We start from the raw sequence: 57671 nt of genomic DNA on the forward strand, positions 1-57671 counted from the left end.
GCGGCAGCTCTGAATCCTACGTCTCCCGGGTGACACATCCGGGGCACCGACCGGTACCTTCATCCGTTGCAGAGCCAGAGGGGAAGGACACCCGTCCGAGCCCCTCCGGATCAGATACGTGATCGGCAAGCGATCCACCCCGCACCACCAGGAGGCACCGGCCATGGCGGTTCCCGAGACGACCGACGAGCAGCGCGCCGAGCAGATACTCGACGTCTTCGACACCGCGTTCGGTGAGCTCCTCGCCGCCGACCCCGCTGCCTTCCAGGTCAAATTCCGGAAGATGGCGGCCTCCGCATTCGCCTTCTACCGGGGCACGGCCTGCCTCTTCTACGCGGACCTGGAGCGCGACCGCCACGGCGGCCCGTACCTGGACGAGCGCACCGGCCGGGTGTGGATCCACGGCGATCTCCACGCGGAGAACTTCGGCACGTACATGGACTCGAACGGCCGCCTCGTCTTCAACGTCAACGACTTCGACGAGGCCTACGTCGGCCCCTTCACCTGGGACCTCAAGCGGTTCGCCGCCTCCGTCGCCCTGATCGGCTACACCAAGGCGTTCAGCGACGACCAGATCAGCGAGCTGGTGCGGGTCTACGCGGGCGCCTACCGGGAGCGGATCCACCACCTGGCCGCCGGGTCCAAGGACTACGACACGGCGGACCTGTCCTCCTTCACCCTCGACACGGCCGAGGGCCCGCTGCTGGACGCGCTGCGCTCGGCCCGCGCCCGCACCCGCTTCTCGCTCCTGGACTCGATGACGGAGATCCGCGACTTCGAGCGCCGCTTCACCCCGGGCCCGGGCACCATCGAACTGGACGCGGCCACCCGCTACAAGGTGCTCGCCGCCTTCGACGGGTACCTGGAGACCCTGCCCGACGAGTCCCTCGTACGGCCCGACTCCTACCGGGTCAAGGACGTCGTGGGCCGCCGTGGCGTCGGCATCGGCTCGGCCGGCCTGCCCTCGTACAACATCCTGCTGGAGGGGCACAGCGACGCCCTGGAGAACGACGTCGTGATCTACCTCAAGCAGGCGCAGACCCCGGCGGTCTCCCGGCACATCACCGACCGGGCGGTGCGGGAGTACTTCCAGCACGAGGGGCACCGCACGGTGATCTCCCAGCGGGCGCTCCAGGCGCATGCCGACCCGTGGCTGGGCTGGACCGAGCTGGACGGCTCGGGTCAGCTGGTGGCGGAGGTCTCCCCGTACGCGGTGGACCTGGACTGGTCGGACCTGGACGACCCGGAGGAGATCGCCGCCGTCGTCGCGGACCTCGGCCGGGCCACGGCGACCATGCACTCGGCGGCGGACGAGGCCGAGAGCGGCCACTCGCTGGTCCCCTTCTCCACCGAGCGGGCCATCGACGCGGCCATTGCGGCCGACGAGGAGGGCTTCGCCCGGCTGCTCGTGGACTTCGCCCACGCGTACGGGGCCCGGGCGCGCGCCGACCACCAGATCTTCGTGGACCTCTTCCGCAACGGCCGGCTCACGCCGTAAGGGCGGCGCAATTCAGGCCGGAACGGGACCTGAGGGCCGCTTTCACAGGGACGCGTGGCAGACTCGCGGCGATGGACATATCAGGGGTGAGGCTACGAGGGCTGCGGGCCGCGCTGTTCAGCGCGCTCGTCGTGCTGCTCTCGGCGGGCTCGCACGTCCTCATGTCCCGGGTGCCGCTGCCGCCCGTGCTGGTGGGCGGGGCCTTCGCCGCCGTGTTCACCGTCTCCTACGCGCTGGCGGGCCGCGAGCGCGGCTTCGGCCCGATCGCGGCGCTGCTCGTCCCGCTGGAGCTGGCCGCCGACACCGTCTTCACCGCCGGGCAGCACGTCTGCTACGGCCCCGCGGGCGGCCCGGTCTCGGGCCCGCTGCGCGCCCTGGGCCTGGACGAGCTGTGCGGCGGGACGCCGGTGGGCGGGCCGCTGGCCGAGGTGGCCGGGCCCGCCGCCGATGCGGCCGCGCTGCTGTCCGCGCCCGGGCCGTGGGCGCCCTGGCTGCTGCTCGCCGCCCACGTCTCGGTCGGGCTGCTCGCCGCCGGCTGGCTCCACCACGGCGAACGGGCGCTGGCCCGGCTGCTGCGCGCGCTGGCCGCGTTCGCCTTCCGGCCGCTGCTGCTGGCGGAGGCCGGGGCGCCGGTCGCCGCCGGCCCCGCGCGGCGGTCGCCGCGGCCGGTCCGGCCGGGCCCGGTGGCCCGTACGCGCTTCCCCGCACACTCCGTGGGACGGCGGGGACCTCCCGTGCCGGGCGCGCTCGCGCGCGCCTGACGCACGTACGGCACCCCTGACACGTCACACCCCACGGAGATCATGATGAGTTCACGCAACAGCCAGGCCAACAAGGCGGCGGCCCGCGAGCGGCTGCGCGCCGAGCGCGAGGCGCAGGCGAAGAAGGACAAGGTGCGCCGCCAGGTGATCGTGGCGGGCGCGGTCCTCGCCGTGCTCGCCCTGGCCGGCGGCGTCGGCTACGCGGTCGTCCAGGCCAACCAGCCCGGCTACTGGGAGAAGGCCGCCAAGGCCGCGCTGGTCAAGCCCAAGAACACCGAGGGCGAGGACGGCACCACGGTCGTCATCGGCAAGGCCGAGGCGAAGAAGACCCTGGAGCTGTACGAGGACTCCCGCTGCCCGGCCTGCGCCCAGTTCGAGCAGGCGGCGGGCGAGCAGGTCAAGAAGGACGTCGACGCGGGCAAGTACAAGCTCCAGTACTTCGGTGCCACCTTCATCGACAACATGTCCAAGGGCGAGGGGTCGAAGAACGCGCTGAGCGCGCTCGGCGCTGCGCTGAACGTCAGCCCGCAGGCCTTCCTCGACTACAAGGCCGCGCTCTACTCCAAGGACCTGCACCCCGAGGAGACCGTCGACAGCTTCGCCAAGGACGACTACCTGCTGAAGGTCGCGGACACCGTCCCGGCGCTCAAGGGCAACGCCGAGTTCAAGAAGGCCGTCGAGGGCGGCACCTACGACCGGTGGGCGCTGGAGATGTCCAAGGCCTTCAACAACTCCAGCGTGAAGGGCACGCCCACGCTGAAGATGGACGGCAAGAAGATCGACACTCCGCAGACGGCGGAGGCGTTCACGGCCGCGATCGACAAGGCCCTGCAGGGCTGAGCCCCGGCCCTTCCGGAGGCGCATTTCCGGACAGGCCTGGCCAATGGGCGGGCGGACTCCCAGAGTTCGCCCGCCCGTTGCATTCCCGAGCCTGTCCCGCCTCCATACCCGTCAGTAATATGATTATCCGTGACCAGTCATCTCTCCTCTTCCGCTGCCGCGGCAACTCCCCGCCGCCGTACGGTCGTCCTCGCCGCCGCGGCCACGGCCACGCTGGCCCCCCTCACCTCATTGGGCGCCTCGGCCGCCCATGCCGCCGGCAGTGCGCCGGCCTTCCTGCACGGCGTCGCCTCGGGTGACCCGCTGCCCGACGGGATCCTGCTGTGGACCCGGGTGACCCCCACCGCCGAGGCCGTGCCCGGCTCCGGCCTCGGCCCGGCCGTCCAGGTGGGCTGGGAGGTGGCCTCGGACAAGGCCTTCTCCCGGATCGTCGCGAGCGGCACCACCACCGCGAGCGCCGCCGCCGACCACACGGTCAAGGTGGACGTGCGCGGGCTGCAGCCGCAGACCCCCTACTGGTACCGGTTCACCGCCGGCGCCGCCGTCTCCCCCGTCGGGCGCACCCTGACCACCGCGGGCCACGACGTGACCACGGCAGGGGTCCGCTTCGGCGTGGTCTCCTGCGCCAACTGGGAGTCGGGCTACTTCTCCGCGTACCGGCACCTGGCCGCCCGCACCGACCTCGACGCGATCCTGCACCTCGGCGACTACATCTACGAGTACCAGACCGGGGGCTACCCGGAGGCGAAGTACGTCGTACGCCAGCACGAGCCGAAGAACGAGATCATCTCGCTCGCCGACTACCGCATCCGGCACGGCACGTACAAGACGGACGCCGACCTCCAGGCGCTCCACCACGCGCACCCGATCATCGCCATCTGGGACGACCACGAGTTCGCCAACGACGCCTGGGCGGGCGGCGCCGAGAACCACACGGCGGGCACCGAGGGCGAGTGGGCGGCCCGCGCGGCGGCCGCCAAGCAGGCGTACTTCGAGTGGATGCCCGTGCGCACCTCCATCGCGGGCACCGTCTACCGGCGGCTGCGCTTCGGCACCCTGGCCGACCTGCACCTCCTCGACCTGCGCTCCTTCCGCTCGCAGCAGGTCAAGGTCGGCAGCGGATCGGTGGACGACCCGGAGCGCACCATCACCGGGCGCGCCCAGCTGGACTGGCTCAAGTCGGGCCTGGCGGGCTCGAACGCGACCTGGAAGCTGGTCGGCACCTCGGTGATGATCTCGCCGGTGGCCTTCGGCTCGCTGCCCGCGCACCTCCTGGGGCCGCTCACCAAGCTGCTCGGCCTGCCCGAGGGCGGCATAGCGGTCAACGTGGACCAGTGGGACGGGTACACGGACGACCGCAAGGAGCTGCTGGGCCACCTCAAGGACCGGAACATCAAGAACACCGTGTTCCTGACCGGCGACATCCACATGGCCTGGGCGAACGAGGTCCCGGTGAACATGGCCACCTACCCCGGTTCGGGGACGGCGGCGACCGAGTTCGTGGTCACCTCGGTGACCTCCGACAACATCGACGACCTGCTGCACGTGCCGGAGAACACCGCATCGCTGGTCGCCGAATCCGCCATCAAGGCCGCGAACTGGCACGTGAAGTGGCTGGACATGGACGCGCACGGTTACGGCGTGCTCGACGTCACGGCCGAGCGCTCGCAGATGGACTACTACGTGGTCTCCGACAAGCGCCGGCAGGACGCCACCTCCGCGTGGTCCCGCTCGTACCGCACGCTGAACGGCACCCAGAAGGTGGAACGGGCCGACCGACCGGTTCGCTGACAGACCGTCAATTTTGCTGTTCCGAGGGGCTCCTGGCGCGGACCAGGGGCCCCTTGTGCATCAGAAGCAACAAATCTTTTACGTAAGGGTCTTGACCGGATAATGACATGAACACATAAGCTTCGCGCCATCCGAGGAGATCCCTCGGGCCTGAAACCCCCCACCGCGAGGAGCACTCGTGCGCGCTGTTGCCCGCATATCCCCCCTTCTCCGCCGCCGCCTGATGGGCACGGCGGTCCTGGCCGGAACCCTGGCGTTCTCCCCGCTCGCCGCCCCCACGACGATCGCCGCCGCCAAGACCCCCGCCGAGGCGTGCGCCGATTCGGGCGCGACCGCTGCCCCCGCCAACGCCCGTGTCGCGCGCCCCGCCGACCAGCAGGCGGCCGAGCCCAACGAGGTCACCGACACCCAGGCGAAGGCCATGGACGCCGACCTCAAGGCGAAGCTGGACAAGGCCCTCAAGAACCAGCCGCAGCGCAGCCTGCGTGCCGCCGAGGCCGTCACGACGATCCCCGTGTACTTCCACGTCGTGCACTCCGGCACCACCGGAAAGCTGTCGGCCACCCAGATCAGCAACCAGCTGGCGGTCCTCAACGCGGCCTACGGCGGCCAGGGCACCGGCAACGTGAACACCAACTACCAGTTCACGCTCGCCGCGACCGACTACACGGACAACGCCTCCTGGTACAACCTGGCCGACGGCTCCCAGGCCGAGAAGGACATGAAGAACACCCTGCGCAAGGGCGGCCCCGGCGCACTCAACTTCTACACCGCCAACCTGTCGGGCGGCCTGCTCGGCTGGGCGACCTTCCCGACCTCGTACGCCTCCAGCCCCAAGATGGACGGCGTGGTCGTGCTCGACACCTCGCTGCCGGGCGGCTCTTCGGCCAACTACAACGAGGGTGACACCGCGACCCACGAGGTCGGCCACTGGATGGGGCTGTACCACACCTTCCAGGGCGGCTGCAACGGCAACGGCGACTACGTCTCGGACACCCCGGCCGAGAAGACCGCGGCGTACGAGTGCCCGACCGGCCGCGACTCCTGCGCCAGCAAGCCCGGCGCGGACCCGATCCACAACTTCATGGACTACACGTACGACTCCTGCATGTACCAGTTCACGGCCGGCCAGGTCGCCCGCATGACGAGCAGCTGGACCGCCTACCGGGCCGGCTGACCCTCACTCAGGTCCTGACTGCTCTAACCTGGCGCCATGAGCGCGCCGGGGGACGTGATCGACGGACGGTTCGAGCTGGTTGAAAAGCTCGGCAGCGGAGGTATGGGCACGGTCTGGCGAGCGCTGGACCGTGCCCTGCACCGTGATGTGGCCGTCAAGGAGGTCCGGCCGCCCGTCGGCCACGAAGAGGGCGAGCCCGCGCGGCTCCTGCGCGCACGCGTACTGCGCGAGGCCCGCGCCCAGGCCCGGATCAGCCACCCCAACGTGGTCACCATCCACCACATCGTGGACGAGGACCCCCACCCGTGGCTGGTGATGGAGCTGCTGCCCGGCCACTCCCTCCAGCACCGGCTGGACCGGGGCCCGCTGGAACCGGCCGAGACCGCCCGTATCGGCCGCGAGGTCCTCGCCGGACTCCGCGCGGTCCACGCCGCCGGGATCCGCCACCGCGACGTGAAACCCGCCAACGTCCTGCTACGGGCGGACGGTTCCGCGGTCCTGACCGACTTCGGCATCGCCGCCATCCAGGACGCGCCCCCGCTGACACCGGCCGGAGACGTCATCGGGACCCCCGAATACCTGGCGCCCGAGCGCATCCGCGGTGCCGATCTGCCCGCCTCCGACCTGTGGTCGCTCGGCGTGACGCTGTACGTGTGCGTCGAGGGCGTCAGCCCGATGCGCCGCGCCACCGGCCTGGCCACGCTGGCCGCCGTCCTGGACGATCCCGTCCCGCCGCCGCGCCGGGCCGGCGCCCTGGGCCCCGTACTGGCCGACCTGCTGGTCCGCGATCCGGCCGCCCGGCCCGCCCCCGAGGAACTGGACGCGCGCCTCGCGGCGGTCGCCGGCGGCGCGTCGGCCCCGACTCCCGCACCGCGGGACCGGGTTCCCCCGCCGCGGAACCCGGCGGCCCCCGGCGGCCGCTTCGGCCCGCCGCCGGCGCTGCCCCCGAGACCGGCACCCCGCGGCTGAACGGGTGCGGTCCTACAGGGTGTCGAGGAAACCGATCGCGACCTTCCAAGCCTGCTCGGCGGCCTCGGCGTCGTAGTCCTCCAGCCCCGGGTCGGTGAACAGGTGCCCGGCGCCCGGGTAGCTGTGGACCTCCACATCGGCCCCGGCCCGCTGCATCCGCAGGTACCAGGCCGTCAGCCAGTCGTGCGGCTCGAAGGGGTCCGGGTCCGCGATGTGCAGCTGCACGGGCAGTTCGTCCACCGAGGCGTCGTCCGCGACGTCGGCCGTGCCGTGCAGGAGCAGCAGCCCGCGCGCCTTGTCGTCGGCCAGCGCCAGGTGCTGCGCGACGGAGCCGCCGAAGGAGAAGCCGGCGTAGACCAGGCCCTGGTCGGAGTAAGGGGCCGAGGCCAGCACCGCGCGCCTCAGCAGCTCGTCACGGCCGATCTCGTCCTGGTGGGCCATGCCCTCCTCGACGGTCTCGAAGGTGCGTCCCTCGAAGAGATCCGGTACCTGGACCTGGTGCCCGGCCGCGCGCAGCCGGTCGGCCGCCGCGTGCACCGCGGGCCGCAGCCCGTACGTCGAATGGAAAAGCATGATGTTCATGCCCCCATCGTGCCAGTTTGCGCGGACCGCTTCCGGCTACGTTCCTACCTATGGAAATGGAGACCGTCCTGCGCCCCGTCACGGTCGTCGGCGGCACGCTGGTCATCACCCTGGTCGCCGGGTGGATGCTGGACCTGCTGCTGCGCCGGGCCGACGCCCGGCACAGCGAGACCCCCCTGTGGGGTCTGCTGCGCCGCTGCCGGCTGCCGTTCCAGGTGGTGCTCTGCACCTCTCTGCTCAGAGCGGCCTACCGCAAAGCCGGGATCCTGCCCGATCACGCCTTCGCCGTCGGCCGGACCCTCACCCTGGTGCTGATCGCCTCCGTGTGCTGGCTGGCCGTGCGCGTCGCGACCGCCGCCGTCGACTCCACGTACGCGCGCTACGCCGCGGTGACCCAGGACGACGCCCGGGTCCGCCGGGTCCGTACCCAGGTCACTCTGATCCACCGGGCGGTCACCGCGATCGTCGTCTTGGTCGCGGCGGCGGCCATGCTCCTGACCTTCCCGCCGATGCGTGCGCTCGGCGCCTCGATGATGGCGTCCGCGGGCGTGCTCGGCATCGTCGCGGGCATCGGCGCCCAGTCCTCGCTGAGCAACCTCTTCGCCGGCCTCCAGATCGCCTTCGGCGACACCGTCCGCATCGGCGACACGGTGGTGGTCGACAAGGAGTGGGGCAAGGTCGAGGAGATCACCCTGACGGCCCTGACCGTCCGCACCTGGGACGAGCGGCGCATCACGATGCCTGTGTCGTACTTCACAAGCAAGCCGTACGAGAACTGGTCGCGCGGCGGCGCACAGATGACCGGGACGGTCTTCTGGCACCTGGACCACAGCGCCCCCCTCGACCTCATGCGGGAGCAGCTCCAGAACATCCTGGGGGACATCCCGGAGTGGGACGCCCGCGGCTCCAGCCTGGCTGTGACCGACACCACACCACACACGGTCCAGGTCCGCGCGGTGGTCACGGCGAAGGACGCGGACGACCTGTGGACGGTCCGCTGCGCGGTCCGCGAGCGCCTGATCGCCTGGCTGGTGGCCCACCACCCGTACGCCCTGCCGCGCATCGCGGCCTCCGAGGCCGCGACGCGCCCGGACGCCTGAGGCCCGGTCCGGGGCGGAGCCCCGGGGCCCGACGGGCCGGCCGTCAGGCACCGAAGGTCAGCCTGAACAGGGCTCCGCCCCCGGGACCGGCCTCCGCCGTCAGCTCCGCGCCGTGCGCCCGCGCGATCTGCCGCGCCATGGCCAGCCCCAGCCCGGACCCCGGCAGGGCACGGGCCGCCCCGGCCCGGTAGAACCTGTCGAAGACGTACGGCAGGTCCTGCGCCGAGATCCCCGGACCGTGGTCCCGCACCGTCACCTCCGGCCCCCCGCGGGCCCCGGCCGAAGGCGTCAGCTCGACCTCCACCTCCCGCCCGGCCGGGCTGAACTTGGCGGCGTTGTCCAGCAGGTTGGACAGCAGCCGGCTCAGCCGCGCGGGCACCCCCGGCACCACCGCCGGCTCAGCCGCCCCCTCCGGAACCCGCACCCGGAACGGAACCGCAGGCCAGTGCGCCCGCGCCACCTCCGCGCAGTGCTCCACCAGCGGCCCCAGCCGGACCTGCTCCACCAGCGGCTGCGGCTCCTCGTCCCGCGCCAGCTCGATCAGGTCGTTCACCAGCCCGGTCACCTCCCGCAGCTGCCGCCCCAGGGCGGCGGACGCCCGCTCCCGCTGCTCCACCGTGAGCCGCTCGCCGCGCGCCAGCAGCTCTGCATTGGTCCGCAGCGCCGTCAGCGGGGTCCGCAGCTCGTGGGAGGCGTCCGCGACGAGCCTGCGCTGCGCGGTCACGGACTGCTCCAGCTCCCCCAGCATCGTGTTGAAGCTCCCCGCAAGCCTGGTGATCTCGTCCTCCCGCCCCGGCGGCGGAAGCTCGATCCGGTGCCGCGGATCCCGGGTGGCGGCGATCCGCTCGGCCGTCGCGGTGAGCCGGGTGACCGGGGCGAGACCGGTCCGGGAGACCCAGTGGCCGAGGACCGCGGCGAGCAGCACCCCGGCCGCCGCCGTCAGCGCCAGCCACCACGCGGCCTCCTCGATGCCGTCCTGGACGGTGTCGGCCCGCAGCGCCACCTGGAGCGCCCGCCCCTTGGCGTAGTCCGTGGTCAGCATCCGGGCGGGATGCCCGGACACGGTGATGTCGGTGTAGAACGGCGCCCGTCTGCCCCCGGCGACCTCCCGCGCGGCCGGCGCCACGGGCAGCAGGCCCGGGCTGCCGCCGCCCTTCGCCGGGTCGGCCGCCACCACGTCCGCGCAGGCGGGGGCGGCCAGGAAGCGGCACTCCCCGGCCAGCGTTCCCGGAGCGGCCCCCGGATTGCGCTGCGCGGCGAGCCGGGCGGACTGGGTCAGGCTGAGGTCGAGCTGCTCGTACAGCGCGGACCGGACGACGAGGAACGCCGCCGCGCACACCCCGAGGCCGACCAGGGCCACGGCGGCGGTGACGGCCAGCGCCAGCCGGGTCCGCAGCGGGCGCCGCCCCCGCCAGGCCCCCCTCACACCTCATCCAGCCGGTAGCCGACCCCGTGGACGGTGTGGACCAGCCTCGGCTCGCCCGCCGCCTCCAGTTTCCGGCGCAGGTAGCCGACGTACACGGCCAGCGAGTTGGAGTCCGGCCCGAAGTCCCGCCCCCACACCAGCTCCAGGATCAGCTCGCGCGGGAGCACCTGCCCGGGGTGGTGCAGGAGCAGTTCCAGCAGCGCCGCCTCGGTCCGGCTGAACTCCAGCGGCCGCCCGCCGCGCCGTCCGGTCCGGGTCGCCGGGTCCAGGACGAGGTCGGCGAAGCCGAGCGGGGCCGCGCCCGGAGGTTCGGGGGCGGCCCGCCGCAGCAGTGCCCGTACCCGCGCGATCAGCTCGTCCAGGGCGAACGGCTTGACGAGGTAGTCGTCGGCCCCGGCCTCCAGCCCGTCGACGCGTTCGCTGACGGAGTCCAGGGCGGTCAGTACGAGTACGGGCGTACGGTCGCCCAGCGCGCGCAGCCGGCGGCACACCCCGAGCCCGTCGAGCACCGGCATCATCACGTCGAGCACGACGGCGTCCGGCTCCCAGGCCGCCACCTGCGTCAGCGCCGCCAGCCCGTCCGCGGCGCCCCGCACCTCGTATCCCTCGACGGCCAGCCCGTCCTCGACTGCCGCCCGCACCTCGGGCTCGTCGTCCACCACCAGAATCCGCTGTCCGCTCATGGGCCAAAGCCTGCCAAAGCCGCAGACCTGAACCTCTTAGAACCTTCTTAGAGCGCACCGCGAGTGTGCGTCCATGACCACTCGACACACACCTGCGGCACTCTCCGTCGTCATCGGTGCGGGCGGCACCGGCGGCCACATCTACCCGGGTCTGGCCCTCGCCGAGGCGCTGCGCGCGGCCGTGCCCGGCGCCGTGGTCTCGTTCATCGGGACCGAGCGGGGCCTGGAGACCGAGCTGATCCCGGGGGCCGGCCACCGCCTGCACACCGTCGACATGATCCCCTTCGACCCGGCGCTGGGCGCGAAGCGGTACCTGCTGCCCGCGGCTCTGCTGCGCTCGGCGCACCAGGCCCGTTCCGTGATCCGGGCGCAGGGCGCGCACGTCGTCGTCGGCATGGGCGGCTATCCGAGTGCGCCCGCAGTGCTCGGGGCCCGGCTGGCGGGGTTGCCGGCCGTGATCCACGAGTCCAACGCGGTACCCGGCCGCGCCAACCGGTTCGCGGCCCGGCTCACCCCGCACGTCGCGGTGGCCTTCGACCGCAGCCGGCGGCATCTGGCGGGCGGGGCGCGGGCGCTGACCACCGGAATGCCGATCTCCGCGGCCCTCGCCGGCCTCGCGGAACTCTCCGGACCGGACCGGTCGGCGCTGCGCGCGGAGGCCCGGCGGGCCCTCGGGGTCCCGGGCGGGCGGCGGCTGGTCGTCTTCAACGGCGGCAGCCTGGGCGCGGTCCGCCTCACCCGGGCGGCCACCGGGCTGGCCGGGCTCTGGCAGTACCGGGGCGACGTACAGCTGCTGGTCAAGACGGGTCCGGCCGCGCTGGCGGACACCGTGGCCGAGCTCGCGGCGTCAGGCGGGCACCGGGTCGCGCGGGCACTGCCGTACCTGGACCGGATGGACCTGGTGTACGCCGCCGCCGACCTGGTGGTGTGCCGGGCGGGTTCGGCGACGGTCGCGGAGCTCGCGGCGACGGGAGTGCCGTCCGTCCTCGTCCCCTACCCGTACGCCCCGGGCGACCACCAGACCCACAACGCCCGGGTCCTGTCCGACACGGGCGCCGGACTGCTGCTGCCCGACGCCGAGACCACCGCCGAGCGCCTCGCCGGTCTCATCGGCCCGCTGCTGGCCGACCCGGCCCGGCTGCCGACGATGGCCGGCGCCGCCGACCCCGGCCCGCACGCGCGGGCCGCCGAACTGCTGGCCGCGGAGGTCCTCCGCGTGGCCGGCGTCCCTCTTCCCGCCTTGGAGCGAGTATGAACATGAACGACTGGAACGACTGGAACGACCGTACGGTCCTGGTCACCGGCGCCGAGGGCTTCATCGGCTCGACGCTGGTGGACCTGCTGGTGTCCCGGGGTGCCCGGGTGCGCGCCTTCGTGCACTACAAGCCCTACGCCGAGAAGGGCCACCTGGCGCGCTACCTCGCGGACCCGGACGGCCCGGTGGAGATGTGGGCGGGCGACGTCCGCGACGCGGGCCGGGTCAGCGACGCGGTGGCCGGCTGCGACACGGTCTTCCACCTGGCGGCGCTGATCGGGATCCCGTACAGCTACGCCTCGCCGGGCGCGTACGTGCAGACGAACGTCACCGGCACGCAGAACGTGGCGGAGGCCTGCCGCCGCCACCGCGTACGCCGCCTCGTGCACACCTCCACCAGCGAGGTCTACGGGACGGCCCTGACGGCCCCCATCGCCGAGAGCCACCCGCTGCAGCCGCAGTCCCCGTACTCCGCGTCGAAGATCGGCGCGGACATGATGGCGCTCTCCTTCCACCACGCCTTCGAGCTGCCGGTGACGGTGGTGCGGCCCTTCAACACCTACGGCCCGCGCCAGTCGGCCCGCGCCGTCATCCCGACGATCCTGGCCCAGCTCCACGCGGGCTCCCGTGAGATCCGCCTGGGGTCGACCACCCCGACCCGCGACTTCACGTACGTGACGGACACGGCCGAGGGCTTCCTCGCGGTGGCGCAGTGCGACCGGGCGCTGGGCCAGGTGGTCAACCTCGGCACGGGCGAGGAGATCTCCGTCGGCGACCTGGCGCGTGCCCTGATCACGGCTTCGGGGCGGGACGCGGAGGTGGTCGTGGACCCGACCCGGCTGCGGCCGTCGGGCAGCGAGGTCCACCGCCTGCTCTCGGACAACTCCCGCGCCCGCGACTGGGCGGGCTGGAAGCCGGAGGTCTCCCTGGCACAGGGCCTGCGCCGCACCTCGGAGTGGATCGCGGCGAACCCGCACCTCTTCGCCCCGGACCGCTACCAGGTCTGATCCCCGGCGCACCGGAAGGCCGGTACGCCTAAGCGACGCCTAAGCGGCCTCGGAGAAGTAGGGCACGTCCCCGAGGCCGCTTAGGGACTGCGCAGGCTCCGCACGTCCAGATGCCGCAGCACCCGGTCCACGATCTCCGGATCGGAGCCGGGTTCGCTGCGCGCGGACAGCACCTCGTGGCGGGCGGCCGACATCATCTCGCGCTGGATCCGCTGGACGTCCCGGATCCGCTCCACCCGCTGCGCGTACGCCTCCCGCCGCTCCTCGTCGACCATGTCGGGGCTGATGCGGGCGCCCACGTCGTACGCGCGCCGGTACAGCGTCTCCACCAGGTCCTCGGGCAGATCCTCCACCTCCTCGATCTCCCTCAGCCGCCGCTTCGCGGCCTTCGCGGCGCGGATCGCCAGCTGCCGCTCGGTCTCCCGCTCCGCGTCCGTGTCGGATTCGACCCCCAGCCGCCGCACCAGCCACGGCAGGGTCAGACCCTGCAGGACCAGCGTCGCCATGATCACGGCGAAGGCGATGAAGATGATCTGGTCCCGCGCGGGGAAGGGCTCACCCGCGTCCGTCCGCAAGGGGATGGCGAGGGCCAGAGCCACCGAGGCCACCCCCCGCATCCCGGCCCACCACATGACCACGCTCTCCCGCCAGCTCAGCGGGATCTCCTCGTCGTAGTCGCGCAGCTTGTGCAGCTTCTGCGCGAGCCAGCCCGCCGGGAGCAGCCACACCAGCCGTACCCCGACCACCACCGCGATCACGACCGCCGCCCACCCGGCCATCTCCGCTTCGCGGCCGCCCGCCGCGGCGAACACGTTGTGCAGCTCCAGCCCGATCAGCCCGAACGCCACGCCCGTGACCAGCATGTCGACGACTTCCCAGAAGGTGTGCCCGGCGAGCCGGCCCAGCACGTCGTCGGCGTCGTTCGCGTACTCGGCGAGGAACAGGGCCGTCGTCAGGACGGCCAGCACCCCCGATCCGTGGAGTTCCTCCGCCACCACGTACGACACGAACGGCACCAGCAGCGTCAGCCCGATCTGGAGCGTGGCGTCGCCGAGCCGCCCCATGAGCCGGCCGGCCGTCCAGCCGAGGGCCAGTCCGACCAGCACGGCGACGACGGCGGACAGGACGAACTCCCCCAGCGCAGCGGGCCAGGAGAAGCTGCCGCTGACGACCGCGCCGACGGCCACGTGGTAGAGCACGATGGCGGTGACGTCGTTGAAGAGGCCCTCGCCCTCCAGGATCGACACCATCCGGCGGGGCAGGCCGAGCGAACCCGCGACGGCGGTGGCGGCCACCGGGTCGGGCGGGGCGACCAGCGCGCCGAGCGCGACGGCGGCGGCGATCGGCAGCCCCGGCACCACGGCGTTCGCGACGGCGGCCACGGCGGCGGTCGTGACGAACACCAGGGCCACGGCGAGCAGCAGGATGGGCCGGACGTTGGCGGCGAACTGCCGCCAGGAGGTGCGCTGCGCGGAGGCGTACAACAGCGGCGGCAGCACCAGCGGCAGGATGAACTCGGGCGGGATGTCGACGTCGGGCACGAACGGCAGCAGCGCGAGGACCACCCCGCCGATGGTCATGAGTACGGGCGCGGGCAGCCCGAGCCGGTCCCCGAGCGGCACGGTGACCACGGCCCCGAGCAGCAGCACGAACAGCAGAGCAAGCTGATCCACTCCCCCACCCTGCCAGCCCGCCGCGCTCGGCTCGCGCGGTGAGGCGCGCGCCCCGCCGTGTCGGGCTCCGCCCGGCCTCAGGGTGGGTGACTACGGGAGGGTGCGCCGCATCGAGCGGTGCGGGATGCCCGCGTCCTCGAACTCCGGGCCGTAGGCCTCGTAGCCGAGCCGCTCGTAGAAGCCGAGCGCATGCGTCTGTGCGCCCAGATCCACGGCCGCGAGGCCGAGCCGCCCCGCCTCCGCCTCGATCGCGCGCACCAGGGCGACACCCACGCCCAGCCCGCGCGCGGACTTGGCGACGGCCAGCCGGCCCAGCGAGCCGACCGTCAGGTCACCCGTCTTGCCCAGCGCGCCGGCCCCGTGCAGCAACCGCCCCGTGCCCAGCGGCACCCCGTCCGGCCCGACGGCCAGTACGTGCACCGCGTCCGCGTCGTACGTGTCGTACTCGATCGACTCCGGGACGGACTGCTCGACCACGAACACCTCGGTCCGGACCTCGAAGCAGGCCGCCATGTCGGCCTCGCCGACGGCGACCCGGACCTCGACGGACGTGGTCACTCGCTCTCCGCCCGGATCACGTCCAGCGCGTGCTGGAGGTCGGCCGGGTAGGTGCTCTCGAACTCGACCCACTGCCCGTCCGACGGGTGCTCGAAGCCGAGCCGCACGGCGTGCAGCCACTGGCGGGTCAGCCCCAGCCGCTTGGCGACGGTCGGGTCGGCGCCGTAGGTCAGGTCGCCGACGCAGGGGTGCCGGTGTGCGGACATGTGCACGCGGATCTGGTGCGTGCGGCCGGTCTCCAGCTTGATGTCCAGCAGCGAGGCCGCGCGGAAGGCCTCGATCAGGTCGTAGTGCGTGACGGAGGCCTTGCCCTCCTGGGTCACGGCCCACTTGTAGTCCGCGCTCGGGTGCCGGCCGATCGGCGCGTCGATCGTGCCGCTCATCGGGTCGGGGTGCCCCTGGACCAGCGCGTGGTAGCGCTTGTCGACGATCCGCTCGCGGAACTGGTTCTTCAGCGAGGTGTAGGCGCGCTCCGACTTCGCGACGGCCATCAGGCCGGAGGTGCCGACGTCGAGGCGGTGCACGATGCCCTGGCGCTCGGCCGCGCCGGAGGTGGAGATCCGGTAGCCGGCCGCGGCGAGGCCGCCGATGACGGTGGTGCCGGTCCAGCCGGGGCTCGGGTGGGCGGCGACGCCCACCGGCTTCATGATGACGACGATGTCGTCGTCGTCATGGACGATCTCCATGCCCGGGACGGGCTCGGCGACGACCTCGACCGGCCGCGGCGGCGCGGGCATCTCGACTTCGAGCCAGGCTCCGCCGTGCACACGCTCGGACTTCCCGACGACGCTGCCGTCGACCGCCACCTTCCCCTCGGCCGCCAGTTCGGCCGCCTTCGTCCGGGAAAAACCGAACATACGGGCGATGGCGGCGTCGACGCGCTCGCCCTCGAGGCCATCGGGAACGGGCAGGGTGCGGATCTCGGGAATCGTACTCACCCGTCGAGTATGCAGGACTCGGCAGAAGAGCATTCCCGCGATCAGTCCTTGTGGACGGTCCCGTCCGGGTCCAGACCCTTGAACGACAGCAGGACGATCAGGATGCCGCCGCACACGATCGCCGCGTCGGCGAGGTTGAAGACGGCGAAGTGGGCCGGGGCGATGAAGTCGACGACCGCGCCCTGGAACACCCCCGGCGAACGGAAGATCCGGTCGGTGAGGTTGCCCAGCGCGCCGCCCAGCAGCAAGCCCAGCGCGATCGCCCACGGCAGGCTGTAGAGCTTGCGCGCCAGCCGCACGATCACCACGATCACGGTGGCCGCGATGCAGGTGAAGATGATCGTGAAGGCCTCGCCGAAGCCGAAGGCGGCGCCGGGGTTGCGGATCGCCTCGAACCTCAGCAGGTCGCCGATGAGCTCGATCGGCGGCTGGTGCTCCAGCTTCGCCACGACCACCATCTTGCTGCCGAGGTCCAGCAGGTACGCGAGCACCGCCACGACCAGCAGGGCCACGATCCGCCGGCGCCCCTTGGGCGCGGCGGACTCAGGCTCGGCGTCGTCCCCGACCTCCGGCGTACCGATGATGCGCTCCGCCTCTGCCACGTGAGTCCCTCGAACTAGCTCGAACCAGGTTGAGACACGAGGGTACGTCAGGGCACCGGCCCACCGCCCGCCCGAGGCCCACCGGAATCCCGCCCGGGGCCCCGGACACGGGCTAGTGCCGCCGCTCCTGCTTCTGCTTGCAGTCCACGCACAGCGTGGCCCGCGGGAAGGCCTGCATCCTGGCCTTGCCGATGGGCTGCCCGCAGTTCTCGCAGAGGCCGTACGTGCCCGCCTCCAACCGTTCCAGGGCCCGCTCGGTCTGCTCCAGCATCGAGGTGGCGTTCGCCGCCAGGGCCAGCTCCGACTCCCGGGTGATGTTCTTGGTGCCCGTGTCGGCCTGGTCGTCGCCCGCGCCGTCGCCCGAATCCCGCATGAGGCCGGAGATGGCCACCTCCGAGGCGTCGAGCTCCGCGCGCAGCCGCAGCACCTCGCTCATCAGCTCGCTGCGGGCCTCCTCGACCTCCTGGGGTGTCCAGGGGTCCTCCCCGGGCCGTACGGCGAGGTCCCCGGGCGCGGTGACCGCCGTGACCCTCGCCTTGGGCAGCCCGCTGGTCGCGGCCGCGGCCGTCTTCCTCGCCGTACCGGTGCTCTTCTTGGCAACCACTGTGCGGACTCCCGTCTTCTTCGCGGCCTGCGCCGCCCCCTCGGCCCCGGCCGGCTTGGCCGTGGCCTGCCGCTTCGCGACGGCAGTCGTCTTCTTCACGGCGGTCGCCCCGACGGCGTCCGTCGCCTTCTTCGCGGTCGCCTTCACGGCTGCCGCCGCTTTCTTCGCGGTCGCCTTCTTCGTCGTCGCCTTCTTCGTGGTCGCCTTCTTCGTGCTCGCCTTCTTCGTGCTCGCCTTCTTCGTGGCCGCCTTCCCGGCGGTCGCCTTCCCGGCCGGTGCCGCGTCGACGGCGGCCGCCTCGGCGGCGCCCGCTCTCCTGGTCGGCGCCTTCTTCGCCGGTGCCTCGGCCAGCGCCTTCCCGGCAGTACCGGCGGTCTTCTTCGCCACCATGGCCGCGGCCCCTTCACATACTGTGATCTTTGCTCGCGATTCGTGCCGGAACGATAAATCGGCACCGGCCCCGCAGCAACGGGGCACGCATCCGGCGAGGTCAACCTGCATCCGTTGTGCCCATCCGGAAGCCCCGTAACCCGCCCCACCCGCCCCACAGGAGTCCGTACCGGCGCGTCGGCCCATTCGGGTCACACGAGCGGCCCTGGCGCGCCCCCGCCACGCCGCGGCGCCCGGCCCCGCGCGGGCCCCCGTAAACCGGTCTGCCGGGCACCCCCCGGCCCCGTACACTGGGCCCAGCGAGAGGCATGGATGGGGACGAGTAGCGTCGGACGCAGCCAGGAGCGACCCGGGGACGGTGAGAGCCCGGGGGCGAGCGCGATGTGAAGGATCACCCCGGAGCCGCCGGAAGAAAGCGCGCACGGACGCCCGCAGGGTCCCGTACGGCGAGTAGAACCGGCTTCGCACCCCAATGAGGGGGCCGCCGGATCCGTCCGGAGGCCAAGGAGGGTGGTACCGCGGGAGCAGCAGCGCTCTCGTCCCTCCGGACGGAAGTGACACCCCGCCGGAGGAAGAGTTCAGCCTCATGACCACACCGCCGCAGTACCGCCCGGTCCCCGCCCAGGTCGACCTGCCTGCCCTTGAGCACGCCGTCCTCGACTTCTGGCGCGAGAGCAAGACCTTCGCCAAGACCCTGGAGCAGTCCGAGGGCCGCCCCGAGTGGGTCTTCTACGAGGGCCCGCCGACCGCGAACGGCATGCCCGGCGCGCACCACATCGAGGCCCGCGTCTTCAAGGACGTCTTCCCCCGGTTCCGCACCATGCGCGGCTACCACGTGGCCCGTAAGGCCGGCTGGGACTGCCACGGCCTGCCCGTCGAGCTCGCCGTCGAGAAGGAGCTCGGCTTCAACGGCAAGCAGGACATCGAGGCCTACGGCATCGCCGAGTTCAACGCGAAGTGCCGCGAGTCCGTGACCCGGCACACCGACGCGTTCACCGAGCTCACGACCCGGATGGGCTACTGGGTCGACCTGGACGACGCCTACCGGACCATGGACCCCGAGTACGTCGAGTCCGTGTGGTGGTCGCTGAAGGAGATCTTCAACAAGGGCCTGCTCACCCAGGACCACCGCGTCGCCCCCTGGTGCCCCCGCTGCGGCACCGGCCTGTCCGACCACGAGCTGGCCCAGGGCTACGAGACGGTCATCGACCCCTCCGTCTTCGTCCGCTTCCCGCTGACCTCCGGCCCGCTGGCCGGCCAGGCCGCCCTCCTGGTCTGGACGACGACCCCCTGGACCCTGGTCTCGAACACCGCCGTCGCCGCGCACCCGGACGTCACGTACGTGGTGGCCACGAACGGCGAAGAGAAGCTCGTCGTCGCCCAGCCGCTGCTGGAGAAGGCCCTCGGCGAGGGCTGGGAGGCCACCGGCGAGTCCTTCACGGGCAAGGAGATGGAGCGCTGGACGTACGAGCGCCCCTTCGAGCTGGTCGAATTCCCGGCGCCCGCCCACTACGTCGTGAACGCCGAGTACGTCACGACCGAGGACGGTACGGGTCTGGTCCACCAGTCCCCCGCCTTCGGCGCCGACGACCTCGCGGTCTGCCGCGCGTACGGCCTGCCGGTCGTGAACCCGGTCCGCCCCGACGGCACCTTCGAGGAGGAGGTCCCGCTGGTCGGCGGCGTCTTCTTCAAGAAGGCCGACGAGAAGCTGACCGCCGACCTGGACGCGCGCGGCCGGCTCTTCAAGCACATCGCCTACGAGCACAGCTACCCGCACTGCTGGCGCTGCCACACGGCCCTGCTCTACTACGCGCAGCCGTCCTGGTACATCCGCACCACCGCCGTCAAGGACGCGATGCTGCGGGAGAACGAGAAGACCAACTGGTTCCCGGACTCCGTCAAGCAGGGCCGCTTCGGCGACTGGCTGAACAACAACATCGACTGGGCGCTGTCGCGCAACCGCTACTGGGGCACCCCGCTGCCGATCTGGCGCTGTGAGGAGAACCACCTCACCTGCGTCGGCTCGCGCGCGGAACTGAGCGAGCTGTCCGGGCAGGACCAGTCCGCCCTGGACCCGCACCGCCCGTACATCGACGACGTCACCTTCACCTGCACCGCCGAGGGCTGCTCCCTGACCGCGGTCCGCGTGCCCGAGGTCATCGACGCCTGGTACGACTCGGGCTCGATGCCGTTCGCGCAGTGGGGCTACCCGTACAAGAACAAGGAGATCTTCGAGAAGCGCTACCCGGCGCAGTTCATCTCGGAGGCCATCGACCAGACGCGCGGCTGGTTCTACACGCTGATGGCGGTCGGCACCCTCGTCTTCGACAAGTCCTCCTACGAGAACGTGGTCTGCCTGGGCCACATCCTCGCCGAGGACGGCCGCAAGATGTCCAAGCACCTGGGCAACATCCTCCAGCCGATCCCGCTCATGGACCAGCACGGCGCGGACGCGGTGCGCTGGTTCATGGCGGCCGGCGGCTCCCCGTGGGCGGCCCGCCGCGTGGGCCACGGCACGATCCAGGAGGTCGTCCGCAAGACCCTCCTCACGTACTGGAACACGGTCGCCTTCCAGGCCCTGTACGCCCGTACGTCGAGCTGGGCCCCCTCGGCGGCCGACCCGGCGCCGGCGGACCGCACGGTCCTCGACCGCTGGCTGCTCTCCGAGCTGCACACCCTCGTCACCGAGGTCACCGACGCGATGGAGTCGTACGACACCCAGCGCGCCGGCAAGCTGCTGTCCTCTTTCGTGGACGACCTGTCGAACTGGTACGTCCGCCGCTCCCGCCGCCGCTTCTGGCAGGGCGACGCGGCCGCGCTCCGCACCCTGCACGACGTGGTCGAGACCGTCACCCGCCTCATGGCGCCGCTGACGCCCTTCATCACGGAGCGGGTCTGGCAGGACATGGTCGTCCCGGTCACCCCGGAGGCCCCGGAGTCGGTGCACCTGTCGTCGTGGCCGGAGGCGGACGCCTCCCAGGTCGACCGGACCCTGTCCCAGCAGATGCTGCTGGTCCGCCGCCTAGTCGAGCTGGGCCGGGCGACGCGGGCCGAGTCGGGCGTGAAGACCCGCCAGCCGCTGTCGCGTGCGCTGGTGGCCGCGAACGGCTTCTCCGCCCTGTCGCCGGAGCTGCAGTCGCAGATCACGGAGGAGCTGAACGTCTCCTCTCTGGCCTCGCTCTCCGAGGTCGGCGGGTCACTGGTGGACACCACGGCGAAGGCGAACTTCCGGGTGCTGGGCAAGCGCTTCGGCAAGGGCGTGCAGGACGTGGCGAAGGCGGTGGCCGCGGCCGACGCGGCGGCCCTGTCACTGGCGCTGCGCTCGGGCGAGGCCTCGGTGGAGGTGAACGGGGAGCAGGTCACCCTCACCCCGGAGGAGGTCATCATCACGGAGACCCCGCGCGAGGGCTGGTCGGTGGCGTCCGACTCGGGCGCGACGGTGGCCCTGGACCTGGAGATCACCCCGGAGCTGCGGCTGGCGGGCCTGGCGCGTGACGCGATCCGCCTGATCCAGGAGGCCCGGAAGAACTCCGGCCTCGACGTGGCCGACCGCATCGCGCTGCGCTGGACCTCCCAGTCCCCGGAGGTCGTGACGGCCCTGACGGACCACGCGGCCCTCATCGCGGACGAGGTCCTGTCCACGGACTACGCGCAGGGCCCGGCCGACGACGCGTACGGCGAACCGTTCACGGACGAGTCCCTGTCCCTGACGTTCCGCCTCCGCAAGGCGTAACCCAGGCCGGAGAGGCCCGCACCCCCCGTGGGGGTGCGGGCCTCTCCGCTGTCCCCTGCCCGCCCTTCCACCGCACCAGGCAGCCGCCATCGGCCAGATCCAGCCCCGCCCGGGGGCACCTCCCAGCGGTAGCTGGGGGAGTTCGAGGCGCGGGGTCCGGGGGCAGGGCCCCCGGACCTCCGCCGGACGCACCACGGGGTACGCGAACGGGCCGGGCCCGGGTTCCGATGGGAACCCGGGCCCGGCCCGTGAAGCGACTGCCGACAGACGCGGCGGCGGCGCCTAGTTGTCGTCCTCGTCGATCAGGAAGCCCCGCATGGGAGACGGCGCCTGCTGCATCGGCTGCGGCGCGGCCGGCCGCACCGGAGCCATCGGCTGGGTCATCGCCGGGGACATCTGCTGCTGGCCGCCGTACGACGGGCCTGCGCCCATCGGGGAGGGACCGCCCATGGGGGACGGGCCACCCATCGAGGGACCGCCCATGGAGTGGCCCATGGCACCGGCCGGAGCCATGGAAGGAGACGGCGAGGGCGGCAGCGCGGGACCGGCGGGCCCACGCGGCGGGGCCAGGGAGTCGTCGGCCTGGGTCTCCAGCTGGCGCAGCTGCGACTCCAGGTAGGACTTCAGGCGCGTACGGTACTCACGCTCGAAGCCCCGCAGGTCCTCGACCTTGCGCTCCAGCGTGGCACGGGCGGACTCCAGGGAGCCCATCGCGACGCGGTGCTTCTCCTGCGCGTCCCGCTCCAGCGCGTCGGCCTTGGCGCGGGCGTCCCGCTCCAGGCCCTCGGCGCGGCTGCGCGCCTCGCCGACGATCTTGTTGGCCTCGGAACGGGCCTCCGCGATCGCCTGGTCGGCGGTCTGCTGCGCCAGCGACAGGACACGGGCGGCGCTGTCGCCACCGGGACCCTGCTGCGGGAGCTGCTGCGGCTGCTGCTGGTGCATCTGCTGGCCCATGGGCTGCATCTGCTGGCCCATCGGCTGCATCTGCTGGCCCATCGGCTGCATCTGCTGGCCGAGCGGGTTCTGGCCGCCCATGGACTGCTGGCCCATGCCCTGCGGGCCACCCATGGGGTGCTGCTGCATGGGACCGCCCATGGGGCCGCCCATCGGGCCGGGGCCCTGCTGGCCCTGGCCGCCGGGGCCCGGCGGGAGCTGCGGCTGGCCGCCCGGGAGCTGCGGCGGGCCCATCTGCGGCTGCTGCTGCTGCTGCGGCGGGCCGGATATGGCCGCGGGCACGGGGGCACCGGGGCCGCGCTGGTCCTGGGGCTCCGGCTTGCGCATGCCCTGCTGCTGCTGGTTCTGCGCGGCGGCACGCGTGGCGGCGGCCAGCTTGGCGCGCAGGTCCTCGTTCTCGCGCAGCAGGCGCGTCAGCTCGGACTCGACCTCGTCGAGGAAGGCATCGACCTCGTCCTCGTCATAGCCTTCTCGCAGGCGGACGGTCGTGAACTGCTTGTTCCGCACGTCCTCGGGAGTCAGCGGCATGTCTTCTTCACCTCTACGTAGTCGTCGGCAGTCGGCAAGACCGTATCGGGACTGTCCCCGCGCGCGCGGAGAAGCTCATCGTTCACACGCTTCTCGCAGCGGTGCTCACGAAACTGATGAGGATGTAAACGATGATCATCAGAACGAAGAAGGACAGGTCGAGTGCCACGCCCCCGAGACGCAACGGCGGAATGAAACGCCGGAGAAGCTTGAGCGGTGGATCGGTGACAGTGTAGGTGGCCTCAAGAACGACCACCATCGCCTTGCCGGGCGTCCATGAACGTGCGAACTGGAACACGTAGTCCATGACCAGTCGGAAGATCAGCACGATCAGGAAGCACATCAGCGCGATGTAGACCACTTGCAGTGCGACGCCCATCCCGCGCTTCCCTCTCCCCGTTTCTCGCTCTGTTCCCGGTCCCGTGTCTGACGGATCGGTCTAGCTTTGGTTGAAGAACCCGCCCTCCGCGATGCGAGCCTTGTCCTCCGCCGTGACATCGACGTTAGCAGGCGACAGCAGGAACACCTTCTGTGTCACGCGTTCAATACTGCCGTGCAGGCCGAAGACGAGACCGGCGGCGAAGTCCACGAGACGCTTCGCATCCGTGTCGTCCATCTCCGTGAGATTCATGATCACCGGAGTGCCCTCACGGAAGTGTTCCCCGATGGTACGGGCCTCGTTGTAGGTCCGGGGGTGCAGCGTCGTGATGCGGTACGGCTCCCGCTCGGAGACGACCTTGGGCATGATCACGGGGGCGTTCTTCTCCAGGTTGGTGCGGTCAGGTGTGATGGACGCCACGGGGGCAATTCGCGCAGGACGTGCGTTTTCCGCCGGGATTGGGATGGGTTCCCGCTGCGCCGGAGGCTGTGCGACTCGTACCGGTTCATCCGGTTCGGGCGTTTGGTGCACGGGTTGCCGGCGATCCCGGTCCCGATCCCGGGCCCGCTCCGGTTCCGGCTCGGGCTCGAACTCGTCGTCGGGGTCGTACCCCGGGTTGTCGTACCGGTCGTCCTCCACGAGGCCGAGGTAGACCGCCATCTTGCGCATCGCGCCGGCCATTCTCCGAGTCCTCCGCTCTGTGGTGGATCGCCCTGTCGCAGGTGCCGCTGTGTCACGAATGTCACCAACTGCCCGCGATCCACGTGGTCTGCCCGCCCATCAGCGGTAATGACCATATTTTCTGCTGTGGTCCGACTTTCTTGGCGACGTTACCCGAGCCGGGGTCTCGCGCCGAGTACCGCAGTGCCGACGCGTACATGTGTCGCACCGGCCGCAACGGCCTGTTCCAGATCCGCGCTCATCCCGGCCGACACCATCGTGGCAGCCGGATGGTCCGCGCGCAGGCGGGATGACAATTCCACCAGCCGCTCGAAAGCGGCCTGTTCGCGCCCCGCGTACGGACCGGACAGCGGGGCGACGGTCATGAGGCCGTCGATCCGCAGTCCTGGCGCCCCCGCGACGAGGTCCGCCAACTCCGCGAGCTGCTCCGGCGCGGCCCCGCCCCGGGCCCCCCGCTCGCCCGACTCTGCGTCGAGGGCGATCTGCACGAGGCAGCCGAGTTCCCGGCCGGCGCTCGAAGCGGCCGCGGAGAGGGCGGTCACGAGCTTCGGACGGTCGACGGACTGCACCACATGCGCGTATCCCGCCACGGAACGGACTTTGTTCGTCTGCAACTGGCCGACGAAGTGCCAGCTGAGTGGCAGATCCGCGCAGGCCGCCGCCTTGGGGGCCGCATCCTGGTCGCGATTCTCCGCAACATGACGGACGCCCAGCTCCGCCAGCAGTCGTACGTCGCTCGCGGGATAGGTCTTGGTGACCACGATGAGCGTCACCTCTTCCCGCTCGCGCCCCGCGGCCGCGCAGGCGGACGCGATGCGCTCCTCCACCCGCTCCAGGTTCTCCGCGAGGTCCGGCTTACGGTCCGTCATTTCCTATTCCAACCAGACATATCCGGCAAGCCGCCCGGTCGCCCGGTCGCGGCGGTACGAGAAGTGGTCCCGCGACTCCAGTGTGCAGACCGTCGACCGGAGACTGCCGGTCACCCCCGCCTCCGCGAGCTGGGCGTGCACCCCGGCGACCACGTCGACCGCCGGTGTCCCCCAGCTCGTCTCGGCCCGGGCGGCCGGGACCACTTCGGATACCGCGTCCCGCATCTCGGCGGGCACCTCGTAGCACCGCCCGCAGACGGCCGGTCCGGTACGGGCGACGATCCGCCCGGGCTCCGCCCCGAGGGCGACCATCGCCTCGACCGCGGCGGGGACCACCCCCGCGACCAGGCCGGGCCGGCCCGCGTGGGCGGCGCCCGCGACCCCGGCGACGGGGTCGGCCAGCAGGACCGGCGTGCAGTCCGCGGTGAGCACGGCGAGGGCCAGGCCCCGACGGGCGGTCACCACCGCGTCCACCGAGGGGATCCGGGCCTGCGCGTCCCAAGGACCGTCGACCACCGCCACGTCCCGGCCGTGCACCTGGTTCATCCAGACCACCAGGTCCGGTTCGAGCCCCAGGGACCGGGCCGCGCGCGCCCGGTTCGCGAGAACGGCGGCCGGGTCGTCTCCGACCGCGCCGCCGAGGTTGAGCTCTTCGTACGGAACGGCGCTCACCCCGCCCCACCGGTCGGTGAAGGCGAAGTGGGCGCCGCCCACGTGATGCTGCTCCGGTGTCACTTCAAGAAGTCCGGGACATCCAGTTCCTCGGCCGGGCTGTCCTGGTACGGCCGGGCCGTCGGGACCTGCGGCGCGGGGGCCTCGACCGGAACCTCCACCGGGGCCGGGGGGTCCTCGCGGGGGGTGACCGTACCCAGGCCGCCGAAGGCCGGGCGGACCGGCTCGGCCGCGCGGACCGGCGCCGGGGCCGGCTCCTCGCGCTTCGTGGACGCGGCGCCGATGACGTTGTCCCGGCGGGCCGGGGGCTGTCCGCCGTCGAAGCCGGCGGCGATGACGGTGACCCGTACCTCGTCGCCGAGCGCGTCGTCGATGACGGCGCCGAAGATGATGTTCGCCTCGGGGTGCGCGGCCTCGCTCACCAGCTGCGCGGCCTCGTTGATCTCGAAGAGACCGAGGTCCGAGCCGCCGGAGATGGAGAGCAGCACGCCGCGGGCGCCGTCGATGGACGCCTCCAGCAGCGGCGAGGAGATCGCCATCTCGGCCGCGGCCACCGCGCGGTCGTCGCCGCGGGCCGAGCCGATGCCCATCAGGGCCGAGCCCGCCTCGGACATCACGGACTTGACGTCGGCGAAGTCGAGGTTGATCAGACCCGGGGTCGTGATGAGGTCGGTGATGCCCTGGACACCCGAGAGCAGGACCTGGTCGGCCGACTTGAAGGCGTCGAGCACGCTGACCTGGCGGTCCGAGATGGACAGCAGCCGGTCGTTGGGGATGACGATGAGGGTGTCGACCTCTTCGCGGAGCTCGGCGATGCCGTCCTCCGCCTGGTTCGCGCGGCGCCGGCCCTCGAAGGTGAACGGCCGGGTGACCACACCGATCGTCAGGGCGCCGAGCGAGCGCGCGATGTTGGCGACGACGGGTGCGCCGCCGGTGCCGGTGCCGCCGCCTTCGCCGGCGGTGACGAAGACCATGTCGGCCCCCTTGAGGACCTCCTCGATCTCCTCGCGGTGGTCCTCTGCCGCCTTGCGACCGACGGCCGGGTTGGCGCCGGCGCCGAGGCCCCGGGTGAGTTCACGGCCGACGTCGAGCTTGACGTCGGCGTCGCTCATCAACAGCGCCTGGGCGTCCGTGTTGATGGCGATGAACTCGACGCCCTTGAGACCGACCTCGATCATTCGGTTGATGGCATTGACACCACCGCCGCCGACACCGATGACCTTGATGACTGCGAGGTAGTTCTGCGGTGCTGCCACGTCGAAGGCCTCTCGCCTCGATTACGTGTCGTCGCCTCGCGGCCTGCGTTGCGACGACTGATGCCGAAATGGGGACGGTCCGAACGCGCCGACCCGAACCCTCACCCTGAAGTTTAGGGTTAGGGGTATGTCTGTTCCTTGGACTCTTCCGAACAGGACACTAAGTCGACAAGTAGCGCGTGTTCAACGAACACGCCGAACCTCCCGTTTTTCTTTTCACCCTATGTGATCACCCGTATCGCTGGCCAACCAGGGTGCTCCGCTGTTGGACCGGGCGTCAACTCCCGGACAACGCAGGGGCGGTGGGGACGCTCACGTCGAAGTGACCGGCCTTGGGCGCGGCCTTCAGCAAAGCGGTCAGAGCCCGCCCCTTCGCGTCGCTCTGTTCGCCGCTCCCCCACGCCACGGTCCGGCCCCGGGTCAGCTCAAGCACCACCGAATCGTACGAACCCACCTTGACCTGCAGCGTCTCCTTGGCGACCGGTTCCGGGAGGGCGCCGGCGACGAGTACGGCCTCGCGCAGCAGCCGTTCCTCGTCGAAGCGGCGGGCGCTCGGAGACCGCTTCGCGTTCAATTCGAGGACCGGAACGCCCGCGGGTGCTTTCGGAACCGTGTCGAACCGCACACCCGAAGCGTCCACTTCTACGAAGTTGGCGTCCTTTTTGATGAGCAGGACGGGTTTGCGTTCCGTCACTTTCAGCCCGATCCCGTGCGGCCAGGCCCGCACCACATCGACCGAATCGATGCGGGGCAGGCGACCGCGGACGCGGCCTTCGATCTCGTCGGTGTCGACGCTCACCAGGGGGGCGCCGACCGGGACGGCCGCCGCGGCCAGCACCTGCTCGGGAGTGAGCACCTCGGTGCCGGTCGCGGTGACCTTCTCGACGCGGAGCCAGGAGGAGCCGTAGAACGCCCAGGTGCCGCCCGCGGCGAGGAGCACCGCGGCCGCCAGCGAGGCGAGCGCAGGGCCCCGGCGCAGGCGCCTGCCGGGGCCCTGAGGGCCGGATCCCTTCGACGACTTCGGGGGTTTGGACGGCTTGGGAGAGCCGCTGCCCTTGCGGGCGGACGGGCCGGAGCCCTGGTTCCCACGCTGTGCGGTCGTCGCTCCGGCCACTGATGCGCCTCCTGCGTCTTGGCTACCCGCCTCAGCGGGACCGGTGGGCCGCGATCGCCTCGTACACCATGCCGACCAGCAGGTCGTCGGCGTCCCGGCGGCCGAACTCACCTGCGGCCCGGGACATCTCGTACAGACGGTGCGGGTCGGACAGCACCGGGAGGACCTGGCTGAGCACCCACTCGGGCGTCAGTTCCGCGTCGTCCACGAGCAGGCCGCCACCGGCCTTGACCACCGGCTGGGCGTTGAGCCGCTGTTCGCCGTTGCCGATCGGCAGCGGGACGTACGCGGCGGGCAGCCCGACGGCGGAGAGTTCGGCGACGGTCATCGCGCCCGCGCGGCACAGCATCATGTCGGCGGCGGCGTACGCGAGATCCATCCGGTCCACGTACGGTACCGGCACATACGGCGGCATCCCGGGCATGTTGTCGACACGCGGCAGTTCGTTCTTCGGCCCGACGGCGTGCAGGATCTGGATCCCGGAGCGCTGGAGGGTCGGAGCGACCTGCTGGATGACCTCGTTGAGGCGCCGGGCACCCTGCGAGCCGCCGGAGACCAGCAGCGTCGGCAGGTTGGGGTCCAGGCCGAAGGCGGCGCGCGCCTCCGGGCGGACCGCGGCCCGGTCCAGGGTCGAGATCGAGCGCCGCAGCGGGATGCCCACGTAGCGGGCGCCGCGCAGCTTGCTGTCGGGGGTGGAGACCGCGACGGCGTGCGCGTACCGCGAGCCGATCTTGTTGGCCAGTCCCGGCCGGGCGTTGGCCTCGTGGACGATGATTGGCACCCCGAGCCGCTTGGCGGCCAGGTAGCCGGGCAGCGCCACGTAGCCGCCGAAGCCGACGACGCAGTCGGCCTTGGTGCGCAGGAGGATCTCCTCGGCGGCCTTGATCGTGCCGCGCAGCCGCCCGGGGACGGTGATCAGTTCCGGAGTGGGCTTGCGCGGCAGTGGCACTGCGGGGATCAGGCCCAGCTCGTAACCGCGTTCCGGCACGAGGCGGGTCTCAAGTCCGCGCTCGGTGCCGAGGGCGGTGATGCCCACTGAAGGGTCCTGCCTGCGCAGGGCGTCCGCGAGGGCGAGCGCCGGCTCGATGTGGCCGGCGGTCCCCCCACCGGCGAGTACGACATGCACCGAAATTCACCGCTCTCCGGACGGACGCTTCTTGACGCGCCGTCTCATCGACTTCCATCTCACCCCGGTCCGCCTCCAGCCGGTTTTCGGCTGCCGCATCGCGAGGGCCGCGCGCGCCGCCGGCTCCTCACGCGCGAAGGCGATGAGCAGTCCGACCGCGAACATGGTCGGCAGCAGGGCCGACCCCCCGTAGGAGAACAGCGGGAGCGGGACCCCGGCGATCGGCAGCAGGCCGAGCACCGCACCGATGTTGATCACGGCCTGGGCCGTGATCCAGGTGGTCACGCCTCCCGCGGCAAACCGTACGAAGGAGTCCTCCGTGCGTCCGGCCACGCGGATACCCGCATAGCCTAGAGCCGCGAACAGGGCGAGCACCGACAGCGTCCCCGCCAGACCCAGTTCCTCCCCGGTGATGGCGAAGATGAAGTCCGTGTGGGCTTCGGGTAGTTGTCCCCATTTTTCCACACTGGCTCCCAGACCGGAACCGAACCATCCGCCCGAAGCGAGGGCGTAGATCCCGTGCACGGCCTGCCAGCAAAGGTCGTTCTTGCCCGGATCTGTCGCGCCGAGGCACTCCAGCCGGTCCATCCGGTGCGGGCTCGTCTTGATGAGCAGTGCGACGATCACACCAGTGAACGCCAGCACCGCGACGAACAGCCGTGTCGGCGCTCCCGCCAGCCAGAGCAGGCCGAACAGGACGGCGCCTAGGATCATCGCGGTGCCCATGTCACCGCCCAGCATGATCAGCCCGAGCAGCAGGAAGGCCACCGGGACCAGCGGCACCAGCAGGTGCTTCCACTGGCTGAGCAGTCCCTTGTCGCCCTTGCGCGCCAACAGGTCGGCGCCCCACAGGATCAGGGCCAGTTTGCCGAACTCACTGGGCTGCAACATGAACGGACCGCCAAGGGAGATCCAATTCTGGTTGCCGTTGATCGAGACCCCTATCCCGGGGAGCTGGACCAGGACCATCAGGAACAGGGTGCCGGCGAGCACCGGATAGGACAGCGCCCGGTGCAGTTTGACCGGCATCCGGGAGGCGATCAGCATCAGTCCGGTCCCGATCAGGGCCGCCAGGAACTGCTTCTTGAAGAAGTACGCGTCACCCAGGCCGAGCTGGAGCGCCTTGATCATGGAGGCCGAGTAGACCATCACCAGGCCGAGCACGGTGATGAGCAGCGAGCTGCCGAAGATCAGGTAATACGCCGTGAGCGGGCGGTCCCAGGCCTTGCGCAAGTGCGCTTGCGTGCGCCGCAGACCGGCCAGCGGCCCGCGCCCGGCGGGCCGCCGCACACTCGCCGCGGGGCGCTTGCGGCCCTGTGCCTTGACGGCGGACGGCCGCCGCCCCGGCAGCATCTGCTTGGCCGGCATCTGTGATCTTCCCCTCCACTCGTACGAGGCGAGCGGTCGGCCGGAGGACCCGTCGGCCTGTTCGACCTAGGATCTCTCGGCGGCCAGTTCGCGCACCGCGTCCGCGAACGCGTCCCCACGCTTGTTGTAGTTCGCGAACATGTCCATCGAGGCGCAGGCAGGTGCCAGCAGGACCGTGTCGCCGGGCTCGGCGAGCCGGGCCGCTTCCCGAACCGCTGCGAGCATCGCCCCAGTGTCGGTCCGGGCGAGGTCGACGACCGGGACCTCGGGGGCGTGTCGCGCCAGCGCGTCGGCGATCAGCGCCCGGTCGGCGCCGATCAGCACCACGCCGCGCAGCCGCTTCGCCGACTTCCGGACCAGTTCGTCGAAGGTCGCGCCCTTGGCGAGGCCCCCGGCGATCCAGACGACCGGCTCGAAGGCGGCCAGGGAGGCCTCGGCCGCGTGCGTGTTGGTGGCCTTGGAGTCGTCGATGTACGTGACCCCGTGCACCGCCTCCACGTGCGCGACCCGGTGGGCGTCGGGGCGGAAGTCGCGCAGCCCGTCGCGGACCGCGCGCGGCGGGACGCCGAAGGCGCGGGCCAGGGCCGCCGCGGCGAGCGCGTTGGCGATGTTGTGCGGGGCGGGCGGGTTGACGTCCGCGACGTGCGCGAGCTCCTGGGCGTTCTTCTGCCGGTTCTCCACGAAGGCGCGGTCGACGAGGATGCCGTCGACGACGCCGAGCATGGAGGGGCCGGGGGCGCCGAGGGTGAAGCCGATCGCCCGGCAGCCCTCTTCGACGTCGGCGTTCTCGACCAGTTCCTCGGTGGCCGGGTCGGCGACGTTGTAGACGCAGGCCACGGTGTTGCCCTCGTAGATGCGACCCTTGTCGGCGGCGTACGCCTCCATGGAGCCGTGCCAGTCGAGGTGGTCCGGGGCCAGGTTGAGGACGGCCGCCGAGTGGGCGCGCAGCGAGGGCGCCCAGTGCAGCTGATAGCTGGAGAGTTCGACGGCGAGCACGTCGTACGTCTCCTCGCCGAGCACCACGTCGATGATGGGCGTGCCGATGTTGCCGACGGCCGCGGTCCGCAAGCCCGCCGACTTCAGGATCGACGCGAGCATCTGGGTGGTGGTGGTCTTGCCGTTGGTCCCGGTGATCGCCAGCCAGGGGGCCGCACCGGGGCCGCGCAGCTGCCAGGCGATCTCCACGTCCCCGACCACGTCGACGCCGGCCTTCGCGGCGGCCGCGAACAGCGGGCTGTCGGGCTTCCAGCCGGGCGAGGTGACGACGAGGCCGGTGCCTTCGGGGAGGGTTTCCGCGTCGCCGAGGCGTACGGAGATCCCCAGCTCGCCGAGTTCGGCGGCGCGGGCGCGGTGGCCCTCGCTGTCGCCGCCGTCGACGACGGTCACGACGGCGCCGAGGCCGGCCAGGGCGCGGGCGGCGCTGACGCCGCTCACGCCGAGGCCGGCGACGGTGATGTTCATGCCCTGCCAGGAGGTCACTTGTCGGCTGCCCATCCCGCGTAGAAGAGACCGAGACCCACGATCACGCACATGCCCTGGATGATCCAGAAGCGGACCACGACAAGGACTTCGGACCACCCCTTGAGTTCGAAGTGGTGCTGCAGCGGTGCCATCCGGAAGACGCGCTTCCCGGTCAGCTTGAAGGAGCCGACCTGGATGACGACCGACATGGTGATGAGGACGAAGAGGCCGCCGAGCAGGGCGATCAGGAACTCCGTGCGGGAGCAGATCGCCAGACCGGCGAGCGCGCCGCCCAGCGCCAGCGAGCCGGTGTCACCCATGAAGATCTTGGCGGGCGAGGTGTTCCACCACAGGAAGCCGAAGCAGGCGCCCATCAGGGCGGAGGCGACGACCGCGAGGTCCAGCGGGTCGCGCACCTCGAAGCAGGCGCCCGGGTTGGTCAGGTCCTGCGCGTTCACGCAGGACTCCTGGTACTGCCACACGCCGATGAAGGTGTAGGCGCCGAAGACCATCACCGCCGCGCCGGTGGCCAGGCCGTCCAGGCCGTCGGTCAGGTTCACGCCGTTGGACATCGCCAGGATCATGAACAGTGCCCAGACGACGAACAGCACCGGGCCGATCGACCAGCCGAAGTCCGTGACGAACGACAGCCTCGTGGAGGCCGGGGTCAGCCCGCGCGAGTCGGAGAACTGGAGCGCGAGCACCGCGAAGGCGATGCCGACGATCAGCTGTCCGGCCATCTTGGCCTTGGCCCGCAGACCCAGCGAACGCCGCTTGACGATCTTGATGTAGTCGTCCAGGTAACCGACCAGGCCCATTCCCGCCATCAGGAACAGGACCAGCAGACCCGAGAACGTGGGCTCGCTGGAGGTGATCACCTTCGTCAGGGCGTACGCGATGAGCGTGGCCAGGATGAAGGAGATACCGCCCATGGTGGGCGTGCCCTTCTTCCCGGCGTGGCCGCGGGGGCCGTCGTCACGGATGAACTGGCCGTAGCCCTTGCGGGCCAGCAGCTTGATCAGCAGCGGCGTTCCGACAACGGTCAGGAACATGCCGATGACACCGGCGAACAGGATCTGCCTCATCGGTCGGCGACCTCGCCCTCGCGCTCAAGGAGCGCCAGCGCGACCCGCTCCAGGCCGATCGACCTGGAAGCCTTCACCAGCACGACGTCCCCCGGGCGCAGTTCACTGCGCAAAAGGTCCACCGCCGCCTGCGCGTCGGACACGACCACCGACTCCTCACCCCACGAACCCTCGTTATATGCGCCCAGTTGCAGCCAGGACGCTTCCCGGCCCCCGACTGCCACGAGCTTGCTCACGTTGAGCCGGACGGCAAGCCGTCCCACCGCGTCGTGCTCGGCCAGCGATGCGTCACCGAGTTCGGCCATGGGGCCGAGCACCGCCCACGTGCGCCCCCCGTTCGCCCTGGCGGCGCCGCCCATCGCGGCCAGCGCTCGCAGAGCGGCCCGCATGGACTCGGGATTCGCGTTGTAGGCGTCGTTGACGATCGTCACGCCGTCGGCCCGCTCGGTGACCTCCATCCGCCACCGGGACAAGGTGCCCGCTCCGGATAGCGCGGTGGCGATCTCCGAGGTGGACATGCCCAGTACATGGGCCACGGCGGCAGCGGCGAGCGCGTTCGACACGTGGTGCTCACCGTACAGGCGCAAGGTCACATCGCTGCACCCGGTCGGTGTGTGGAGTGTGAAGGCGGGCTGTCCCCCGGGGGTCATCCGTACCTCGGTGGCCCGGATGTCGGCGTCGTCGGCCTCGCCGAACAGGACCGTACGGGCCTTCGTACGGGCGGACATGGCGCGCACGAGCGGGTCGTCGGCGTTGAGGACGGCGACTCCGCCCTCGCTCTCCGCGGGAAGGGCTTCCACCAGTTCGCCCTTGGCCTGCGCGATCTGCTCGCGGCCGCCGAACTCGCCGATGTGGGCGGTCCCGACGTTGAGGACGAGCCCGATGCGCGGCGGGGTCAGGCCGGTGAGGTACGCGATGTGGCCGATCCCGCGGGCCCCCATCTCCAGTACCAGGTGCCGGGTTTCGGCGGTGGCCTTCAGGGCGGTGAGCGGCAGGCCGATCTCGTTGTTGAGGGAGCCCGGGGTCCACACGGTGGGCGCGTGGGCCTGGAGCACCTGCGCGATGAGGTCCTTGGTGGAGGTCTTGCCCGCGGAGCCGGTCAGGGCCACCACGTCGGTGCCGAGGCGCCCGACGACGGCCCGCGCGAGGGCGCCGAGCGCCTTCTCCACGTCGGGGACGACGATGGCGGGTACGCCGACCGGCCGGGCCGCGAGGACGGCCGCGGCTCCGGCGGCGACGGCGCGCCCGGCGTAGTCGTGGCCGTCGACGTGCTCGCCGTCGAAGGCGGCGAACAGGCTGCCGGCCTCGACCTGGCGGGAGTCGATGACGACGGGACCGCTGATCTGCACGGACGGATCCGGTATGTCGTGGGGCCGCCCGCCGGTGATGTCGGCGATCTCGGCGAGGGAGAGGGCGATCACTGGTTCACCTCGGCCTGTCGGGCATTGCGCTGCTGTGTCTCGATGGCCGCGCGGAGCACCTCGCGGTCGTCGAAGGGGCGTACGACGCCCGCGGTGTCCTGGCCCTGCTCGTGGCCCTTGCCCGCCACCAGTACGGTGTCGCCGGGCCGGGCGAGCGCGACGGCGGCGGCGATGGCCGCGGCCCGGTCGGCGTCGACGAGGACGGCGCCGCGTTCGGCGGGCGGTACGGACACCGCGCCCTCGAACATCGCGGCGAGGATCGCGAGGGGGTCCTCGGAGCGCGGGTTGTCGGAGGTCAGGACGGCCACGTCGGCGAAGCGGGCGGCCGCGGCGCCCATCGGGGCGCGCTTGGTGGTGTCGCGGTCGCCGCCGCAGCCGAGCACGATGTGCAGCCTGCCCTCGGTGACCTCGCGCAGGGCGCGCAGGACCGATTCGACGGCGTCGGTCTTGTGCGCGTAGTCGACGACGGCCAGGTACGGCTGTCCGGCGTCGACCCGCTCTAGCCGGCCGGGGACGCCGGGGACCGCGGCGACGCCGTCGGCGGCGGTCTGCGGGTCGAGGCCGGCGGCGGCGAGGGTGACGATCGCGGCGACGGTGTTGGCGACGTTGAACGGGCCGGGCAGCGGCGCGGTCGCGCGTACGCGCTGTCCTTCGGGGCCGACCAGGGTCAGGGTGGAGCTCGCGGGTCCGAACACGACGTCCTCGGCGCGCCAGTCGGCGGCCGGGTCGCCCGCGGCGGAGAAGGTGACGACCGGGATCGGCGCCTCCTTGGCCAGGCGGCGGCCGTACTCGTCGTCGAGGTTGACCACGCCCCGGCGGGCCCGGCGCTCGGTGAAGAGCCCCGCCTTCGCCTGGAAGTAGTCCTCCATGCCCGTGTGGAACTCCATGTGCTCCGGGCTCAGGTTGTTGAAGACCGCGACGTCGAAGACGCAGCCGTCGACGCGGCCGAGCACCAGGGCGTGGCTGGAGACCTCCATGGCGACGGCCTCGACCCCGCGTTCGCGCATGACCGCGAAGAGGGCCTGGAGGTCGGTCGCCTCGGGGGTGGTCCGCTCGGACTTGATGCGCTCGTCGCCGATGCGCATCTCGACGGTGCCGACGAGTCCGGTGGTGCGGCCCGCCGCGCGCAGTCCGCCTTCGACGAGGTACGCCGTGGTGGTCTTGCCTGAGGTGCCGGTGATACCGATCTGGAGCAGGTGCTCGCCCGGACGGCCGTAGATCGTGGCGGCGAGTTCGCCCATCCGGCCGCGCGGGTCGGCGACGGTGAGGACGGGCAGGCCGGTCGCGGCGGCGCGCTCGGCCCCGGCGAGATCGGTCAGCACGGCGGCGGCGCCGAGGGCGGCCGCCTGGGCGGCGAAGTCGGCGCCGTGCGTCCTGGCTCCCGCCAGCGCCGCGTACAGGTCTCCGGGGCGGACCGCACGGGAATCGTGCGTGATGCCGGTGATCTCCGCGGTGCCTGGCGCCGGGACGCCCAGCAGGGTGGCCAGCTCGCCCAGAGGGGTCGGGCGGGCGGACACGGGCCGTGGCGCTCCCGGCGGCACTGCCGGGGCGTCTTTCTGGGCGTTTCTGGGCTGATCAGCGTGGGGCACGGCGGTGAGCGTACCGGGCGCGGCGGGCCGCCCGCGAAGTGAGGGCCCGGCCTCGGTGCCGGTGGCCGTCTGGTTCCCGGGTTTCGGGGTGATCGTTGTCACTGATGGTGCCTCATCGCGTTTCTGGCGGGCCGGCCGGGCTGTGGGTCACTGACCGGGCTGCGGACTGGGCTGCGTGCTCGGCTGCGGGTCGGCCGGCTGGGCGGCCTGCGGGCCGGATTCGTAGGTGACGGGGAGCCCGGCGGGGGCGGTCCCGGTAGGGGCGATCTGGAGGGTCTTCAGGGCGAACTCCATGACCTTCTTGTAGATCGGGCCGCAGATCTGGCCGCCGAAGTAGCTGCCCTTCGTGGGGTTCTGGATGGCGCAGTAGACGGTGACGCGCGGGTTGTCGGCGGGCGCGAACCCGGCGAAGGAGGCCGTGTAGCCCTTGTAGCGGCCGGTGGCCGGATCCACCCGGTTGGAGGTACCGGTCTTGCCGCCGACGCGGTAGCCGGGGATGCGGGCCTTGGTGCCGGTGCCCTCCTGGTCGTCGACCACGGACTCCAGCATCTCGGCGAGGGACCTGGCGGTCTCCTGGCTGACCACGCGGCTGCGTTCGGGTGCCGGGGCCGGGGTGAAGCGGCCGTCGGGGCCCTTGGTGCCGCGGACGAGGGTGGGCTCGATGCGGACCCCGCCGTTGGCGATGGTCGAGTACACGGACGCCGCCTGCATGGCGTTGAGGGACAGGCCCTGGCCGAAAGGAATCGTGTACTGCTGGGAGGTGGACCAGGCTTCGGGCTTCGCGAGGATGCCGCGGGACTCGCCCGGGTAGTTCAGGCCGGTGGGCCGGCCGATGCCGAACTTGGTCAGGTAGGAGTGCAGGACCCTGTTGGCCTCGGGCTGGGTGGCACCGAGCTGGCCGGTGGCCAGGATGGTGCCGATGTTGGAGGACTTGGCGAGGACCCCGTTGAGGGTCAGGTACCAGGTCGGGTGGTCGATGTCGTCCTTGAACAGCCGGTCGCCCCGGTGCAGCCGGTTGGGGACCTCGACGTGGGTTTCCGGGGTGGCCTTCTTCTCCTCCAGTACGGCGGCCATCGACATCACCTTGGCGGTGGAGCCGGGCTCGTACACGTCCTGGAGTGCGGCGTTGCCCATGGCGGCGGAGCGGGCCCGGGTCAGGTCGTTGGGGTCGAAGCCGGGGGCGTTGGCCATCGCCAGCACCTCGCCGGTGCGGGTGTCCTGGACGATGACGTAGCCGCGGTCGGCCTCGGACTTCTGGACCTGCTCGGTGATGGCGCTCTGCGCCGCCCACTGGATGTCGCGGTCGATGGTCAGCTCGATGTCCTCGCCGGGCACGGCGGGCTTCTCGCTGGACCCGGCGGTGGGGACCCGGCGGCCGCCGGACTGGGCGTAGGTGACCTCGCCGTCCTTGCCGGACAACTTCTTGTCGAGGGAGGACTCCAGACCGCCGGCGCCCTTGCCCTCGGCGTTGACGTAGCCCAGTATCCCGGCGGCCAGGTCGCCGCCCGGGTACACGCGCTTGCTGCTGTCCTCGTTGAACACGCCGGCGAGGACGTTGGCACCGGGGCCGTTGTTCTTCTTGTCGGCCGCCGCCTTCTCCGCGAAGACCCGCTTGAGGTCCTTGATCTGGTTCCAGACCTGGGGGGTCTGGCGCTGGGCGAGGACGACGTACCGGGTGTTCTTGGTCTTCAGCCGCCCGGTGAGCTCCTTGGCGTCCTTGCCGAGGATGGGCGCGAGGAGGGCCGCGGCCTGCTCGGGGGCGTCCGGGGCCTTGCTGTCCTGCGGGGTGAACATCTTCGGGTCGGCGGTGATGTCGTACGCGTCGACGCTGGTGGCCAGGGCCACGCCCTTGCGGTCGGTGATCTCCCCGCGCTCGGCGGCCAGCTTGACGCTGGTGTAGCGGTTCTTGGAGGCCTCGGCGGAGAAGGCGGAGGCGTCGACGGCCTGGACCTGGAGCAGGCGCACGACGAAGGCGAGCATGACGAGGGTCAGGCCGACGCCGACGAGGCGCAGCCGGGGGCGGGGGCTGCCGAGCCGGATGGTGTGGGGCCGTCTGGGCGTCGCGGGCCGCCGGGTCGCCGGGCGCGAGGCCGCCGGGCGGGCCGTGGCTCCGCCGCGGGGCCGCCCCGGCCCGGGCACGCGCCGCCGCGGCGGCTCCTGCGGGCTCATGTGCCCGCCGCCGTCGGCCGCACCGCGTTCGAAGGCCGGGTCCGGGCGGGTCCCGGGTGGGGGTCCCTCCCGGACGGAGTCCGGGGGAGGGGGAAGGGCGGGGTGGGGGAAGGCCCCGCAGGGCTGCGCAACGGCACCGCGGCCATCGGCGTCACGACGTCACCTGCCTGGGTTGGGGTTGGGCTGCTGCGGAGGCTGGGGCTGGGGGGCGCCCCCGGGGGCCGCCGCGGCCGAAGGAGCGGCCGAGGGCGGCGGGCTCGCCGGAGCAGGCTGTTCGGCCGCCGCCGCGGAGCCGGCGACCTTGCCGTCCGGGCCGATGAAGACCGGGCTGCCGCCCGGGACCAGGCCCAGCTCCTGCGCCCGCCGCTGCAGCGCGTCGGGTGCCGAGTAGCCGTCCACGTCGCGCTGCAGCGCCTGCTCCTCGTCCGTGAGGGCGGTGGTCTCCTTCTTCAGCTTGCTGAGCTGGAAGGAGCCCTCGTTCAGGGCCGAGTTCAGCAGCAGCAGGCTGATCAGGCCGCCCGCGAGCAGTGCCACGACCAGCAGGACGAACGGCATCCGCGCCGCCTGCCCGCCGGACCCCGGCCGGGCGGGCCGGGCCGGGCGCACGGGGCGGCCGCCGAGTGCCCGGCCGAGGCGGGCCGCCTGCCCGCGGGTCAGCGTGGCGACCTTCCCGGCCTTGGTCACAGCCGCGCCTCCCGGATGCGTTCGACCCCGCGGAACCTCGCCGGGGCGGCCCGCCGGTTCTCGGCGATCTCCTCCTCGGTGGGCAGCTCAGCGCCGCGCGTCAGCAGCTTCAGCTTCGGCTGGTACTTCTCCGGGACCACCGGCAGCCCGGGCGGGGCAGTGGAGGCCGCGCCCGCCGCGAAGACCTGCTTCACGAGGCGGTCCTCCAGCGAGTGGTACGAGAGCACCGCGATCCGGCCGCCGACCGCGATCCGGTCCACGGCCGCCGGAATGGCCCTCTCCAGCCCCGACAGCTCGCCGTTGACCTCGATGCGCAGTGCCTGGAAGGTCCGCTTGGCGGGGTTGCCGCCGGTCCGCTTGGCGGCCTGCGGCAGGGAGTCGCGGATCAGTTCGACCAGCCGGGAGCTGTTGGTGAAGGGTTCCTTCTCCCGCTCCCGGACGATCGCGGACACGATGCGCTTGGCCTGCTTCTCCTCGCCGTACTGGCGCAGGATCCGGACGAGCTCGCCCGGCGCGTAGGTGTTGAGCACCTCGGCGGCGCTGATCCCCGTCGTCTGGTCCATGCGCATGTCCAGCGGCGCGTCCTGCGCGTACGCGAACCCGCGGTCGGCCTCGTCCAGCTGCATGGAGGAGACGCCCAGGTCGAAGAGGATGCCCTGGACGGCCGGGATCCGCAGTCCGTCGAGGACCTCGGCGAGGTCGGCGTAGATCGCGTGGACGAGGGTGGCCCGGTCGCCGAAGGGCGCGAGGCGCTCGCCGGAGAGCCGCAGGGCCGCCTTGTCGCGGTCGAGGCCGATGAGGTGGACCTCGGGGAACCGGGTCAGCAGGGCCTCGCTGTGGCCGCCGAGGCCGAGGGTGCAGTCGACGACGACGGCCCCGGGCCTCTCCAGCGCTGGGGCCAACAGGTCCAGGCACCGCTGGAGCATCACCGGGACATGTCGGGACTCGCTAGTCAAAGCGCCCTCTCAGATAACGGCGCGGCAGGCATACGCCGCGCCGCGCACGCGGAGTGTTACCAAGGGGCCGGGCGGCCGGTCAGGGCCGGGCTCCGGCCGGTTCGCGTCACTTTAGTGCAACGGTCGCCGCGGTCAACGAACCGCCTCGCGCGCCGTGCCCGTCTCTCCCCGTGAACCGGCAAAAGCCCTGAATCACCCGGACGGCCGCCCCCGCCTCACCCCTGTGGGTTAGCTCACAACAAGGCTGGTTGACCTTCTTTGTCCCTCCTCACTCAATGCCCGCACAAGCTGTGACCATTAACGTCGTATGCATGAAGACTTCCGCATCCCTGCCTGCCGACTCCGCGCCCCAGGCTTCCGGCGTCCGTTCCGTCACTGACCGGCTGGTCGAGGCGAACCGGCGGTACGCCGCGGAATTCACCGATCCCGGAATGGACGCCCACCCCGTCCTCCAGGTGGCCGTCGTGGCCTGCATGGACGCCCGTCTCGACCTGCACGCCGCCCTCGGCCTGGAGCTCGGTGACTGTCACACCATCCGCAACGCGGGCGGCGTGGTCACCGACGACACCATCCGGTCGCTCACCATCAGCCAGCGGGCGCTGGGCACCCGCGCGGTGATACTCATCCACCACACGGGCTGCGGCCTCGAAAGCCTGACCGAGGACTTCCGGCACGAGCTGGAGGACGAGGTCGGCCAGCGTCCCGCCTGGGCCGTGGAGGCCTTCCGCGACGTGGACCAGGACGTCCGCCAGTCCATGCAGCGGGTCCGGACGAACCCCTTCCTGCCCCACCGGGACGATGTGCGAGGCTTCGTCTTCGATGTGCACACCGGTCTCCTGCGGGAGATCGATCCCAGCTCTTGAGTGACACAAGGCCGTAACGCCGTCAACAATGCGGGGAGACACCCCCCGGGAACCTCCGGACGCGGTGTCCGTGTTTTCGGGGTGGGCCGGTCATGCGCCAAGGGCGTCGGCCCCGGAATTGGGCCGAGGAGAACCAGGTGACGACGTATGACGACCGAGCGAGCCTCGCGGATCTGACCAGCACGGCGGAGCGGGTGCGCCAGTCGGTCGAGAGCGTGATCGAGGGCAAGCCCGAGGTCGTACGCCTCGCGCTGACCGTGCTGCTCGCCGAGGGGCACCTGCTGATCGAGGACGTCCCCGGCGTCGGCAAGACCATGCTCGCCAAGACGCTCGCCAAGTCGATCGACTGCTCGGTCCAGCGCATCCAGTTCACTCCGGACCTGCTGCCCTCCGACATCACCGGCGTCAGCATCTACGACCAGCAGCGCCGCGAGTTCGAGTTCAAGCCGGGCGCGATCTTCGCGCAGATCGTCATCGGCGACGAGATCAACCGCGCCTCGCCGAAGACCCAGTCCGCGCTGCTGGAGTCGATGGAGGAGCGCCAGGTCACCATCGACGGCACGACGTACACGCTGCCGAGCCCCTTCATGGTCGTCGCCACCCAGAACCCCGTGGAGATGGAGGGCACCTACCCGCTGCCCGAGGCCCAGCGGGACCGCTTCATGGCCCGGGTCTCCGTCGGCTACCCCGGCCCCGAGGCCGAGCTCCAGATGCTCGACGTGCACGGCGGGCTCTCCCCGCTCGACGACCTCACGGCCGTCGCGCACGCCCACGAGATCGTCAAGCTCATAGAGGCCGTCCGCGAGGTGTACGTGGCCGAGCCCGTCAAGCGTTACGTCGTCGACCTGGTGTCCGCCACCCGCAGCCACCCGGACCTGCGCCTCGGCGCCTCGCCCCGGGCCACCCTGCACCTGCTGCGCGCCGTGAAGGCCTCCGCCGCTCTGGCCGGCCGGGACTACGTCCTGCCCGACGACGTCCAGGCGCTGGCCGGACCGGTCCTCGCGCACCGTCTGCTGCCCACCGCCCAGGCCCAGCTGAACCGGCGCACCGCCGAGCAGGTCGTCGGCGAGATCCTGCAGCGCACCCCCGTCCCGGCGGCGCACGCCCGCGGCGAGATGCCGCCCGGCGCCGGCATCCGGGGCTTCTGATGAGCGCCGGTGCCCCGCGCGGCGCCGGCGGCGGGCTGCGCACGTCGCTGTCCGGTCTGACGACCCGCGGCCGGTCCTTCCTGGCCGCCGGGGTCGCCGCCGCGGCATGCGCGTACGTCCTGGGCCAAGGTGAGCTCCTCAGGGTCGGCCTGCTGCTCGCCGTACTGCCGCTGATCTGCGTCTACGCCCTGCACCGCACCCGCCACCGGGTCTCCGGCAGCCGTCGGCTCACCCCGGGGCGGGTCCCCGCGGGCGCCGAGGCACGGGTGCAGCTGCGCATGGACAACACCTCCCGGCTGCCCACCGGCCTCCTGATGCTCCAGGACCGCGTGCCGTACGTCCTCGGCCCGCGCCCCCGGTTCGTGCTGGACCGGGTCGAGCCCGGTGGGCGCCGCGAGGTGTCCTACCGGGTCCGCTCCGACCTCCGCGGCCGCTACCCGCTGGGCCCGCTCCAGCTGCGGCTGACCGACCCCTTCGGGCTGGTCGAGCTGACCCGCTCCTTCAGCACCTACGACACCCTCACCGTCATCCCGCGCACCGAGCCGCTGCCGCCGGTGCGCCTGACGGGCGAATCCTCCGGCTACGGCGACGGCAGCCGCCGCTCGCTGGCCCTGGCCGGCGACGACGACGTCATCCCGCGCACCTACCGGCGCGGCGACGACCTGCGCCGCGTCCACTGGCGCTCCACGGCCCGCTACGGCGAGCTGATGGTCCGCCGCGAGGAGCAGCCGCAGCGCAGCCGCGCCACCGTCCTGCTGGACACCCGCCAGATCGCCTTCGACGGCGCCGGTCCCGACTCCGCCTTCGAATGGGCCGTCTCCGGGGCCGCGTCGGCCCTGGTGCACCTCCTGGAGCAGGGCTTCTCGGTCCGGCTGCTCACGGACACCGGCGACTCGGTGCCCGGTGAGGGCGGCGGCTTCTCCTCCGGCAGGGACGAGTCCGCGGAGGCCGCCGGGCTGATGATGGACACCCTCGCGGTGGTCGGGCACTCGGACGGCGCCGGGCTCTCCCGGGCCTACGACGCGGTGCGCGGCGGCGGCTTCAGCGGATCCGGCGGGGAGGGGCTCCTCATCGCCTTCTTCGGCGACCTGGACGACGTACAGACGGAGCTGGCGGCCAGGATGCGCCAGCGCGCCTCGGGTGCGGTGGCCTTCGTACTGGACTGCGCGACCTGGGGCGGGCAGCCCGCGCCGGGGCAGGCCGTGCCTCCTGTGGAGGAGCGGCTGCGCAGACTCCGCGACGCGGGCTGGACCGCGCTGGCCGCCCCGCCCGGGGTGGCCTTCGCCGAGCTGTGGCGGCACGCCGGGACCACCGCGTTCACCACGGGAACCTCCGGAGGCCGGGCATGAGCGGGCGGGCGAGAGTGACGCTGTTCGCGGCGCTGGCGACGCTGCTCACCTCCTGGTCGCTGGTTCCGCTGGTCGAAACCGCGGGCTGGCTGCTCCAGGCGGCGCTGCTGCTGGGCGTGCAGTGCACCGTGGGTGCCGGGGCCCGGAGGGTGCCGCTGGCACGGTCACTGACCGTGGCCGCGCAGCTCCTGGTGTCCCTGCTGCTGCTCGCGATCCTCTTCGGCGGCAAGGGCGGGTCCACCGGGACCGGGCCGATGGCCTACCTGGTGACGGACTTCGGCGCGCTGTTCCGGCAGGGCGTGCGGGACGTGAGCACGTTCGCGATACCGGCCCCGCTGACGGACGGCATCCGGCTGCTGCTGGTGACCGGGGTGCTGCTGGTCGGGCTGCTGGTGGACCTGCTGGCGGTGACCGTACGGACGGCCGCCGCGGCGGGGCTGCCGCTGCTCGCGCTGTACTCGGTGGCCGCGGGCCTGTCGGGCGGCGGGAACGCCTCCTGGATCTCCTTCCTGCTGGCGGGCTGCGGGTACCTGATGCTGCTGCTGGCCGAGGGCCGTGACCGGCTCGCCCAGTGGGGCCGGGTCTTCGGCGGCGGCGCGCGCGACCGGACCACGGCCGCCTCCGGCCTGGGCGCCGGTGCGGGCGGCCAGGTGACGGCCCCGGTACGGACCGGCCGGCGGATCGGCGCGGTGGCCCTGGGCCTGGCGCTGGTGGTGCCGGCGGCGCTGCCCGCGCTCGGCGGCGGGATGCTGGGCGCGGCGGGCGACGGCGACGGGGCCGGCAGCGGGGCGGGCGGGACGATCTCGGCGGTGAACCCGCTGGTCTCCCTGCAGAGCAGCCTGAACGCGCCGGACAACCGGGTGGTGCTGAAGTACCGGACGGACAGCCCGCAGCAGGGCGACCAGTACCTGCGGATCCTGGCCCTGGACGAGTTCAACGGGGTCAAGTGGGAGGCCTCCGGGCGGACCCTGATCGATGTTCCGGAGCGGATGCCGGATCCGCCCGGCCTCGGCGGCCCGGTCCTGAAGTCCGCGACCGAGGTGCGGACCAGCATCTCGGCGGCGGACAGCTACACCCAGCGCTACCTGCCCATGCCGTACCCGGCGACCTCGGTGGACATCGGCGGGAAGTGGCGGTTCGAGCCGGTCGGCCGGACCCTGGTCGGGGACCAGCTGGGCAAGGACAGGTTCCAGAACGTCCAGGGCGCGATGTACACGGTGCGCAGCCTGCTGCTCAAGCCGACGGCGCAGCAGCTGCAGAAGGCCCCGGAGCCGGACTCGGTCATCAAGGCCGAGTACACGAAGCTGCCGGACAACCTGCCGCCGGTGGTCGCCGACACGGCCCGCTCGGTGACGCAGGGGGCGAAGGACGACTACACGCGGGCGGTGAAGCTCCAGGACTTCTTCGCCGTGAACGGCGGATTCCGCTACAACACGAGGACGGCCTCGGGCACGGGTCCGCAGGCGGTCGCCCGCTTCCTGGCCGACAAGGAGGGCTTCTGCATCCACTTCGCGTTCTCGATGGCTGCCATGTCCCGGTCGCTGGGCATCCCGGCGCGGGTGGCGGTGGGCTTCACCCCGGGTGAGGCGCAGTCGGACGGCAGCGTCAACGTGTCCATGCGGGACGCACACGCCTGGCCGGAGCTGTACTTCGAGGGTGTGGGGTGGACGCGGTTCGAGCCGACGCCCCGGTCGGGCATCACGGTGCCGGACTACTCCCGGCCGCAGGTGCCGGCGGCCCAGCCGTCCGCGCCGACGCCGCTGCCCTCGACGAGTGCGGTGGCACCGTCCGCCGCGCCGTCGAAGTCGGACGACTGCCCGCCGGAGGCGAAGAAGCTCGGCGAGTGCGGTGCGGCCGCGCCGAAGCCGGCCGCGTCCGGTGGCGGCGGGCCGTCGGCGACGGCCGTACTGGGCTGGACGGCGGGCGTGGCGGCGCTGCTCGGCCTGCCGCTGCTGCCCCTGCTGTGGCGGAGCCGGCTGCGGGCCCGGCGGCTGGGAACCGGCGAGGTACCGGCGGCCTGGCGGGAGTTGGGCGACGCCGCGTGGGACGTGGGCGTGGTCCCTGACGAGGCCCTGTCGCCGCGCCGGGCGGCGGGCCGCGTCGTGGAGCTCGGCCGTCTGGAGCCGGAGGCCGCGGGCGCGGTCCATCGGGTCGCGGGTGCGCTGGAACGGGCCCTGTACGCGCCGCCGGGCACGGAGGTCTCGTACCCGGGGCTCGCGGACGACGTCCTGCTGGCCCGTGCGGGCCTGCTGGCCGGCGTCGGCCGGCCCGCCCGACTGCGGTCGCTGCTCCTGCCGCGCTCGGCGGCCCGGCTCTCCTGGGCCCTGATCCGCCGCTGGTCGGCCCTGACCTCGTCGGTCTCCGCCCGCCTGGCCGCACTGCGGCTGCGCCTGCCGCTCCGCGGCCGGGGCTGACGGGGCAGAGCCCCGCCCCGGGCGCACGGCCGGGGTCCGGCACCCGCGGACGCGTGAACGCGGCGAGGCTCGATCCCCCCGAGCCCCGCCGCGTCCGCGTACCGCGTCACGGAAGGAGGTACCCGGTCCGCTCCGCAGCCCCGTGCCGGCGGTGCGGACCGGGTCTCCTGTCCGTTGCTCCCAGTCTGGCGTCCGCGCAGGTGGGAGCCCATCCGTGCGCGTACTCATCTCCGTGCCTAGGTACGGGTACTCAGTCGCCGCGGCGGGCCCCACCAGTTGTACGGGCTGCGCCGCCCCGGCGGCACCGCCGACTGGGGGGTCAGCCGCCCGGCTTCAGCGGTTTCCGCTGACCCGGCCCCGCAGCAGCAGCGACAGCGCCGAGTGCACGTCGTCGAGGGACCGCTCGCTCTGGAAGGACTGCCAGTCCAGGGCCGCCACCAGCACCATGCCGACCATCGCGGCGGCGGTCAGCGGCACGTCGATCTCCGCGCTCAGCTCCCCGCGCTCGACGCCCTCCCGCAGCACCGTCTCGACCACGGCCACCGCCTCCTGCCGGACGACCATCAGCGTGGACTGCCACGCCCGGTTGGTCCGCCACAGCTCGGCGACGTAGAGCTGGGTGAAGGCCGGGTACCGGTCGATGAAGACGAGACCGGCCCGGATCATCGCGTCGAGCGCCTCCACGCGACTGCCGTCCCGCGCCTCGGTCTCCTCCGCCGCCGTCCGCAGCGAGGCGGTCAGCAGCCCGACCCCGTGCCGCAGCAGCTCCTCGAAGAGCTCGTTCTTGCTGGCGAAGTTGTAGTAGACGGTGCCCTTCGCGACGCCCGCGCGCTCGGCGATCTCCTCGACCGTGGTCGCGGAGAACCCCTGCTCGGCGATGAGGGTCACGGCCGCCTCGTAGAGCTTCTGGCGGGTGGCCTGGCGGCGGCCGCCGCTGGTGCCCGTCCCGGGCTTGTGTTCCATGGCGCTGATTCTCACAGGTCAACGGGTCCTTACAGACTCAGTTCCGGGTGGAGCCGGTCCATCGTCCACACCTGCTTGCCGCGGGCGGCCAGCGCGGTGAGGGCGAGGGCGCCCGCAGTGAAGGCCACCAGGACCGCGCAGCCCTGCCAGACGGAGGTCAGGTCGCCGCCCGTGATGAGGTGGCGCAGGCTCTCGACGACGTACGACATCGGCAGGTACGGGTGGATGGCGTTGAAGAAGCCGGGGCTGGTCTGCACGGGGTACGTGCCGCCCGCCGAGGTGAGCTGGAGCATCAGGACGGCGAGGACCAGGATCCGCCCGGCGGCGCCGAACTTGGCGTTGAGCCACTGGACGATCGCCGCGAAGCAGCCGGTGACCAGCAGCAGGAAGCCGATGGTGCGGGCCGGGTGGGCCATCTGCAGGCCGAGGCCCGGGGCCCAGTGGAGCACGGACATGAGCAGGCCGACCTGCGCGGCGCCGATCCCCGCCACGGGCAGCCAGCCCGCGAGGGCGATCCGCCAGGGCGAGGCGCCCGCGGCCAGAGCCCGCTTGTTGAGCGGGGCGATGAGCATGTAGGCGACCATCGCGCCGACCCAGAGGGAGAGCGGGATGAAGTAGGGGGCGAAGCCGGTGCCGTAGTTGGGCGCCTTGTGCAGGGACTGGTTGGCGAGCCGGACCGGGTCGGCCATGACCTCGGTACGGGCATCGCGCTGCTGCTGGTCGTAGTCGGGGATCTGGCCGGCGCCCTTGTGGAGGCCGTCGGCGAGGTCGCGGTTGCCGTCGACCAGCATGTACATGCCGCCGTCGAGGCTGTGGGCGCCGTCGCCGAGCTTGCCGACGCCTTCGTTGATGGCGCCGGAGCCGTCGGTGGCGGTGCCGAGGCCGGTGTGCAGCTGGGCCATGCCGGTGGCGACCTGGTGGGCGCCGGCGTTGAGGGCGTTGACCTGGGCGACGGCCGCGTCGAGGTCGGAGGCGAGGCCGGGGGCCCTGTCGACGAGCTTGCGGGCCTTGTTCTCCAGGTCGGTCAGCTGGGTGCGGAGCTTGGCGACGTCGCCGTTCGCGTTCTTGACGAGGGTGTTGACGTCGCCGGTGAGTTCGGCGGCCTCGGCGGCGTCGTCCTTGACCTTCTTCAGGTCGGGGCAGGAGGCCAGGTGCGGTTCCTTGCCCGGGGTGACGCAGTGCTTGGTGTAGTACGCGTCCGCGCCGGTCGAGGCCTTCTTGGCGGCGGAGGCGGCGGCCGGGGCCTTGTCGGCGAAGGTGTCGAGGTGGTTCTTGACCACCTTTGCGGTGTCGGCGACCAGCTCGGCGGTGTCCGCCAGGTTCTTGGGGTCCTGGACGAACGGGCGGGCCTTGTCGGCGGCGCCGTTGACCTTGTCGGCGAGCCGCTGGGTACCGGCCGCGACGTCCTTGGAGCCGGTTTCCAGCTTGGACGCGCCCGAGTTGAGCTTCTTCAGGCCGCTGTTGAGCTCGCCGGTCTTCTCCTCGGCCGTGTCGAGGCCGTCGGCGAGTTCCTTGGCGCCCTGCTGGGCCTTGCCCGCGCCGTCCTTGAGCTTGTCGGCGCCGTCGGCGGCCTCGGCGGTCTTGTCGTGCAGGTCGGAGAAGCTGACGAAGATCTTGTCGAGGAATCCGCGCGAAGCGTTGGTGGACGCCGCCGAGCGGACCTCGGAGAAGACGGTGCGCGAGATCGAGCCGACGATGTAGTTGTTCGCGTCGTTGGTGCGCACCTGGAGGGCCCCGGTGGTGGGGTCCTCGCCGGAGCTGGAGGCGATCTTCTCGCTGAAGTCGGCGGGCATGGTGAGGGACAGGTAGTACGTCCCGTTCTCCAGTCCCTTCGCGGCCTCCTCGGCGCTGACCTCGCGCCAGTCGAAGGTCTTGCTGTCGTGGAGCTTCTTGGTGATCGCGCCGCCCGCGTCGAGGCGCTCGCCGCCCACGCTCGTGCCCTTGTCGGCGTTGACGAGGGCGACGGGCACCTTGTCGAGGCGGCTGTACGGGTCCCAGAAGGACCAGAGGTACAGGGCTCCGTAGAGCAGCGGCAGCAGGAGGAGCGCCACGAGAGCGGCCCGGGGCAGCTTCCCCCGCCCGAACCGCTTCAGCTCAAGCGCGGCCAGCTTCGGCGAGCGCATCGTCCGCCCCCTTCGTTTCTTCGGTCTCGTTCTCGGTGTCGTTCTCGGCGTCGTTCTCGGTGTCCGCGTCGGCGGCCGGGGCTGCGTCCGCGGCCGGGTCCGCGCCTGCGTCCGGCGCGGCCGGTTCCTGCGGGCCGGTCCGCACGACGACGGCGTCGTCGGGGGCCTCGCTGCACACCGCGAGGACGGTGGTCCCGGCGGCGGCGATCGAGCGCAGCAGCGCCCAGGCCTCCGTGCGCTCGGTGTCGGAGAGCTTCAGGTCGAGGTCGTCCAGGGCCAGCAGCCGCGGCGAGCCCAGCAGCGCGATGGCCACGGACAGCCGTACGGACTCCAGGCGTTCCAGGTCCCGTACGGAGGTGCGCGGCCCCTTGGGCAGCGTGGTGAGGTCCAGCCCGGCGGTGTCCAGGGCTGCCTCGATCCGGGCCCGGGCATCGGCCCGGCGCTCGGCCGGGGAACGCAGCAGGGCGCGGACCGGGCCGTCGTAGTGGCGGTGGAGCAGGGCGCCCTCGCGCAGCTGTTCGGCGACGGTGAGGGCCTGGTCGAGGTCGGTGACCCCGGCGACCGGTCCGAGGGCGGCTACCCGGCGGACGGCCGTCATGTGCTTCGGCAGCCGGTGGCCGCCGACCTCGGCGTGGCCCGCGGTGGGCTTCATGCGTCCGGTGAGGGCCAGGAGCAGACAGGTCCGGCCGGTGCCGGAGGGGCCTTCGACCGCGATGAGCGAGCCGGGCGCCGCGTCGATGCCGACTCCCCGGAAGGCCCAGCCGCGCGGGCCCTTGAGTCCGAAGTCCTCGGCTTTGACGGCCGCGCCGTGCGGGCTGTCCACGCCGTCCCCCTTCTTTTGAACTGACCAGTCAGTTCAAAAACTACCACCTTCCTGCCCACCGGGTGCCCAGTCGGGGGCAGTTGTCCCGGGAACGACCGAAAAGCCGCAGGTCAGAGCAATTGTCAGTGGCGCCCGTCACGATGGTGGGAACGCATCGACAGGAGGTTCGTCATGGCCACACCGTCCCCGTCCCCTGTCCACCCCGTCCTGCGGCGATCAGCAGCTCCCCCGGCCGCCCTCGACCTGCTCGCCAAGGCCCACACCGGCCTGGCCGAGGCCGCCCGGCTGACCCGGCCCAACGAGCGGTACGCCACCGCCCACCTCGCCGCGCTGCGCACCGCCGCGGCCGTGCTCGCCGCGCGAGGGCGGCCCGAGCCGGTCCACCCGCGGCGGCGGCCGCGGATCCGCAGCGCGTGGGAGGTGCTGCCGGAGATAGCGCCGGAGCTGACCGAGTGGAGCGCGCTCTTCGCCTCCGGCGCCGCCCGCCGGGCCCGGGCCGAGGCGGGCATAGCCGATGCGGCGACCGTCCGGGACGCGGACGATCTGGTGCGCGCCGTCGCGATGTTCCTGCGCCTGGTGGAGCGGATGCTCGCGATCCAGCCGCCGCAGCAGACGCTGCCGCAGGCCGTGCCGATCCCGCGTCCGGAGCGTCCGGACGCGGGATGAGCTGCCCCGCGGCGGGAGGCAATAGGGTGGGGCGGGGTGGGGCACTGACCGCTCCGCCTTCCCAAACCGCGCCGAGGAGCCATCAGCCGTGTCGGACACTTCCCGCCCCCGCGCCTCCCTTCGCACCGCCGTGGTGTGGGAGGTCCTCAAGGAGGCGCTCGACCGCCGGGTGAAGGCGACCGGGCGGGATGTGCTGGACGTGCTGGACACCGGTGGCGGCACCGGCAAGTTCGCCGTGCCGGTGGCCCGCCTGGGCCACCGGGTCACCGTCGTCGACCCCAGCCCGAACGCGCTGTTCGGGCTGGAGCGCCGGGTGGCCGAGGCCGGCGTCGCCGACCTGGTGCGCGGCGTACAGGGCGACGCCCAGGGCCTGTTGGAAGTCGTCGAGCGGGACGCGTACGACGCGGTGCTCTGCCACGGCGTGCTGGAGTACGTGGACGACCCGGCGGAGGGCGTGGCCAACGCGGTGGCGGCCCTGCGCCCCGGCGGCACGCTCAGCCTGCTGGCCGCCGGCCTCGGCGGGGCCGTGCTCGCACGGGCCCTGGCCGGGCACTTCACGGAGGCCCGTACCGCCCTCACCGACCCGGCCGGCCGCTGGGGATCCGGCGACCCGGTGCCGCGCCGCTTCACCGCCGAGCAGCTCTCCGAGCTGGTCGGCGGGGCCGGGCTCGCGGTCGGCGCCGTCCACGGCGTGCGGATCTTCGCCGACCTCGTTCCAGGGGTCCTGGTGGACACCGAGCCGGGCGCGGTGGAGGCGCTGCTGCGTCTGGAGGAGGCCGCCGCGGAGCTGCCCGCCTTCCACGCCGTGGCCACACAGCTGCACGTGCTGGGTGAGAAGCAGTCCTGATCTGCGATCTTCCGCGCACGGAGTTTCCACACACCCTCCGAACCAGCAGTCGGCCCCGTATGATCGGGTCAGTGACCGGCATGGTGGACGGGCCGTTGGGGAATGAACGCCTCAATAACCGCCCCCGCGGCGGTACGGGTTTTCGGGCTGTGGGCCTTATTCACAGCCCGGTATAGAGGGCGGGTATCACGGGGGCGATTCCCCGCCTATCCTGAAGGGGACCCCTGGTCGCTACCCCCCGCGACCGACGGATGAGGAGGACTCCCGTGCCGCTCTCGGAGCACGAGCAGCGAATGCTCGAGCAGATGGAGCGAGCGCTGTACGCCGAAGATCCCAAGTTCGCGACAGCGCTTGAGGGCAGCGGACTGCGCACGTACACCCGGCGACGGGTCTACCAGGCAGTCGTAGGCATTCTGGTGGGTATCGCGCTCCTCATGACCGGTGTGATCGTGCCGAACGTACTGTGGATCAGCGTGGTGGGTTTTCTCGTCATGCTGGGCTGTACGGTCCTCGTGGTCACCGGTTGGCGCAAGGCACCCAAGCCTGGCGAACAGCCCGTCTCCGGAAGTGCAGGCGGTTCGGCCCGTGGCCGGAACCGGCAGCGTCGGTCGATGATGACCCGCATCGAGGAACGGTGGCAGCGCCGCCGTGACGAACAGGGGCAGTAGCCCCACGACATCGTGAGTGAGGGGACGGCCGCCGTGTGCGGTCGTCCCCTCACTGCTGTGCGTTCTGTCGTGCGTTCCGACCATCCGATCACCCTTTCTGCGGCATCATGATCGGGTGAGTGTGCTCCCCCTGGTCTTCACCAGCGGCTGGGCCAGTGGGATCAACGCCTACGCCGTGGTCCTCCTGCTCGGCATCTTCGGCGCGACCGGCCTGTCCGACGAGGTCCCCGCGTCGCTGCAACGTACCGACGTGCTGATCGTCGCGGCGGTGCTGTTCCTCTGCGAGGCGGTCGCCGACAAGATCCCGTACGTGGACTCGGTGTGGGATTCCGTCCACACCGTGATCCGCCCGGTGGCCGGTGGCGTGGTCGGCGCGCTGCTGGCCGGCCAGAGCGGTTCGCTGTCCGACATCACCGCCGGCGTGATCGGCGGCTCCACGGCGCTGGCCAGCCATTTCGTCAAGGCCGGCACCCGGATGGCGATCAACACCTCGCCCGAGCCGCTCAGCAACGTCGCGATGAGCATGGCCGAGGACCTCGGAGTGGCCGCGCTCATAACGTTCGCGATGTTCAACCCCGTGGCCGCGGCGGTCATCGCAGCCCTCCTGCTGGCCGCCGGGCTGGCCATACTGATCTTCCTCTGGACCCGGATCCGCCGCTTCCTGCGCCGCCGCGCCCAGCGCCGCGAGGAGAAGCGGCTGGCCACCGAGGCCCGCGAGGCCACCGGAGCGCCACCCCGCTGACCGCCCGCCCCGCCACCCCGCCCGGCCACCCGCCCCGCCACCTGGCCCGACCGCCCCGCCGACCGCCGCCCACGGCCTCGATAGGCTCACCCGCATGGCACGAATTGCGGTGATCGGCGCCGGCATGGGCGCGATGGCGACGGCGGCCCGGCTGGCCGTGGCAGGGCACCAGGTGACGGTGTACGAGCGCGCGGCGACGTACGGCGGCGCGGTCGGCCGGTACGAGCGCGACGGCTTCGCCTTCGACACCGGGCCGGGCCTGCTGCACCTGCCCGCCGTCTACCGCGACCTCTTCGTGAAGACCGGCAAGCGGCCCCTGGAGGCCTGCGTCGACATGGTCCAGGCCGACCCGGCCGTCCGGCACGTCCTCCCCCGCCACGACGTCGACGTCACCCTCCCCGGCGCCTCGCACGGCGGTGTCGCCGCCGCCCTCGACCAGGCCTTCGGCCAGGGCGCGGGCGAGCGCTGGAACGCCGTGCTGGGCCGCGCCCGGGACGCCTGGGACACCACCCGCCGCCCGCTGCTGGAGGAGCCGCTGCGCGCGGACCGGCAGGCGCTGTCCGCCGACCCGTACCCCGCCCTGCGCCGCAGCGGCCTGCTGCGCCGCCGCCCGCCGACCCTCGCCGAGGTGGCCGACCGGGAGCTGGGCGGCGGCCTCGGCGAGCTGCTGACCGGCCTGGTGGGCGCGTACGGGATCGACCCCGCCCGGGCCCCCGGATCGGCCGCCGTGCTGCCGTACATGGAGCAGACCTTCGGCAGCTGGTACGTACGCGGCGGGATGCGGGCGCTGGCCACCGCCGTCTACGAGCGCTGCCGGGAACGGAAGGTGGAGTTCGTCTTCGGGGCGGAGGTCCGGGAGGTCCTCGCACCGCAGGGCCGCGCCGCCGGTCTGCTGCTGGCCGACGGCACCGAAGTGGCCGCCGACTCCGTCGTCTGCGGGATCGACCCGCGGCTGCTGCCGGCCGCCTCCCTGCCGTGGCCGCCGGAGGCGGTTCCCGCCCGCGGCGAGGGCCTGCCCAGCCGGCTCACGCTCTTCCTCGCGCTGCGCGGCGCCCGCCCCGCGGACTCTCCCGGACTCCGTCCGCAGGGACCCCCGGTCCACCGCACCCTGGTGCACTCCCCCGGCCTGGCCGTCACCGTCCTGCGCCCCGACGACCCCACCACCCGCCCCGACGCGGACCACGAGGCCGTCACGGTCAGCGCCGTCCGCGGGCCCGGGAGCCCGGGGCCCCAGGAGCCCGAGGAGCTGCTGGAGCTCGCCGGGAAGGCCGTACCGGGGCTGCGGGAGCGGCTTTTGTGGCACGAGGCGCGCACCCCGGCCGACGTCGAGGGGGCGACCGGCGCGGTGGGCGGCGCGGTGCCCCCGCCCGCGCTCGCGGGGGCCGGGGGCCGGCTGCTGTACCCCGCCAACACCACGGCCGTGCCGGGACTCTACCTGGCGGGCGGCTGGGCGCACCCGGGCGGCGGGCTGGCGCACGCCGGGATGACCGGGGCCCTGGTGGCCGGGCTGATCGTGGAGGGCGCCGAGTTCCGCGGCTCCCGCTGACCCGCCCGCCCGCTCAGTAGCGGTACTGCTCGTACTCGCCCTGCTGGGGGTACGGGTACTGCTGCGGCTGCCCGCCCTGCTCCTCCGCCGGATACGGCTGGGCCACGTCCCGCTGCTGCGGGACCCAGACCCCGCCGGGCGGGGTGTCCATGGCGTACTGCTGCTGCCCGTAGTCGGGGTACTGGGGGTAGGCCGAGTAGTCGTAGGCGGGCGGCGGTCCGACACCGCCGCCGGTGCCGATGTACGGGTCCGAGTAGGCGGCGTAGACCTGCTGCTGATCGCCCGTCGGATAGCCGGCGGAGTAGTCGTACCCGCCGCCGCCCTGGTTCTGCTGGTCGTAGTACGCCGCGTACTGGTGGGCGTCCTGCTCGGCCGTGGTGTACGGCGAGGCGAAGCCCGCGTTCTGGCCCGCGTCGGGGGCGGGCGCGAAGCTCTGTATGCCGTAGGAACCGGTGTCCTCGGGCATCGGCTGCGGGCTGTAGACCTCGTCGGCCTCGGCCTCGGTCGGGAACTGCCGCACCTTCGGGGCCCCGTCGGCGTCCTCGTACTCCAGCGCGGTGACATCGAGCGCCGGTTCCGGACGCGGACCGCCGGACCGGCGGCGCCGCGACTGCCGTACGGGTTCCCCGCCGCGGCGCAGCGCCCAGCCGGCCACGAAGCCCTTGCGGAAGGAGAGCGTCACCAGGGTCTGGCCCAGGGCGAACGCGGCCGCGCCGGCGCCGATGACCAGAACCGACGGCAGGACCACCCCGGCGACCACGCCGAGGAAGCCGGCGAAGGCGAGCAGGCGCCAGCGGAGCCGGGCCTTGTTCTGCATCAGGACCTCGGCAAGCAGCCACAGCGCGACGAAGCCGAACGCGATGTAGAGGACCGTCATACCCATGCGTGGCCCTTCTCGGTACGGCCGACCGCGTGGGAGACGGGGGCCAGCCGGTCAGGCCCGCTGGTGCAGGCCCAGATTCTCGTAGATCTCGAGGGTCGCCGTGGAATTGTTCAGCGTGATGAAGTGCAGCCCTGGGACACCCTCGGACAGCAGCAGCGCGCAGAACTCCGTGGCGAACTCGATGCCAATGGAGCGTACAGCGGCCGGGTCGTCCTTGACGGCGAGCATGCGCTCTTTCACAGCCTCGGGGAAGACCGCGTTGCTGAGTTGGGGCAGTCGGTCGAGCTGCTTGATGCCCACAACAGGCATGACCTCGGGGATGATCGGGGTCTCGCAGCCCGCCTTCTCGACGCTGTCGCGCAGCCGCAGATAATTCTCCGGGTGGAAGAACATCTGGGTGATCGCATAGTCGGCGCCCGCGCGGCACTTGTCCACGAAGTGCCGGATGTCCGTGTCCCATTCCGACGAACGCGGGTGCATCTCCGGGAAGGCCGCGACTCCGACGCAGAAGTCGCCGGACTCCTTGACCAGCCGGACCAGGTCGGCGGCGTAGTGCACGCCTTCGGGGTGCGGCACCCACTCGCCCATCGGGTCGCCCGGCGGGTCTCCGCGCACGACGAGCATGTTCCGGATGCCCGCGTCGGCGAACTGCCCGATGACGTTGCGCAGCTCGGCCACCGAGTGGTCCACGGCGGTGAGGTGGGCGACGGGGGTCAGCGTGGTGTCCGAGGCGATCTGCTCGGTGGCCCGGACGGTGCCGCCACGGGTCGAACCGCCGGCTCCGTAGGTCACGGAGACGAAGCTCGGGGACACGGCTTCCACCCGGCGCAGCGCGTTCCAGAGGTTGCGTTCGCCCTTCTCGGTCTTCGGGGCCCAGAACTCGAAGGAGTACGAGCTCCCGGACGCGAGGAGGTCGCGGACCGTGTGCGCACGATCCGACCAGGTGGAAGCTGTACCAGAGGCCATACGGGCAGGTTAGACGGGGCCCGCCGGACACCGAAGCACTGTCCGCCTTTTGGACACGTTTTTGGACAGAGCGACAGGCCCGGCCCGGGGGCTCTGGTCCTTCTAGCCGAGGCGGGCCCGGACGCGCTTGGCGAGGTCGGCGGCGGCCGCACCCGGGTCGGCGGCCTCGGTGAGGGCGCGGACGACCACGACGCGGGTGGCACCGGCGTCCAGCACCTCGTCCAGATTCGCGCTGTCGATGCCGCCGATGGCGAACCACGGCCGGTCCTGCTCCAGGGAGGCCGCGTACCGGACGAGTCCGAGGCCGGGGGCGAAGCGGCCGGGCTTGGTGGGGGTGGGCCAGCAGGGGCCGGTGCAGAAGTAGTCCACGCCGGGCTCGGCGACGGCCGCGTCGACCTCGGCCTCGGCGTGGCAGGAGCGGCCGATGAGCACCTGGTCGCCGAGGATGGCGCGGGCCGCGGGAACGGGGATGTCGCCCTGGCCGAGGTGCAGGACGTCGGAGCCGATGGCGTGCGCGACGTCGGCGCGGTCGTTCACGGCGAGGAGCTTGCCGTGGCGCCGTGCGGCCTCGGCGAAGACCTGCAGGTGTTCGAGTTCCTCCCCGGCCTCCATGCCCTTGTCGCGGAGCTGGACGATGTCCACGCCGCCGGACAGCACGGCGTCCAGGAACTCGGCGAGGTCACCCTGGCGCTTCCGGGCGTCCGTGCAGAGGTAGAGCCGGGCGTCGGAAAGCTGCATGGGTGTATCCCCCGGATGGAGGCGGTGTACGGACCCCGCGGGGCCCGTACACCGCGGTGGAGCGGATGCGGATCAGGTCAGAGGGCGAGCGCCTGAGCGCGGCGCTTCACCTCCGTGCCGCGATTCTCGCTCAGCGCCTGCACGGGGGTGCCGGGCAGGGTCGGATCCTCGGTGAAGAGCCACTCAAGGATCTCCTCCTCGGTGAAGCGGTCGTCGCGCAGCACGGTCAGCAGGCCGACCAGGCCCTTGACGACCTTGTCGCCGTCGATGAAGGGGGCCGGCACCTGCAGGGCGCGGTTCTCGCCCCGGCGTACGGCGATCAGCTGCCCTTCCTTGACCATCTGGCGGACCCGGGTCACCTCGATGTCGAGCATCTCCGCGATGTCGGGGAGGTACAGCCACGAGGGGACAAGGGCATCGATCTTTGCGTCAATCTCGGTCACGGGTACAAGCCTGCCATCTCGGGCTGACACCCGGTACCGGAGCGGCCCGTCCGTGGTCCGGCCCCGGCTACACGGGGGTCGACTTCAGGGGAACCGCCGGATCGCGGACCTTGGCCGGGTCCACCGCGGCCCCCGTCTCGATGAGCCTGCGGCCCTGCGCCAGGTCGCGGGGGCGGCCCACGGCCAGGACCGCGACCAGGACGCCGTCGCGCAGCCAGCACACCGACCACGTGGGGTCGGCCGGGTCGCCGCGCCAGAGCAGGGTGTCGGCCCCGCCGTGGTGGCCGGCGTACTGGACGAAGCGCCCGAACTGCTCCGACCAGAAGTAGGGCACCGGGTCGTAGACCTGGGCGGGTTCCCCGGCCAGGATGTTCGCGGCGACCGTCCGCGGGCCCTGGAGCGCGTTGTCCCAGTGGTGCACGAGCAGCCGCGTCCCGTAGCGGGCCGACGGGAAGGACGCGCAGTCGCCGACCGCGTACACCCCGGGCAGGGAGGTACGCAGGTACGCGTCGGCGGTGACCGAGCCGTCGGGGCCGAGGACCACCCCGCTCCCGGCCAGCCATCCGGTGGCGGGGCGGGCGCCGATGCCC

The 57671-nt window shown here is 72.2% G+C and carries 51 protein-coding genes (1 of these 51 cut by a window edge); 19 read left to right on the forward strand and 32 right to left on the reverse strand.

The features are described 5' to 3' along the window. Window positions 1-163 precede the first annotated feature (163 nt). The 6 genes from OG737_RS06705 (at window position 164) to OG737_RS06730 (ending at window position 7036) form a co-directional block, all read left to right on the forward strand. Complete coding sequence (locus OG737_RS06705) at window positions 164-1498, forward strand: DUF2252 domain-containing protein (protein WP_328930234.1); 1335 nt, start codon at window positions 164-166, stop codon at window positions 1496-1498. A 71-nt stretch (window positions 1499-1569) separates the two neighbouring features. Further along, window positions 1570-2259, forward strand: a complete 690-nt coding sequence (locus OG737_RS06710; RefSeq protein WP_405680051.1) for a hypothetical protein — start codon at window positions 1570-1572, stop codon at window positions 2257-2259. A gap of 45 nt (window positions 2260-2304) precedes the next feature. Further along, window positions 2305-3099, forward strand: coding sequence for a DsbA family protein (locus tag OG737_RS06715; RefSeq protein WP_328925215.1), 795 nt, complete (start codon window positions 2305-2307; stop codon window positions 3097-3099). 129 nt (window positions 3100-3228) lie between these two features. Continuing rightward, on the forward strand, window positions 3229-4890 hold the full coding sequence (locus OG737_RS06720; RefSeq protein WP_405921280.1) for an alkaline phosphatase D family protein: 1662 nt from the start codon (window positions 3229-3231) through the stop codon (window positions 4888-4890). Window positions 4891-5113: 223 nt separating this feature from the next. After that, window positions 5114-6067, forward strand: a complete 954-nt coding sequence (locus tag OG737_RS06725) for a M43 family zinc metalloprotease (RefSeq protein WP_328930235.1) — start codon at window positions 5114-5116, stop codon at window positions 6065-6067. A 36-nt stretch (window positions 6068-6103) separates the two neighbouring features. Continuing rightward, window positions 6104-7036 carry a serine/threonine-protein kinase gene (locus OG737_RS06730; RefSeq protein ID WP_405680049.1) on the forward strand — a complete coding sequence of 311 codons (933 nt, stop codon included), beginning with the start codon at window positions 6104-6106 and terminating at the stop codon, window positions 7034-7036. A 12-nt stretch (window positions 7037-7048) separates the two neighbouring features. On the opposite strand, the gene OG737_RS06735 is transcribed toward OG737_RS06730, so the two are convergent. Next, window positions 7049-7618 (reverse strand): dienelactone hydrolase family protein, encoded by a 570-nt coding sequence (locus OG737_RS06735; protein ID WP_328925217.1) that lies wholly within the window; start codon window positions 7616-7618, stop codon window positions 7049-7051. A 56-nt stretch (window positions 7619-7674) separates the two neighbouring features. Between OG737_RS06735 and OG737_RS06740 the strand changes: the two genes are divergently transcribed. Next, a complete protein-coding gene (locus OG737_RS06740; protein WP_405681431.1) occupies window positions 7675-8718 on the forward strand; it encodes a mechanosensitive ion channel family protein in 1044 nt (347 codons plus the stop codon). 43 nt (window positions 8719-8761) lie between these two features. Here OG737_RS06740 and OG737_RS06745 read toward each other — a convergent pair whose 3' ends face one another. Both OG737_RS06745 and OG737_RS06750 read right to left on the reverse strand, forming a co-directional pair. Continuing rightward, window positions 8762-10144: a HAMP domain-containing sensor histidine kinase gene (locus OG737_RS06745; protein ID WP_328925218.1), complete on the reverse strand. Its 1383-nt coding sequence runs from the start codon at window positions 10142-10144 to the stop codon at window positions 8762-8764. Further along, window positions 10141-10827 carry a response regulator transcription factor gene (locus tag OG737_RS06750; protein ID WP_328925219.1) on the reverse strand — a complete coding sequence of 229 codons (687 nt, stop codon included), beginning with the start codon at window positions 10825-10827 and terminating at the stop codon, window positions 10141-10143. The genes OG737_RS06745 and OG737_RS06750 overlap by 4 nt, the downstream gene beginning before the upstream one ends. A gap of 73 nt (window positions 10828-10900) precedes the next feature. On the opposite strand from OG737_RS06750, the gene OG737_RS06755 reads away from it, so the two are divergent. Both OG737_RS06755 and OG737_RS06760 read left to right on the forward strand, forming a co-directional pair. Further along, window positions 10901-12082, forward strand: a complete 1182-nt coding sequence (locus OG737_RS06755; protein ID WP_405921281.1) for a UDP-N-acetylglucosamine--N-acetylmuramyl-(pentapeptide) pyrophosphoryl-undecaprenol N-acetylglucosamine transferase — start codon at window positions 10901-10903, stop codon at window positions 12080-12082. Continuing rightward, window positions 12079-13089 carry an SDR family NAD(P)-dependent oxidoreductase gene (locus OG737_RS06760; RefSeq protein WP_405921282.1) on the forward strand — a complete coding sequence of 337 codons (1011 nt, stop codon included), beginning with the start codon at window positions 12079-12081 and terminating at the stop codon, window positions 13087-13089. The genes OG737_RS06755 and OG737_RS06760 overlap by 4 nt, the downstream gene beginning before the upstream one ends. 80 nt (window positions 13090-13169) lie before the next feature. On the opposite strand, the gene OG737_RS06765 is transcribed toward OG737_RS06760, so the two are convergent. From OG737_RS06765 to OG737_RS06785, 5 genes are all read right to left on the reverse strand, one after another. After that, a complete protein-coding gene (locus OG737_RS06765) occupies window positions 13170-14762 on the reverse strand; it encodes a Na+/H+ antiporter (RefSeq protein ID WP_405680047.1) in 1593 nt (530 codons plus the stop codon). 90 nt (window positions 14763-14852) lie between these two features. Next, window positions 14853-15275 (reverse strand): GNAT family N-acetyltransferase, encoded by a 423-nt coding sequence (locus OG737_RS06770; RefSeq protein WP_328930237.1) that lies wholly within the window; start codon window positions 15273-15275, stop codon window positions 14853-14855. Between the two features lie 41 nt (window positions 15276-15316). Further along, window positions 15317-16258, reverse strand: coding sequence for an RluA family pseudouridine synthase (locus OG737_RS06775; protein ID WP_328925223.1), 942 nt, complete (start codon window positions 16256-16258; stop codon window positions 15317-15319). A gap of 41 nt (window positions 16259-16299) precedes the next feature. Beyond that, window positions 16300-16860 carry a signal peptidase II gene (gene lspA / locus OG737_RS06780; protein ID WP_328925224.1) on the reverse strand — a complete coding sequence of 187 codons (561 nt, stop codon included), beginning with the start codon at window positions 16858-16860 and terminating at the stop codon, window positions 16300-16302. Window positions 16861-16972: 112 nt separating this feature from the next. Beyond that, complete coding sequence (locus OG737_RS06785) at window positions 16973-17854, reverse strand: TraR/DksA family transcriptional regulator (RefSeq protein WP_405921283.1); 882 nt, start codon at window positions 17852-17854, stop codon at window positions 16973-16975. Window positions 17855-18440: 586 nt separating this feature from the next. Here OG737_RS06785 and ileS point away from each other — a divergent pair. After that, window positions 18441-21587, forward strand: coding sequence for an isoleucine--tRNA ligase (ileS, locus tag OG737_RS06790; RefSeq protein WP_405921284.1), 3147 nt, complete (start codon window positions 18441-18443; stop codon window positions 21585-21587). Between the two features lie 282 nt (window positions 21588-21869). On the opposite strand, the gene OG737_RS06795 is transcribed toward ileS, so the two are convergent. The 16 genes from OG737_RS06795 to rsmH all read right to left on the reverse strand — a co-directional run bounded on the left by OG737_RS06795 (window position 21870) and on the right by rsmH (window position 39869). Then, a complete protein-coding gene (locus OG737_RS06795; protein WP_405921285.1) occupies window positions 21870-23069 on the reverse strand; it encodes a DivIVA domain-containing protein in 1200 nt (399 codons plus the stop codon). A gap of 82 nt (window positions 23070-23151) precedes the next feature. After that, the gene (locus tag OG737_RS06800) at window positions 23152-23448 is read right to left on the reverse strand and encodes a YggT family protein (protein WP_030155988.1); all 297 of its coding nucleotides are present in this window, start codon (window positions 23446-23448) and stop codon (window positions 23152-23154) included. Window positions 23449-23508: 60 nt separating this feature from the next. Beyond that, window positions 23509-24129 (reverse strand): cell division protein SepF, encoded by a 621-nt coding sequence (locus OG737_RS06805; RefSeq protein WP_405921286.1) that lies wholly within the window; start codon window positions 24127-24129, stop codon window positions 23509-23511. Between the two features lie 149 nt (window positions 24130-24278). After that, window positions 24279-24998: a YggS family pyridoxal phosphate-dependent enzyme gene (locus OG737_RS06810; RefSeq protein WP_405921287.1), complete on the reverse strand. Its 720-nt coding sequence runs from the start codon at window positions 24996-24998 to the stop codon at window positions 24279-24281. 3 nt (window positions 24999-25001) lie between these two features. Further along, window positions 25002-25712, reverse strand: coding sequence for a peptidoglycan editing factor PgeF (gene pgeF / locus OG737_RS06815; RefSeq protein WP_405921288.1), 711 nt, complete (start codon window positions 25710-25712; stop codon window positions 25002-25004). A 17-nt stretch (window positions 25713-25729) separates the two neighbouring features. After that, window positions 25730-26926: a cell division protein FtsZ gene (ftsZ, locus tag OG737_RS06820; protein ID WP_328925231.1), complete on the reverse strand. Its 1197-nt coding sequence runs from the start codon at window positions 26924-26926 to the stop codon at window positions 25730-25732. Window positions 26927-27203: 277 nt separating this feature from the next. Beyond that, the gene (locus OG737_RS06825; protein WP_405680043.1) at window positions 27204-28040 is read right to left on the reverse strand and encodes a cell division protein FtsQ/DivIB; all 837 of its coding nucleotides are present in this window, start codon (window positions 28038-28040) and stop codon (window positions 27204-27206) included. 31 nt (window positions 28041-28071) lie between these two features. Next, the gene (gene murG / locus OG737_RS06830; RefSeq protein WP_328925232.1) at window positions 28072-29166 is read right to left on the reverse strand and encodes an undecaprenyldiphospho-muramoylpentapeptide beta-N-acetylglucosaminyltransferase; all 1095 of its coding nucleotides are present in this window, start codon (window positions 29164-29166) and stop codon (window positions 28072-28074) included. A gap of 6 nt (window positions 29167-29172) precedes the next feature. Next, window positions 29173-30534 carry a putative lipid II flippase FtsW gene (gene ftsW, locus OG737_RS06835; RefSeq protein WP_328925233.1) on the reverse strand — a complete coding sequence of 454 codons (1362 nt, stop codon included), beginning with the start codon at window positions 30532-30534 and terminating at the stop codon, window positions 29173-29175. A gap of 66 nt (window positions 30535-30600) precedes the next feature. Next, window positions 30601-32028 carry a UDP-N-acetylmuramoyl-L-alanine--D-glutamate ligase gene (murD, locus tag OG737_RS06840; RefSeq protein WP_328925234.1) on the reverse strand — a complete coding sequence of 476 codons (1428 nt, stop codon included), beginning with the start codon at window positions 32026-32028 and terminating at the stop codon, window positions 30601-30603. Continuing rightward, complete coding sequence (mraY, locus tag OG737_RS06845; protein ID WP_328925235.1) at window positions 32010-33080, reverse strand: phospho-N-acetylmuramoyl-pentapeptide-transferase; 1071 nt, start codon at window positions 33078-33080, stop codon at window positions 32010-32012. Before mraY ends, murD begins: the two co-directional genes overlap by 19 nt. Then, window positions 33077-34501: a UDP-N-acetylmuramoyl-tripeptide--D-alanyl-D-alanine ligase gene (gene murF / locus OG737_RS06850; RefSeq protein WP_328925236.1), complete on the reverse strand. Its 1425-nt coding sequence runs from the start codon at window positions 34499-34501 to the stop codon at window positions 33077-33079. The genes mraY and murF overlap by 4 nt, the downstream gene beginning before the upstream one ends. After that, window positions 34498-36192: a UDP-N-acetylmuramoyl-L-alanyl-D-glutamate--2,6-diaminopimelate ligase gene (locus OG737_RS06855; RefSeq protein WP_405921289.1), complete on the reverse strand. Its 1695-nt coding sequence runs from the start codon at window positions 36190-36192 to the stop codon at window positions 34498-34500. The genes murF and OG737_RS06855 overlap by 4 nt, the downstream gene beginning before the upstream one ends. A gap of 45 nt (window positions 36193-36237) precedes the next feature. Then, window positions 36238-38259 (reverse strand): penicillin-binding protein 2, encoded by a 2022-nt coding sequence (locus tag OG737_RS06860; protein ID WP_328925238.1) that lies wholly within the window; start codon window positions 38257-38259, stop codon window positions 36238-36240. A gap of 159 nt (window positions 38260-38418) precedes the next feature. Then, window positions 38419-38943, reverse strand: a complete 525-nt coding sequence (locus OG737_RS06865; protein ID WP_405921290.1) for a hypothetical protein — start codon at window positions 38941-38943, stop codon at window positions 38419-38421. Next, entirely contained in the window at window positions 38940-39869 is a 930-nt protein-coding gene (gene rsmH, locus OG737_RS06870) for a 16S rRNA (cytosine(1402)-N(4))-methyltransferase RsmH (protein ID WP_405922403.1), read from the reverse strand. Before rsmH ends, OG737_RS06865 begins: the two co-directional genes overlap by 4 nt. A 341-nt stretch (window positions 39870-40210) precedes the next feature. On the opposite strand from rsmH, the gene OG737_RS06875 reads away from it, so the two are divergent. The 4 genes from OG737_RS06875 (at window position 40211) to OG737_RS06890 (ending at window position 45673) form a co-directional block, all read left to right on the forward strand. Next, window positions 40211-40762: a carbonic anhydrase gene (locus tag OG737_RS06875; protein ID WP_328925240.1), complete on the forward strand. Its 552-nt coding sequence runs from the start codon at window positions 40211-40213 to the stop codon at window positions 40760-40762. Between the two features lie 137 nt (window positions 40763-40899). Then, entirely contained in the window at window positions 40900-41910 is a 1011-nt protein-coding gene (locus OG737_RS06880; protein ID WP_376682048.1) for an AAA family ATPase, read from the forward strand. Beyond that, complete coding sequence (locus tag OG737_RS06885; RefSeq protein WP_328925242.1) at window positions 41910-43259, forward strand: DUF58 domain-containing protein; 1350 nt, start codon at window positions 41910-41912, stop codon at window positions 43257-43259. The genes OG737_RS06880 and OG737_RS06885 overlap by 1 nt, the downstream gene beginning before the upstream one ends. Beyond that, a complete protein-coding gene (locus OG737_RS06890; protein WP_405921291.1) occupies window positions 43256-45673 on the forward strand; it encodes a transglutaminaseTgpA domain-containing protein in 2418 nt (805 codons plus the stop codon). The genes OG737_RS06885 and OG737_RS06890 overlap by 4 nt, the downstream gene beginning before the upstream one ends. Window positions 45674-46006: 333 nt before the next feature. Here the strand turns inward: OG737_RS06890 and OG737_RS06895 are convergent, their stop codons facing one another. The 3 genes from OG737_RS06895 to OG737_RS06905 are packed head-to-tail and all read right to left on the reverse strand — an operon-like array spanning window position 46007 to window position 49582. Next, the gene (locus tag OG737_RS06895) at window positions 46007-46636 is read right to left on the reverse strand and encodes a TetR/AcrR family transcriptional regulator (protein ID WP_405921292.1); all 630 of its coding nucleotides are present in this window, start codon (window positions 46634-46636) and stop codon (window positions 46007-46009) included. A 29-nt stretch (window positions 46637-46665) separates the two neighbouring features. Further along, window positions 46666-48759 carry a YhgE/Pip family protein gene (locus tag OG737_RS06900; RefSeq protein ID WP_405921293.1) on the reverse strand — a complete coding sequence of 698 codons (2094 nt, stop codon included), beginning with the start codon at window positions 48757-48759 and terminating at the stop codon, window positions 46666-46668. Then, window positions 48731-49582 carry an ATP-binding cassette domain-containing protein gene (locus tag OG737_RS06905; RefSeq protein ID WP_405921294.1) on the reverse strand — a complete coding sequence of 284 codons (852 nt, stop codon included), beginning with the start codon at window positions 49580-49582 and terminating at the stop codon, window positions 48731-48733. Before OG737_RS06905 ends, OG737_RS06900 begins: the two co-directional genes overlap by 29 nt. A gap of 171 nt (window positions 49583-49753) precedes the next feature. Here OG737_RS06905 and OG737_RS06910 point away from each other — a divergent pair, with 171 nt between their 5' ends. The 5 genes from OG737_RS06910 (at window position 49754) to OG737_RS06930 (ending at window position 54051) form a co-directional block, all read left to right on the forward strand. Beyond that, window positions 49754-50248, forward strand: a complete 495-nt coding sequence (locus OG737_RS06910; RefSeq protein WP_328925247.1) for an SAV_6107 family HEPN domain-containing protein — start codon at window positions 49754-49756, stop codon at window positions 50246-50248. An 88-nt stretch (window positions 50249-50336) separates the two neighbouring features. Then, entirely contained in the window at window positions 50337-51095 is a 759-nt protein-coding gene (locus OG737_RS06915) for a methyltransferase (RefSeq protein WP_328925248.1), read from the forward strand. Between the two features lie 266 nt (window positions 51096-51361). After that, complete coding sequence (locus OG737_RS06920) at window positions 51362-51763, forward strand: DUF3040 domain-containing protein (RefSeq protein ID WP_328925249.1); 402 nt, start codon at window positions 51362-51364, stop codon at window positions 51761-51763. Between the two features lie 115 nt (window positions 51764-51878). Further along, complete coding sequence (locus tag OG737_RS06925; protein WP_328925250.1) at window positions 51879-52505, forward strand: DUF4126 domain-containing protein; 627 nt, start codon at window positions 51879-51881, stop codon at window positions 52503-52505. Window positions 52506-52599: 94 nt separating this feature from the next. Then, window positions 52600-54051 carry a phytoene desaturase family protein gene (locus OG737_RS06930; protein ID WP_405921295.1) on the forward strand — a complete coding sequence of 484 codons (1452 nt, stop codon included), beginning with the start codon at window positions 52600-52602 and terminating at the stop codon, window positions 54049-54051. Between the two features lie 13 nt (window positions 54052-54064). Here OG737_RS06930 and OG737_RS06935 read toward each other — a convergent pair whose 3' ends face one another. The 5 genes from OG737_RS06935 to OG737_RS06955 form a co-directional block, all read right to left on the reverse strand. Further along, a complete protein-coding gene (locus tag OG737_RS06935; RefSeq protein WP_405921296.1) occupies window positions 54065-54934 on the reverse strand; it encodes a hypothetical protein in 870 nt (289 codons plus the stop codon). 51 nt (window positions 54935-54985) lie between these two features. Next, window positions 54986-55900 carry a methylenetetrahydrofolate reductase [NAD(P)H] gene (metF, locus tag OG737_RS06940; RefSeq protein ID WP_328925253.1) on the reverse strand — a complete coding sequence of 305 codons (915 nt, stop codon included), beginning with the start codon at window positions 55898-55900 and terminating at the stop codon, window positions 54986-54988. 102 nt (window positions 55901-56002) lie between these two features. Continuing rightward, window positions 56003-56638 carry a thiamine phosphate synthase gene (gene thiE, locus OG737_RS06945; RefSeq protein WP_328925254.1) on the reverse strand — a complete coding sequence of 212 codons (636 nt, stop codon included), beginning with the start codon at window positions 56636-56638 and terminating at the stop codon, window positions 56003-56005. Between the two features lie 77 nt (window positions 56639-56715). Further along, complete coding sequence (locus OG737_RS06950; protein WP_328925255.1) at window positions 56716-57081, reverse strand: Rv2175c family DNA-binding protein; 366 nt, start codon at window positions 57079-57081, stop codon at window positions 56716-56718. Window positions 57082-57148: 67 nt separating this feature from the next. After that, window positions 57149-57671 carry the final stretch of an FAD-dependent oxidoreductase gene (locus OG737_RS06955; protein WP_328925256.1) on the reverse strand. Its footprint extends 698 nt past the window's final position, so the window shows 523 of its 1221 coding nt (coding positions 699-1221); its start codon lies off the right edge, out of view; it ends in the stop codon at window positions 57149-57151.

Origin of the sequence: Streptomyces sp. NBC_00122, assembly GCF_045160845.1 — a bacterium.
In the GTDB taxonomy this organism is placed as follows: domain Bacteria; phylum Actinomycetota; class Actinomycetes; order Streptomycetales; family Streptomycetaceae; genus Streptomyces.

Coding starts and splice junctions, on each gene's coding strand:
- ftsW (WP_328925233.1), bottom strand. CDS start 30,534: ATGCCGGCCAAGCAGATGCTGCCGGGGCGGCGGCCGTCCGCCGTCAAG.
- OG737_RS06725 (WP_328930235.1), top strand. CDS start 5,114: ATGGGCACGGCGGTCCTGGCCGGAACCCTGGCGTTCTCCCCGCTCGCC.
- OG737_RS06890 (WP_405921291.1), top strand. CDS start 43,256: ATGAGCGGGCGGGCGAGAGTGACGCTGTTCGCGGCGCTGGCGACGCTG.
- OG737_RS06930 (WP_405921295.1), top strand. CDS start 52,600: ATGGCACGAATTGCGGTGATCGGCGCCGGCATGGGCGCGATGGCGACG.
- OG737_RS06715 (WP_328925215.1), top strand. CDS start 2,305: ATGAGTTCACGCAACAGCCAGGCCAACAAGGCGGCGGCCCGCGAGCGG.
- OG737_RS06935 (WP_405921296.1), bottom strand. CDS start 54,934: ATGGGTATGACGGTCCTCTACATCGCGTTCGGCTTCGTCGCGCTGTGG.
- OG737_RS06805 (WP_405921286.1), bottom strand. CDS start 24,129: ATGGCCGGCGCGATGCGCAAGATGGCGGTCTACCTCGGCCTCGTGGAG.
- OG737_RS06785 (WP_405921283.1), bottom strand. CDS start 17,854: ATGGTGGCGAAGAAGACCGCCGGTACTGCCGGGAAGGCGCTGGCCGAG.
- OG737_RS06795 (WP_405921285.1), bottom strand. CDS start 23,069: ATGCCGCTGACTCCCGAGGACGTGCGGAACAAGCAGTTCACGACCGTC.
- murD (WP_328925234.1), bottom strand. CDS start 32,028: ATGGGCAGCCGACAAGTGACCTCCTGGCAGGGCATGAACATCACCGTC.
- thiE (WP_328925254.1), bottom strand. CDS start 56,638: ATGCAGCTTTCCGACGCCCGGCTCTACCTCTGCACGGACGCCCGGAAG.
- rsmH (WP_405922403.1), bottom strand. CDS start 39,869: ATGCTCCAGCGGTGCCTGGACCTGTTGGCCCCAGCGCTGGAGAGGCCC.
- ileS (WP_405921284.1), top strand. CDS start 18,441: ATGACCACACCGCCGCAGTACCGCCCGGTCCCCGCCCAGGTCGACCTG.
- OG737_RS06740 (WP_405681431.1), top strand. CDS start 7,675: ATGGAGACCGTCCTGCGCCCCGTCACGGTCGTCGGCGGCACGCTGGTC.
- OG737_RS06875 (WP_328925240.1), top strand. CDS start 40,211: ATGAAGACTTCCGCATCCCTGCCTGCCGACTCCGCGCCCCAGGCTTCC.
- OG737_RS06900 (WP_405921293.1), bottom strand. CDS start 48,759: ATGCGCTCGCCGAAGCTGGCCGCGCTTGAGCTGAAGCGGTTCGGGCGG.
- OG737_RS06910 (WP_328925247.1), top strand. CDS start 49,754: ATGGCCACACCGTCCCCGTCCCCTGTCCACCCCGTCCTGCGGCGATCA.
- OG737_RS06800 (WP_030155988.1), bottom strand. CDS start 23,448: ATGGGCGTCGCACTGCAAGTGGTCTACATCGCGCTGATGTGCTTCCTG.
- OG737_RS06810 (WP_405921287.1), bottom strand. CDS start 24,998: ATGACGGACCGTAAGCCGGACCTCGCGGAGAACCTGGAGCGGGTGGAG.
- OG737_RS06755 (WP_405921281.1), top strand. CDS start 10,901: ATGACCACTCGACACACACCTGCGGCACTCTCCGTCGTCATCGGTGCG.
- OG737_RS06705 (WP_328930234.1), top strand. CDS start 164: ATGGCGGTTCCCGAGACGACCGACGAGCAGCGCGCCGAGCAGATACTC.
- OG737_RS06710 (WP_405680051.1), top strand. CDS start 1,570: ATGGACATATCAGGGGTGAGGCTACGAGGGCTGCGGGCCGCGCTGTTC.
- OG737_RS06860 (WP_328925238.1), bottom strand. CDS start 38,259: ATGAGCCCGCAGGAGCCGCCGCGGCGGCGCGTGCCCGGGCCGGGGCGG.
- metF (WP_328925253.1), bottom strand. CDS start 55,900: ATGGCCTCTGGTACAGCTTCCACCTGGTCGGATCGTGCGCACACGGTC.
- OG737_RS06735 (WP_328925217.1), bottom strand. CDS start 7,618: ATGAACATCATGCTTTTCCATTCGACGTACGGGCTGCGGCCCGCGGTG.
- OG737_RS06760 (WP_405921282.1), top strand. CDS start 12,079: ATGAACATGAACGACTGGAACGACTGGAACGACCGTACGGTCCTGGTC.
- OG737_RS06730 (WP_405680049.1), top strand. CDS start 6,104: ATGAGCGCGCCGGGGGACGTGATCGACGGACGGTTCGAGCTGGTTGAA.
- mraY (WP_328925235.1), bottom strand. CDS start 33,080: ATGAGGCAGATCCTGTTCGCCGGTGTCATCGGCATGTTCCTGACCGTT.
- OG737_RS06895 (WP_405921292.1), bottom strand. CDS start 46,636: ATGGAACACAAGCCCGGGACGGGCACCAGCGGCGGCCGCCGCCAGGCC.
- OG737_RS06750 (WP_328925219.1), bottom strand. CDS start 10,827: ATGAGCGGACAGCGGATTCTGGTGGTGGACGACGAGCCCGAGGTGCGG.
- OG737_RS06770 (WP_328930237.1), bottom strand. CDS start 15,275: ATGGCGGCCTGCTTCGAGGTCCGGACCGAGGTGTTCGTGGTCGAGCAG.
- OG737_RS06885 (WP_328925242.1), top strand. CDS start 41,910: ATGAGCGCCGGTGCCCCGCGCGGCGCCGGCGGCGGGCTGCGCACGTCG.